This is a genomic window from Streptomyces sp. NPDC059443 (assembly GCF_042750105.1).
Classification (GTDB): Bacteria; Actinomycetota; Actinomycetes; order Streptomycetales; family Streptomycetaceae; genus Streptomyces.
Genome location: NZ_JBHYVM010000022.1, coordinates 1 through 40,932, shown reverse-complemented (window position 1 = coordinate 40,932; position 40,932 = coordinate 1). Strand labels below are relative to the sequence as shown.

The 40,932-nt window shown below is 71.9% G+C and carries 43 protein-coding genes and 1 riboswitch; of the genes, 23 read left to right on the top strand and 20 right to left on the bottom strand.

Features of this window, described 5'->3' with window-relative positions; all coding sequences use genetic code 11:
* Window positions 1–304 precede the first annotated feature (304 nt).
* A complete protein-coding gene (locus ACFXDJ_RS21560) occupies window positions 305–844 on the top strand; it encodes a heme-binding protein (RefSeq protein ID WP_384657196.1) in 540 nt (179 codons plus the stop codon).
* Between the two features lie 32 nt (window positions 845–876).
* On the top strand, window positions 877–2,319 hold the full coding sequence (locus ACFXDJ_RS21555; protein ID WP_384657194.1) for a M1 family metallopeptidase: 1,443 nt from the start codon (window positions 877–879) through the stop codon (window positions 2,317–2,319).
* 16 nt (window positions 2,320–2,335) lie between these two features.
* On the opposite strand, the gene ACFXDJ_RS21550 is transcribed toward ACFXDJ_RS21555, so the two are convergent.
* Window positions 2,336–2,863 carry a GNAT family N-acetyltransferase gene (locus ACFXDJ_RS21550; protein ID WP_384657191.1) on the bottom strand — a complete coding sequence of 176 codons (528 nt, stop codon included), beginning with the start codon at window positions 2,861–2,863 and terminating at the stop codon, window positions 2,336–2,338.
* 154 nt (window positions 2,864–3,017) lie between these two features.
* Entirely contained in the window at window positions 3,018–3,593 is a 576-nt protein-coding gene (locus tag ACFXDJ_RS21545) for a TerD family protein (protein ID WP_384657188.1), read from the bottom strand.
* Window positions 3,594–3,794: 201 nt separating this feature from the next.
* Between ACFXDJ_RS21545 and arfB the strand changes: the two genes are divergently transcribed.
* Window positions 3,795–4,220 carry an alternative ribosome rescue aminoacyl-tRNA hydrolase ArfB gene (arfB, locus tag ACFXDJ_RS21540; RefSeq protein ID WP_330297152.1) on the top strand — a complete coding sequence of 142 codons (426 nt, stop codon included), beginning with the start codon at window positions 3,795–3,797 and terminating at the stop codon, window positions 4,218–4,220.
* A gap of 64 nt (window positions 4,221–4,284) precedes the next feature.
* Here arfB and ACFXDJ_RS21535 read toward each other — a convergent pair whose 3' ends face one another.
* A complete protein-coding gene (locus ACFXDJ_RS21535; RefSeq protein ID WP_384657185.1) occupies window positions 4,285–4,890 on the bottom strand; it encodes a flavin reductase family protein in 606 nt (201 codons plus the stop codon).
* Between the two features lie 265 nt (window positions 4,891–5,155).
* On the opposite strand from ACFXDJ_RS21535, the gene cdgB reads away from it, so the two are divergent.
* Together cdgB and ACFXDJ_RS21525 are read left to right on the top strand one after the other, a co-directional pair.
* Window positions 5,156–6,874, top strand: coding sequence for a diguanylate cyclase CdgB (gene cdgB / locus ACFXDJ_RS21530; RefSeq protein ID WP_384657182.1), 1,719 nt, complete (start codon window positions 5,156–5,158; stop codon window positions 6,872–6,874).
* A gap of 68 nt (window positions 6,875–6,942) precedes the next feature.
* On the top strand, window positions 6,943–7,980 hold the full coding sequence (locus ACFXDJ_RS21525; protein ID WP_384849927.1) for a CBM35 domain-containing protein: 1,038 nt from the start codon (window positions 6,943–6,945) through the stop codon (window positions 7,978–7,980).
* A 31-nt stretch (window positions 7,981–8,011) separates the two neighbouring features.
* Here ACFXDJ_RS21525 and ACFXDJ_RS21520 read toward each other — a convergent pair whose 3' ends face one another.
* The 3 genes from ACFXDJ_RS21520 to ACFXDJ_RS21510 all read right to left on the bottom strand — a co-directional run bounded on the left by ACFXDJ_RS21520 (window position 8,012) and on the right by ACFXDJ_RS21510 (window position 11,130).
* Window positions 8,012–8,932 (bottom strand): 1-phosphofructokinase family hexose kinase, encoded by a 921-nt coding sequence (locus ACFXDJ_RS21520; RefSeq protein WP_384849925.1) that lies wholly within the window; start codon window positions 8,930–8,932, stop codon window positions 8,012–8,014.
* 96 nt (window positions 8,933–9,028) lie between these two features.
* Window positions 9,029–10,198 (bottom strand): N-acetylglucosamine-6-phosphate deacetylase, encoded by a 1,170-nt coding sequence (gene nagA / locus ACFXDJ_RS21515; protein WP_384657175.1) that lies wholly within the window; start codon window positions 10,196–10,198, stop codon window positions 9,029–9,031.
* The gene (locus ACFXDJ_RS21510; protein WP_384850016.1) at window positions 10,198–11,130 is read right to left on the bottom strand and encodes an ROK family protein; all 933 of its coding nucleotides are present in this window, start codon (window positions 11,128–11,130) and stop codon (window positions 10,198–10,200) included. The genes nagA and ACFXDJ_RS21510 overlap by 1 nt, the downstream gene beginning before the upstream one ends.
* Window positions 11,131–11,359: 229 nt before the next feature.
* On the opposite strand from ACFXDJ_RS21510, the gene ACFXDJ_RS21505 reads away from it, so the two are divergent.
* The 3 genes from ACFXDJ_RS21505 to otsB all read left to right on the top strand — a co-directional run bounded on the left by ACFXDJ_RS21505 (window position 11,360) and on the right by otsB (window position 13,913).
* Window positions 11,360–12,661, top strand: coding sequence for an extracellular solute-binding protein (locus ACFXDJ_RS21505; RefSeq protein WP_384653060.1), 1,302 nt, complete (start codon window positions 11,360–11,362; stop codon window positions 12,659–12,661).
* Between the two features lie 60 nt (window positions 12,662–12,721).
* The gene (locus ACFXDJ_RS21500) at window positions 12,722–12,979 is read left to right on the top strand and encodes a DUF3263 domain-containing protein (protein WP_384653062.1); all 258 of its coding nucleotides are present in this window, start codon (window positions 12,722–12,724) and stop codon (window positions 12,977–12,979) included.
* Between the two features lie 88 nt (window positions 12,980–13,067).
* Complete coding sequence (gene otsB / locus ACFXDJ_RS21495) at window positions 13,068–13,913, top strand: trehalose-phosphatase (RefSeq protein WP_384653064.1); 846 nt, start codon at window positions 13,068–13,070, stop codon at window positions 13,911–13,913.
* Window positions 13,914–13,949: 36 nt separating this feature from the next.
* Here the strand turns inward: otsB and ACFXDJ_RS21490 are convergent, their stop codons facing one another.
* The 3 genes from ACFXDJ_RS21490 to ACFXDJ_RS21480 are packed head-to-tail and all read right to left on the bottom strand — an operon-like array spanning window position 13,950 to window position 18,147.
* Window positions 13,950–15,305 (bottom strand): trehalose-6-phosphate synthase, encoded by a 1,356-nt coding sequence (locus ACFXDJ_RS21490; protein WP_384653066.1) that lies wholly within the window; start codon window positions 15,303–15,305, stop codon window positions 13,950–13,952.
* Window positions 15,306–15,341: 36 nt separating this feature from the next.
* Window positions 15,342–17,159, bottom strand: coding sequence for a DUF11 domain-containing protein (locus ACFXDJ_RS21485; protein ID WP_384653068.1), 1,818 nt, complete (start codon window positions 17,157–17,159; stop codon window positions 15,342–15,344).
* 37 nt (window positions 17,160–17,196) lie between these two features.
* Window positions 17,197–18,147, bottom strand: coding sequence for a glucosyl-3-phosphoglycerate synthase (locus ACFXDJ_RS21480; RefSeq protein WP_384653070.1), 951 nt, complete (start codon window positions 18,145–18,147; stop codon window positions 17,197–17,199).
* Window positions 18,148–18,355: 208 nt separating this feature from the next.
* A riboswitch (SAM riboswitch) is annotated at window positions 18,356–18,512 on the top strand.
* Between ACFXDJ_RS21480 and thrC the strand changes: the two genes are divergently transcribed.
* The 4 genes from thrC to groL all read left to right on the top strand — a co-directional run bounded on the left by thrC (window position 18,506) and on the right by groL (window position 22,727).
* Window positions 18,506–19,843 carry a threonine synthase gene (thrC, locus tag ACFXDJ_RS21475; protein WP_384653114.1) on the top strand — a complete coding sequence of 446 codons (1,338 nt, stop codon included), beginning with the start codon at window positions 18,506–18,508 and terminating at the stop codon, window positions 19,841–19,843. (Overlaps the previous riboswitch by 7 nt.)
* Window positions 19,844–19,878: 35 nt before the next feature.
* On the top strand, window positions 19,879–20,157 hold the full coding sequence (locus tag ACFXDJ_RS21470; RefSeq protein ID WP_384653071.1) for a MoaD/ThiS family protein: 279 nt from the start codon (window positions 19,879–19,881) through the stop codon (window positions 20,155–20,157).
* A gap of 390 nt (window positions 20,158–20,547) precedes the next feature.
* Window positions 20,548–20,754 carry a cold-shock protein gene (locus ACFXDJ_RS21465; RefSeq protein WP_003967346.1) on the top strand — a complete coding sequence of 69 codons (207 nt, stop codon included), beginning with the start codon at window positions 20,548–20,550 and terminating at the stop codon, window positions 20,752–20,754.
* A 350-nt stretch (window positions 20,755–21,104) separates the two neighbouring features.
* Window positions 21,105–22,727, top strand: coding sequence for a chaperonin GroEL (gene groL, locus ACFXDJ_RS21460; protein ID WP_384653073.1), 1,623 nt, complete (start codon window positions 21,105–21,107; stop codon window positions 22,725–22,727).
* Between the two features lie 128 nt (window positions 22,728–22,855).
* Here the strand turns inward: groL and ACFXDJ_RS21455 are convergent, their stop codons facing one another.
* Entirely contained in the window at window positions 22,856–23,533 is a 678-nt protein-coding gene (locus ACFXDJ_RS21455) for a hypothetical protein (protein WP_384653075.1), read from the bottom strand.
* 160 nt (window positions 23,534–23,693) lie between these two features.
* Window positions 23,694–24,269, bottom strand: coding sequence for a Uma2 family endonuclease (locus ACFXDJ_RS21450; RefSeq protein ID WP_384850013.1), 576 nt, complete (start codon window positions 24,267–24,269; stop codon window positions 23,694–23,696).
* 137 nt (window positions 24,270–24,406) lie between these two features.
* On the opposite strand from ACFXDJ_RS21450, the gene ACFXDJ_RS21445 reads away from it, so the two are divergent.
* The 3 genes from ACFXDJ_RS21445 (at window position 24,407) to ACFXDJ_RS21435 (ending at window position 27,396) form a co-directional block, all read left to right on the top strand.
* Window positions 24,407–25,024 carry a phosphoribosylanthranilate isomerase gene (locus tag ACFXDJ_RS21445; protein ID WP_384653079.1) on the top strand — a complete coding sequence of 206 codons (618 nt, stop codon included), beginning with the start codon at window positions 24,407–24,409 and terminating at the stop codon, window positions 25,022–25,024.
* A 139-nt stretch (window positions 25,025–25,163) separates the two neighbouring features.
* Window positions 25,164–25,802, top strand: coding sequence for a hypothetical protein (locus ACFXDJ_RS21440; protein WP_384653081.1), 639 nt, complete (start codon window positions 25,164–25,166; stop codon window positions 25,800–25,802).
* Window positions 25,803–25,935: 133 nt separating this feature from the next.
* Window positions 25,936–27,396: an alanine/glycine:cation symporter family protein gene (locus tag ACFXDJ_RS21435; RefSeq protein ID WP_384653083.1), complete on the top strand. Its 1,461-nt coding sequence runs from the start codon at window positions 25,936–25,938 to the stop codon at window positions 27,394–27,396.
* A 16-nt stretch (window positions 27,397–27,412) separates the two neighbouring features.
* Here the strand turns inward: ACFXDJ_RS21435 and ACFXDJ_RS21430 are convergent, their stop codons facing one another.
* Window positions 27,413–27,772, bottom strand: coding sequence for a protease inhibitor I9 family protein (locus tag ACFXDJ_RS21430; RefSeq protein ID WP_384653085.1), 360 nt, complete (start codon window positions 27,770–27,772; stop codon window positions 27,413–27,415).
* Between the two features lie 382 nt (window positions 27,773–28,154).
* Here ACFXDJ_RS21430 and ACFXDJ_RS21425 point away from each other — a divergent pair, with 382 nt between their 5' ends.
* Window positions 28,155–29,336: a S8 family peptidase gene (locus ACFXDJ_RS21425; RefSeq protein ID WP_384653087.1), complete on the top strand. Its 1,182-nt coding sequence runs from the start codon at window positions 28,155–28,157 to the stop codon at window positions 29,334–29,336.
* A gap of 36 nt (window positions 29,337–29,372) precedes the next feature.
* Here ACFXDJ_RS21425 and ACFXDJ_RS21420 read toward each other — a convergent pair whose 3' ends face one another.
* On the bottom strand, window positions 29,373–29,849 hold the full coding sequence (locus ACFXDJ_RS21420) for a cupin domain-containing protein (RefSeq protein WP_384653089.1): 477 nt from the start codon (window positions 29,847–29,849) through the stop codon (window positions 29,373–29,375).
* A gap of 165 nt (window positions 29,850–30,014) precedes the next feature.
* On the opposite strand from ACFXDJ_RS21420, the gene ACFXDJ_RS21415 reads away from it, so the two are divergent.
* The 3 genes from ACFXDJ_RS21415 (at window position 30,015) to ACFXDJ_RS21405 (ending at window position 31,969) form a co-directional block, all read left to right on the top strand.
* The gene (locus tag ACFXDJ_RS21415; RefSeq protein WP_384849922.1) at window positions 30,015–30,530 is read left to right on the top strand and encodes a TetR/AcrR family transcriptional regulator; all 516 of its coding nucleotides are present in this window, start codon (window positions 30,015–30,017) and stop codon (window positions 30,528–30,530) included.
* A 117-nt stretch (window positions 30,531–30,647) separates the two neighbouring features.
* Complete coding sequence (locus tag ACFXDJ_RS21410; RefSeq protein WP_384653093.1) at window positions 30,648–31,268, top strand: hypothetical protein; 621 nt, start codon at window positions 30,648–30,650, stop codon at window positions 31,266–31,268.
* Between the two features lie 56 nt (window positions 31,269–31,324).
* The gene (locus tag ACFXDJ_RS21405) at window positions 31,325–31,969 is read left to right on the top strand and encodes a CatB-related O-acetyltransferase (protein WP_384653095.1); all 645 of its coding nucleotides are present in this window, start codon (window positions 31,325–31,327) and stop codon (window positions 31,967–31,969) included.
* A 17-nt stretch (window positions 31,970–31,986) separates the two neighbouring features.
* Here the strand turns inward: ACFXDJ_RS21405 and ACFXDJ_RS21400 are convergent, their stop codons facing one another.
* Entirely contained in the window at window positions 31,987–32,508 is a 522-nt protein-coding gene (locus ACFXDJ_RS21400; protein ID WP_384653097.1) for an SRPBCC family protein, read from the bottom strand.
* Window positions 32,509–32,567: 59 nt separating this feature from the next.
* Here ACFXDJ_RS21400 and ACFXDJ_RS21395 point away from each other — a divergent pair, with 59 nt between their 5' ends.
* The gene (locus tag ACFXDJ_RS21395) at window positions 32,568–33,170 is read left to right on the top strand and encodes a TetR/AcrR family transcriptional regulator (RefSeq protein ID WP_384653116.1); all 603 of its coding nucleotides are present in this window, start codon (window positions 32,568–32,570) and stop codon (window positions 33,168–33,170) included.
* A 134-nt stretch (window positions 33,171–33,304) separates the two neighbouring features.
* Here ACFXDJ_RS21395 and ACFXDJ_RS21390 read toward each other — a convergent pair whose 3' ends face one another.
* From ACFXDJ_RS21390 to ACFXDJ_RS21380, 3 genes are read right to left on the bottom strand one after another with little or no spacing between them, the layout of a single operon-like run.
* Window positions 33,305–34,780, bottom strand: coding sequence for a PTS transporter subunit EIIC (locus tag ACFXDJ_RS21390; protein WP_384653099.1), 1,476 nt, complete (start codon window positions 34,778–34,780; stop codon window positions 33,305–33,307).
* Window positions 34,781–34,806: 26 nt separating this feature from the next.
* The gene (gene murQ / locus ACFXDJ_RS21385; RefSeq protein WP_384653101.1) at window positions 34,807–35,733 is read right to left on the bottom strand and encodes an N-acetylmuramic acid 6-phosphate etherase; all 927 of its coding nucleotides are present in this window, start codon (window positions 35,731–35,733) and stop codon (window positions 34,807–34,809) included.
* A gap of 20 nt (window positions 35,734–35,753) precedes the next feature.
* Window positions 35,754–36,716 (bottom strand): MurR/RpiR family transcriptional regulator, encoded by a 963-nt coding sequence (locus tag ACFXDJ_RS21380; protein WP_384653103.1) that lies wholly within the window; start codon window positions 36,714–36,716, stop codon window positions 35,754–35,756.
* A 102-nt stretch (window positions 36,717–36,818) separates the two neighbouring features.
* On the opposite strand from ACFXDJ_RS21380, the gene ACFXDJ_RS21375 reads away from it, so the two are divergent.
* Complete coding sequence (locus ACFXDJ_RS21375; protein ID WP_384653105.1) at window positions 36,819–37,196, top strand: hypothetical protein; 378 nt, start codon at window positions 36,819–36,821, stop codon at window positions 37,194–37,196.
* Complete coding sequence (locus ACFXDJ_RS21370) at window positions 37,193–37,489, top strand: DUF4031 domain-containing protein (RefSeq protein WP_384653106.1); 297 nt, start codon at window positions 37,193–37,195, stop codon at window positions 37,487–37,489. The genes ACFXDJ_RS21375 and ACFXDJ_RS21370 overlap by 4 nt, the downstream gene beginning before the upstream one ends.
* On the opposite strand, the gene ACFXDJ_RS21365 is transcribed toward ACFXDJ_RS21370, so the two are convergent.
* From ACFXDJ_RS21365 to ACFXDJ_RS21355, 3 genes are all read right to left on the bottom strand, one after another.
* Window positions 37,440–37,982 (bottom strand): hypothetical protein, encoded by a 543-nt coding sequence (locus ACFXDJ_RS21365; RefSeq protein ID WP_384653108.1) that lies wholly within the window; start codon window positions 37,980–37,982, stop codon window positions 37,440–37,442. The two genes, ACFXDJ_RS21370 and ACFXDJ_RS21365, sit on opposite strands and share 50 nt — an antisense overlap.
* A 95-nt stretch (window positions 37,983–38,077) precedes the next feature.
* Entirely contained in the window at window positions 38,078–39,304 is a 1,227-nt protein-coding gene (locus ACFXDJ_RS21360; protein WP_384653118.1) for a Cmx/CmrA family chloramphenicol efflux MFS transporter, read from the bottom strand.
* Between the two features lie 91 nt (window positions 39,305–39,395).
* Window positions 39,396–40,055, bottom strand: coding sequence for a hypothetical protein (locus ACFXDJ_RS21355; RefSeq protein WP_384653110.1), 660 nt, complete (start codon window positions 40,053–40,055; stop codon window positions 39,396–39,398).
* Between the two features lie 110 nt (window positions 40,056–40,165).
* On the opposite strand from ACFXDJ_RS21355, the gene ACFXDJ_RS21350 reads away from it, so the two are divergent.
* Entirely contained in the window at window positions 40,166–40,867 is a 702-nt protein-coding gene (locus ACFXDJ_RS21350; RefSeq protein WP_384653112.1) for a copper homeostasis protein CutC, read from the top strand.
* Window positions 40,868–40,932 lie beyond the last annotated feature (65 nt).

Genomic DNA, 40,932 nt, shown 5'->3' with positions numbered 1-40,932 from the left:
CCTACCACCCCAACCACGGTTCCCAGGGCTGCGCCCTGACCGCGCCCGGGGCTCCGCCCCGGACCCCGGTCCTCAAACGCCGGACGGCTGGAAGGGCCGAGCACCGGACCGCCGGAAGGGCCAGGAAAGCCGCCGTCGGAACCGCTCCGCATCAGCCGATCGGTTGACCTCGGGGTCAACCGGTGGGGTGGGCGTTGGGAGCCGGTACGGGGACGGGTGGGCGGGGGTGGCGGGGAGAGGCTGGGAACACGGCAGGACACGGCAGGACCGCCCGCCGACCGACGTTCACAGGAGCAGCAGACACATGAACACCCGCACCCGCGTTCTCACCGGTACCGCCCTCGCCGTCGCGCTCGGCGCAGGCACCTTCGGCGCCGTCAGCGCCACCGCCGCGCCCGCCCCGGCGGCTGCCGTCGCCAAGAAGGACAACGACTCGAACTTCACCACCTCCACCCACCTCACGATCGACGCCGCCACCCGCGCCGCCCAGGCCGCGCTGGAAGCCGCCGAGAAGGAGAACCAGAAGGTGACCGTTGCGGTCGTCGACCGCAACGGGAACACCATCGTGACCCTGCGCGGCGACGGCGCGGGCCCGCAGTCCTACGAGTCGGCGCAGCGCAAGGCCTTCACCGCCGTGTCCTGGAACGCCCCGACCTCCGTGCTCGCGGGCCGCCTCGCGCAGGCCCCGAACCTGAAGGACATCCCCGGCACCCTCTTCCTCGCGGGCGGCACCCCGGTGCAGGCCAAGGGCGCCCCCGTCGCGGGCATCGGCGTGGCCGGCGCCCCGAGCGGCGACCTGGACGAGAAGTTCGCCAAGGCCGGCGCCGACTCCCTCGACAAGTAGGTCGTAAGTGGTCAGCAAGTAGGGTCGGGGGCGTGGATTCTCGCGCCCTCTTCCGTCTCGCCGCCCCCGCGGTCGCCGCCCTGCTCGCCCTCACCGCGGGCTGTACGGGCAGCACCGTGCAGGGGCGGCCGGGTGCGTCGGGGCTGCGCGATCCGTTCTTCCCGAAGGCCGGCAACGGCGGCTACCAGGTCGATCACTACGACCTCGATCTCGACTACGACCCCGGCACCGGGAAGCTGGACGCCACGGCCGTCATCACGGCGCGCGCCGAGCAGGGGCTCAGCTCCTTCAACCTCGATCTCAGCGGGCTCGACGTCGAGGACGTCACCGTGCAGGGCGCCGGGGCCCGTTTCAACCTGACCGGCAGGGAACTGACCGTGCGCCCCGCCAAGGACCTGAAGAGGGGCGAGGTCTTCCGTACGGAGATCGACTACGCCGGCGTGCCCAAGCCCGTCACCGATCCCGACGGCTCCCAGGAGGGCTGGATCCGGACGGCGGACGGAGACGGCGCGGTCGGCGTCGGCGAGCCGGTGGGGTCGATGGCCTGGTTCCCGGGCAACCACCACCCGAGCGACAAGGCCACGTACGACATCAAGGTCACCGTGCCCAAGGGGTACGAGGCCGTGTCCAACGGGGAGTTGAGCTCCCGGACCGAGACCGCCGACGGGGCCGACGGGCGGACGGTGTTCGCCTGGCACAGCCCGGAGCCGATGGCGAGCTATCTGGCGACCGTGGCCGTGGGGAAGTTCGCGGTGACGACCGGCCGGACCGCCTCCGGGATCCCCGTCTACAACGCGGTGGCCCCCGAGGAAGCGGCGGCGAGCGCGCCCGTGCTCGCGCGGCTGCCCGGGATGGTGGAGTGGGGCAGCGCCAAGTTCGGCCCGTACCCCTTCTCCACCACGGGGGTGATCGTGCTGCCCAAGGGCACGCTCGGCTACGCGCTGGAGACGCAGACCCGGCCCGTCGTCTCCGGGGCGCCCACCGGCGAGAGCGGCGAGGCGACGCTCCTGCACGAGCTGGCCCACCAGTGGTTCGGGAACTCGGTGTCCCCGAAGTCCTGGAAGGACATGTGGCTCAACGAGGGGTTCGCGACCTACGCGGAGTGGCTGTGGTCCGAGGACCACGGCGGGCCCAGCGCGCAGGAACGGTTCGAGGCCCTCCTCGACGGTGACACCGATGTGGACGAGGCGGCCGGCTCCGACTGGGGCGCCTTCCCGCCGGCCTCCCCGCCCGGAGCCAAGGAGATCTCCGGCCATCCGGTGTACGAGCGCGGGGCGATGGTCCTCCAGCGGATCCGGCAGGAGGTCGGCGACGAGAAGTTCTTCGCCCTGGTGCGCGGCTGGGCCACCGACCACCGGCACGGGAACGCGAGCACGGCCGACTTCACCGCCTACGCGCAGGAGAAGACGGGCCACGACCTGAAGAAGGTCTGGGACGTCTGGCTGTACGGGACGGAGCGGCCCAAGGCCCCGTAGGCCCGTAGCACCGCCTTTACGGCCCCAGCAGCGGCTTGCGCAGGACCGTGCACGGGCGGCCCGCCTCGCGGTCGGTGGTGTGGCGCACGGGTACGTAGCCCTGGGCCTGCCAGAACGCGAGGCCCTGGGTGTTGCCGTCCAGCACGGCGATCCGTACGCCCGCGCGCCCGGCGGCCCGGAAGCGGTCCTCGACCAGAGCGGCCACGGCGCGCCCGTGGCCCTCGCGGTGCGCGGTGGCGTCGATGAGCAGCAGGCCGATCCACGGGTCCGGGTCTTCGGAGGCCGGATCGGGGTGTTGGGCCAGGGTGGCCGCCAGGCCTACGAGGCGGCCGGCCGAGCGGGCGAGGAGGATCTCGGCGCCCTGGTGGGAGAGCTCGTCGGCGAGGGAGGCCGCGACCTGCTCGACCGTGATGCGGCCGGGGTCGGGGAAATCGCCGCTGAGCTCGAAGAACGCGTGGTTGGTCGCGTAGAGCGAGGCGATTTCGGTCAGGACCGGGCCCGGTAGGGCGCCGTCCTCGGCAGGTGCGAGCGGGAGGAGGATCACCTACCGAACGGTAGCGAAGCCCCCTCCCCGGACGGCCGGGAGGGGGCTCCAGCTGCGGTGACGTCGCGAGCCAAGCGACGGGCCAAGCGACAGGCCAAGCGACAGGCCAAGTGGTAGCCCGTCGGCCCGTAGGGCTCGGACGTTTTTCAGAGGCTCAGACGTTGACGCCGAAGTCCTGGGCGATGCCGGTCAGGCCCGAGGCGTAGCCCTGGCCCACGGCGCGGAACTTCCACTCGGTGCCGTTGCGGTAGAGCTCGCCGAAGACCATGGCGGTCTCGGTCGCCGCGTCCTCGGAGAGGTCGTAGCGGGCGATCTCGGCGCCGCCGGCCTGGTTCACGACGCGGATGTACGCGTTGCGGACCTGGCCGAAGTTCTGGCTGCGGGTCTCGGCGTCGTAGATGGAGACCGGGAAGACGATCTTGTCCACGTCGGCCGGGAGGCCGGCGAGGTTGACCTTGATCGACTCGTCGTCGCCCGAGCCCTCGCCGGTGCGGTTGTCACCGGTGTGGACGATGGTCTGGTCCGGGGTGGACTTGTTGTTGAAGAAGACGAAGTGGCCGTCGGAGACGACCTTGCCCATGGGGTTGACCGCGATGGCCGACGCGTCGAGGTCGAAGTCGACACCCGTCGTCGTGCGTACGTCCCAGCCGAGGCCGACCGTGACGGCCGCGAGGCCCGGGGCCTCCTTGCTGAGCGAGACGTTTCCGCCCTTGGAGAGGCTTACTGCCATGGTGACTGGTGTCCCTTCCTAGTCTCACGTGATGCCACGCTTGGTCCCGCTCGGCCCGACCCGCCGTATGACCGGCTTGCCGTTCGGCCGCGAGATTGCCCAAGTTACCGCTGCCCTCCATAACGCCGGGAGAGGGCCCGCAGGTTCCGGATCCGCGAAATGCGCGTGACGCGGAGTGGCGCGGGGCGGATCATAGGGGGCATGCCTGGTCCCCATGTCATCCGCGGTTCCGTCGTGCTCCCCGAGGGCGAGCTCGCCTGGCGCTTCTCGCGGTCCTCGGGGCCGGGCGGCCAGCACGTGAACACCTCCGACTCGCGCGTGGAGCTCCTCTTCGACCTCGCGGCGACCAAGTCGCTGCCGGACGTGTGGAAGGAGCGCGCGCTGGAGCGGCTCGCCTCGCGGCTGGTCGACGGGGTCGTGACGGTACGGGCCTCCGAGCACCGCTCGCAGTTCCGCAACCGGGAGATGGCGCTGGTCCGGCTGACCTCGCTGCTGGCGGAGGCGACGGCGCCGCCGCCGAAGGCACGGCGGGCGACGAAGATCCCCCGGGGGATCAACGAGCGGCGGCTGCGCGAGAAGAAGGCCCGCGGCGAGACGAAGCGGGGGCGCAACGCCCGGGACTGGTAGCCCCCAGGGCCCCCCAGGCCAGCCCCCGGGCCCCGCGGCAGCCGCAAGCCCCGCCCACGCCCCCCTACGGCGCCAAGTGGCGGTAGCGCCCCCGGAAGTACGTCAGCGGCGGGGCGTCGGGCGACGGCTGGGCGGCGGCCAGGACGCGGCCGATGACCAGGGTGTGGTCGCCGGCCTCGACGCGGTTCTCGGTACGGCACTCCAGGGTGGCCAGCGCCTCCGACAGGAGCGGGGCTCCGGAGATCTCGCCCCGCGCGAAGGGCACGTCCGCGAAGAGCAGGCGGTCGCTGATGCGGCCCTTCATCGAGAACCGGCTCGCGATCTGGAGCTGGCGGTCGGACAGCACGGACACCGACCACAGCGGCTGCTCCGCCAGCAGGTCGTCCATCCGGGAGCCCTCGCGCAGGCTGACCAGGACGAGCGGCGGGTCCATGGACACGGACATGAAGGCGGTCGCCGTCATGCCGACGTCCTCGCCGCGCTGGCTGCCGCCGCCCATCGCGGGCTCGTGCGCGGTGATCAGGCACACGCCCGCGGCCAGTCGGGACATCGCGGCCCGGAAATCGTCGTTGCTCACCCCCTCAGGATGGGGTGCGGGGGCGGAAAGCGTTGTCGTGGGGCTCGTATTCGGCACGTTCCGGACGCTACTGTCGCCTCCCGCGCGGCACATCGGGCTGAGGTCCGAGCCTCGCCCCCGCCCCATGGCCTAGGCCCAGGCGCGCCCCCAGAGCCGGCGCGGGCGTGCGGCGGGTCAAGAGGAACGGGCCGTGACGGGACACCTTTATTCATCTCATGTGACTTGAGTCACAGAGGGCAAGATTTGTTGACCCTGTGTACCTGCCGCACAGCTCACTGTGATTCAGTGGACAGGACACCGCAACGAAACGCCGATGACAAACCTGGAGTTGCTGTCGAGGTCTCGGGGAGAGCGAGCAATGGAGACCGAGTCGGAGCCGTACGTCCGTCTTGCGACCCTGCGGCAGCTGCACCAAGTGGTGGCCGAGCTCAATACGGCCAGGAGCCTGGCTGACACCCTGCAGACCGTCGTGGACGGCATCGTCGTGGGACTCGGCTACGAACTCGCCTGCGTCAACCTCGTACGCCCCGACGGCGACCTCGTCGTCGCCGCCTTCGCGGGCGACCCCGCGGCCGAAGCCCTGATCACCGGACGGGTCGGCTCGCGCGCCTCCTGGGAACGCCGCCTGACGATGGGTGAGAACTGGGACGGGCTCCGCTTCATCCCGCACACCGAGGGCTGGGTCCTCATGGAGGACGACGTCCCCCAGTGGCACACCGAGGGCCCCGACCCGCGGTTCGAGGACGAGTGGCACCCCGAGGACCGGCTCTACGCCCCCATGTACGCCTCCGGCGGCGAGCTGCTCGGCGTGGTCTCCGTGGACCGGCCGCGCAACGGCCGCCGGCCCGGCGCCTGGGGGCGCGAGGCGCTCCAGATGTACGCGTTCCAGGCCGCGATCGCGATCAGCAACGCCCGGCTGCGCGCGAACATGCAGCGGGCGCTGGTGCGGCTGGAGCGCGAGCAGCAGGCCCTGCGCGCGAGCGAGGAGTCGTTCCGCCAGGCCTTCGAGTACGCGCCCAGCGGCATGGCCATCGCCGAGATGGGCGGGGACCAGCACGGCCGCCTGCTGCGCACCAACGACGCGCTGTGCCGGCTCCTGGGGCGGCCCGCCTCCGTGCTGCGCCGGTACTCCTTCTCCGACCTGGTCCACCCCGAGGACATCGGCACCCTGCTGCGCACCTCCGCCGAGGGCGGCCGGGCCGAGCTGCGGCTCGGGCGGCGCGACGGCACGTACGTATGGGTCTCGCTGCGCAACTCGGTGGTCGCGGACGCCGCCGACGGGCCCCGGTTCCTCCTGACCCACGTCGAGGACATCGAGGAGCGCAAGCGGCACGAGCTCCAGCTCGCCCACCGGGCCAGCCACGACTCGTTGACCGGCCTGCCCAACAGTGCCGAGCTGCGCTCCCGGCTCGGCGCCCGGCTGTGCCGCCGGCCGCAGTCCGTGCGGGCCACCGCCGTGGAGGCCCTGGACGCCGCCTTCGAGGCGCGGCCCGCCGCGGACGGCGGCTCCGGTGAGCACGGCTTCCGGCCCGACGGCTTCCCCGACCCCTTCGAGTTCCCCGGCGGGCCGGGCGGCCCCGGCACGCCGGCCGGGCAGGGCGGTCCCGGTCCGGCCGGCCCGGGCCCGTACGAGCACCACGTGCACACCGTCGCGCCCGCGACCGACATAGACGACGGTACGAAGGGGCTCGCGGTGCTCTTCTGCGACCTCGACGGGTTCAAGTCGATCAACGACCGGTTCGGGCACCACACCGGCGACGCGGTGCTGATCGAGGTCGCCCGGCGCCTGACGACCGGTGTGCGGGACGGGGACACCGTCGCCCGGCTGGGTGGTGACGAATTCGTCGTCCTCGCCGACGGCCTGGGCGCGGCCGACGCCGCCGACCTCGCCGTACGGCTGCGCAACGCGATCATCCCGCCGATCCGGGTGGACGGCCGCGCGGTCCGTGTGGGAGCCAGTTTCGGCATCGGCTGGGCCAGCTGCGGGATGTCCGCGGACGAGGTCCTGCGCTCCGCCGACCAGCGGATGTACATCGAGAAGCGCTCCCGGTCCAAGGCCCACCGGCGGGCCGGGTGAGGTCATGGTCCACCCGTGGGCGCACCTGTTCGGGGTAGGCTCCCCGGGGTCGAAAGGAGTGACCTGCGATGACGACGCCCGCGAACCACGGCTCGAACAACGGGGCGAACAAGCCCGAGGATGACGATCCGTTCGGCTACCTCTACGAGGACGGCCAGGCCGCGGGGGCCACCCCGCCCGGACAGGGCGGCGGGTACGGCTACCCCGGACCCACGGTCGGCGGTCAGCCCGGCGTGCCCCGGACCTCGTACAACCAGGTCCGTACGGTCGGTGAGCGGACGTACGGCGGCCAGCGCGGGCCCCTTCCCTACCAGCAGGGTCCGCAGCAGCCTCCGGCCTACCAGGCCCAGTACCAGTCCCCCGAGGCGCTCCAGGCGGGCGGCTACGGCGTTCCGTCGCAGGGGCAGCCCCCGCAGCAGTACACGCAGGCCGTCCCGCTGCCGGGCGAGGGCCGCGGCGGTCACGGCGGTCACGGGAACGGCGGCGGGTCCAGCCGCAAGGGCATGCTCATCGCCGCCGTCGCGGTGGTCGCGGCGGTCGCGATCGGCATCGGCGCGGCGGTGGTCTTCGGCAAGAAGGACGATGCCGACAGCAACAAGAACAACGCGAACGCCAGCCAGAGCCAGTCGGCGCCCCCGGTCAAGCCCTCGGGCCAGCCGAGCGGCTCCCCGTCGCCGGCCGCCGAGCTGCCGAAGGGCGACGCGGGCGGTCCGGGCATGGTGATCTCCGGCGGCGCGACCCTGCAGAACGCGGTGCCGGGAGCGAAGAGCGCGGGCGGCCAGTACGTCGGCAACTTCAACCAGCCGGGCGCGGCGGTGACCTGGACGCTGGACGTGTCCAAGGCGGGCACCTACCGGTTCTACGTGCAGTTCGGCATCCCCGGCGAGGACGCGAACGGCACCCTCACCGTGAACGGCAAGGCCAACAGCTCGCCGCTGAACATGCGCAACTTCGCGGGCTCCCCCAAGGGCGACTGGGAGAAGGGCTGGCAGTCCACCTGGGGCCAGGTGACCCTCAATCAGGGCAGCAACACGATCAAGCTGTCGTGCGAGGCGGGCAACAAGTGCCAGGTCAACATCGACCAGTTCTGGATCCAGCAGGGCTGAGCCGCCGGTCCGCCGGTCCGCCGGTCCCGCGCTAGGCGGGCGTCACCTTCACCGACCCCCGTACCTCCTCGTAGGTGCGGGGGTCGAACTCTCCCGCCGCGGGGGCGCGGACCGTGGCCGCCGAGAGGGCGACCGCGCGGATCAGGCGGTCCGGCCAGTCCAGGCCCTCGACGAGGGCCGAGAGCAGGCCCGCGACCGCGGAGTCCCCGGCGCCGGTGGGGTTGCCCGCCAGGGTGCGGGGCGGGGCGGCCCGCCAGCTGCCCTCGGGGGTGGCGGCGAGGAGTCCGGCCGGGCCGAGCGAGGTGATCACCGCGTGGGCGCCCCGGCGGCGGGCGTCCCGGGTGGCGGGCAGCGCGTCCCGGGATCCGGTCAGCTCGCAGAGCTCGGCGGCGTTCGGCTTGATCATCTCGGGGCGGGCGGCGACCCCGCGGCGCAGCGCTTCGCCGCTGGTGTCGAGGAGCACGGGCACCCCGGCCGCGCGGGCGGCCCGTACGAGGACGGCGTAGGCCCCGACGGGCACGCCGGGGGGCAGGCTGCCGCACAGGGCCACCGCGCGGGCGCCGTCCGCCAGCAGGGCCTCGTAGCGCTCCAGGAACACCGACCACTCGGCCGAGGTGATCAGCGGGCCCGGCTCGTTGAACTGCGTGGTGTCGCCGGAGGCCTCGTCGGCCACGGCGAGGGTGCGCCGGGTGGTGCCCGCGCAGGGGACCAGCGCGTCGCGCACCCCGGGGGAGGCGGCGAGCAGTCCGCGTACGACGCTCCCGGTGGGGCCGCCCGCGAAGCCGGTCGCGGTGACCTCGTGGCCGAGCGCGGCGAGTACGCGGGCGACGTTGAGGCCCTTGCCGCCCGGCCGTTCGGCGACGTCGGTGACGCGGTGGGAGGTGTGCGCGTGCAGGCGCGGTACGCGGTAGGTGACGTCGAGCGCGGTGTTGAGCGTCACGGTGAGGATCATGGCGGGTCCCGGTCTCGGTGTGTGCCGCCTCTTACGGGGCAACAGCATGTCAAAACCAGAGCGGTCGGCCCAGTACCCGGGGCCGACCGCTTTCCGTCAGCGCCGTGCGGCGAGCGGGTCGACGATCCATTCGCCGCGCCGCATGACGCCCTTGACGTCGAAGGCGGCGTCGAGGACGACGAGGTCCGCGTACTTGCCGGGCTCCAGCGAGCCGACCTGGTCGTAGAGGCCGATCAGCCTGGCCGGGTTGGCGGAGATCGCCTGGACCACGGACTCGACGGGGAGCTTGTCGAGGGTGACGGACCGCTTGAACGCGGTGTCCAGGGTGAGGGTGGAACCGGCGATGGAGCCGCCCTCGACCAGGCGGGCCACGCCCTGCTTGACCTCGACCTCCAGCGGGCCGAGGTGGTAGATCCCGTCGCCGAAGCCGGCCGCGTCCATCGCGTCGGTGATCAGCGCCACGCGGTGCGCGCCCGCGTGGTGGAAGGCCAGCTCCAGCATGGCCGGGTGCAGGTGGGTGCCGTCGTTGATCAGCTCGACGGTGACCCGCTCGTCCTCCAGCAGCGCCGCGATCGGGCCCGGGGCGCGGTGTTCCATGCCCGGCATCGCGTTGTAGAGGTGGGTGGCCACGGTCGCGCCCGCGTCGATGGCCTGGCGCGTCTGCTCGTACGTGGAGTCGGTGTGGCCGATCGCGGCGATGACCCCGTGCTCGGCCAGCAGGCGTACGGAGTCCAGGCCGCCCGGGAGCTCGGTGGCCAGGGTGAACATGCGGGCGGCGCCGTGCGCGGCGTCGATCAGCTTGCGGACCTCGGCCGGGTCGGGGTCGCGCAGGAGGTCTTCCTTGTGCGCGCCCTTGCGGCAGGGGTTGATGAAGGGCCCCTCGAAGTGGATGCCCGCGATGTCGCCCTGCTGGGTGAGCTCGGCGAGCAGACCGGCGCGGCGGGCCAGTTCGTCGAGGTCGCCGGTGACGGTGGAGGCCACCAGGGTGGTGGTGCCGTGTTCGCGGTGGGTCCGTACGCCCTTGAGGACGTCCTCGGCCGTGCCGGAGGTGAAGGAGGCACCGCCGCCGCCGTGGTTGTGCATGTCGACGAAGCCGGGGACGATCCAGTGCCCGGACAGGTCGACCACGCTGGCGTCCTCGTGGGCGCTGCCGGCGATGCGCTCGCCGTCGACGATGACGCGCCCGCCCTTCACGGTGCCGGTGGGCAGTACCACGTCGGCGCCGGAGAGAACGGTACTGCGGCCCACATGTGCGCTTCCGGACATCAGGCAGGTACCTCCGTGGCGAGTAGATCCCAGGCGAGCAGCCCTGCGCCCAGGCATCCGGCGGTGTCCCCGAGGGCCGCCGGAACGATGTGGGGCAGCCGCTGGAACGTCACGCGTTCCTCCACGGCCGTCCGTAGTGGTGTGAACAAGGTTTCCCCCGCCTCGGCCAGCCCGCCACCGATGATCAGCGTGCGCGGGTCCAGCAGGGTGATCGCGGTGACCAGCCCGTCGGCGAGCGCTCCGATGGCGGCGAGCCAGACCTCGCGCGCGCGGGCGTCGCCGGATTCGACGGCCTTGGCGCAGTCGGCGGCGTCCGCCTCGGGGTCGCCGGAGGCGGCCGCCCAGGCACGGCTGACGGCCGAGGCGGAGGCGAGGGTCTCCAGGCAGCCGCGCTGGCCGCAGCCGCATGCGGGGCCGCCGGGGCGGACCACGATGTGGCCGATCTCGCCCGCGTAGCCGTGCGCGCCGGCCTCGATGCGGCCGGCGATGCCGATGGCGCCGGCGATGCCGGTGCCGAGGGGGACGAACAGGAAGCGGTCGGCGCCGCGGCCCGCGCCGATGCGGCCTTCGGCGAGTCCGCCCGTGCGGACGTCGTGGCCGAGGGCCACCGGGATGCCGCCGAGGCGTCTGCCGAGGAGCTCGCGCATCGGGACGTCGCGCCAGCCCAGGTTCGCCGCGTAGACGGCGATCCCGTTCTCGGCGTCGACGATGCCCGGGACCGCGACACCGGCCGCGGCCGCGGAGGCGCCGAAGCGCCGGCGGCCGAGGTCGAGGAGCTCGGCGGCGAAGTCCTGGATCGTCTCGACGACGGCTTCGGCGCCCCGCTCGCGGCCGGTGGCGCGGCGCGCCTCGTGGAGCAGGGTGCCGTCCGCCGCGACGAGGGCGGCCTTCATCCCAGTGCCGCCCACATCGAGGGCGATGACGTGTTTCACGGGTTTCACGGGTGACAGTCTCGCGTGCTCGGAGGGGAAAGGTCTAGTCCACTGGTAGGGATTGTTGAGCGGCCATACAAATTCGGGACCTTGGTCGTGCACAAGGGGCTCGTGAGGGACGTGTGCACGTTCGGGGCCCGATGTTGACGGGCCGGGAGAGTGGTGTAGACCTTTATCTGAACCGTACGGAACGACCTGGGGTGGAACGAGAGCTTTGAAGGCCCGAACTGTGCAGACCCGAAAGCTGAACCTGGCCGCGTCCGGCGTCGCGCTGTGCCTGACGGCCGTGACGCTGACAGGCTGCGGAGCTCTGTCGGGTGTCACGGGGAACAACGAGGTCACCCTGCACGTCGTGGCGGCCGATTACGGAGACAATCCGGCGAACTCCTCCAAGGGCTACTGGAAGGACCTCGCGGCGGCCTTCGAGAAGACCCACCCCGACATCAAGGTCCAGGTCGACGTCTACTCCTGGTCCGAGGTGGACGCCAAGGTCGCCGAGATGGTCAAGAACGGAAAGGCCCCCGACGTCGCCCAGATCGGCGCCTACGCCGACTACGCGGCCGAGGGCAAGCTCTACTCCGCCGACGAACTGCTCTCCGTGAAGACGGAGGCCGACTTCCTCGCGCCCCTCGCCGACGCGGGCAAGGTCAAGCGCGTCCAGTACGGAATGCCCTTCGTGGCCAGCACGCGGCTGATGTTCTACAACGAGAAGCTGCTCACCGACGCCGGGGTCATCCCCAAGGACGCGAAGGGCCCCTGGCAGCCCAAGAGCTGGGCGGACCTGGAAGCGGCCGCCAAGAAGCTCAAGGCGGCCGGCGTCCCGACCCCCTTCGCGCTGCCCCTGGGCCGCGAGGAGGCGCAGGCCGAGACGATGCAGTGGATGCTCGCGGGCGGCGGCGGTTACAGCGACAACGAAGAGCAGTACTCGATCGACTCCCCGGACAACGTCAAGACCTTCGAGTTCCTGCGCGACAAGCTCGTCGGACAGGGCCTGACCGGCCCGGTGGAACCGGGCAAGCTCGACCGGCAGGCCGCCTTCGACTCCTTCACGCGCGGCGAGGTCGGCATGCTCAACGGGCACCCGACGCTCATCAAGCAGGCCTCCGACAAGGGCGTGAAGTACGGCATGACCCCCATGCCGACCGCCGACGGCGCAGAGCACTCGACGATGGGCGTCGCCGACTGGGTGATGGCCTTCAAGAACGGCCACCCGAAGGAGGCCGGACGGTTCCTGGACTTCCTGTACGAGCCCAACAACCAGACCAACTTCACCGAGAAGTACGACCTCCTCCCGGTCACCACGAGCGGCTCCCGCGAGATGGACGCCACCACGGGGGCCACGTCGGCGCAGCTGAAGACGTTCCTGCACGCGCTGCCGAACGCGCGGCTGTACCCGGTGGGCAAGAAGTCCTGGTCGACGGTGAGCGAGGACATCAAGAAGAACATCGGCTCGACCGTGCGGCCGGGCGGGCAGCCGGCGAAGGTGCTCGGCGACATCGCGGACGCGGGGCGCAAGGCGGATCCGCGCTAAGTGGGGCCGACCCCGCATCGGGGCCGGGCCGCTGTCGGAGGGCGGCGTTAATCTGGCCGTATGACGGACGAGGAGCGGCCGGCGGCCGGGCCGGCCGGTCTGAGCAGCGAGGAAGCGGCGGTACTCGCCTACGAAGGCCGGACCTGGCCCGGACCCGGGGCCAAGGAGCGGGCCATAAGGGAAGGACTGGGGATGCCCCCGGTCCGGTACTACCAGCTGCTCAACGCGCTGATGGACGACCCGCGCGCACTGCGGCACGCACCGGGCACCGTCAACCGGCTGCGGCGCATCCGCGAAGCCCAGCGCGCCAGGCGCTAGCGCGGGCGGCAGCTCAGGCGGCAGCGAGGCAGTAGCGGTGTTCCACGCGGCATAGCCGTGGCCCGGCGGGGCCGTTAGGGTCGAGCGTATGGGGAGCCATCCGCACGACCTGCCGATGCCCGTCACCGCCGCCGGACGCGAGGGACTCGAAGCCCTCCTCCGCACACCGCGCCGCTCCGTCGTCGCCCTCGACTTCGACGGAACCCTCGCCGAGATCGTCCCCGACCCCGACCAGGCCCGGGCCCACCCGGACGCCGTCGCCGCGCTCTCCGCGCTCGCCCCCCGGGTCGGGTCGGTCGCGGTCGTCACCGGCCGGCCGGCCGGAGTCGCCGTCCGCTACGGGGGCTTCGCCGGGGTCCCCGGACTGGAACACCTGGTCGTCCTCGGACACTACGGAGCCGAGCGCTGGGACGCCGTGAGCGGCATCGTCCACGCCCCGGCGGAGCACCCGGGGGTGGCGGCCGTCCGGGCCGAGCTGCCGGGGTTCCTCGACGCGATCGGCGCCTGGCGCGGGACGTGGATCGAGGAGAAGGGCCGGGCCCTCGCCGTCCACACCCGCCGGGCGGAGGATCCCGAAGGCGCGTTCGCGGCCCTACGGGAACCCCTGGCGGGCCTCGCCGCCCGGCACGGGCTGATGGTCGAGCCGGGGCGGGCCGTGCTCGAACTGCGGCCGCCGGGGATGGACAAGGGCGTCGCCCTGACGGAGTACCTCGCGGAGGTCGGGGCGACTGCCGTCCTGTACGCGGGGGACGACCTCGGCGACCTGGCGGCGTACTCGGCGGTGGACAAGCTCCGGGCGGACGGCCTGCCGGGGCTGCTGGTGTGCAGCGGCTCGGCGGAGGTCCCGGAGCTCGCCGCCCGCGCGGACCTGACCCTGTCCGGCCCCGGGGAGGTCGTGGCCTTCCTGGCCGCCTTGGCCGCGGCGCTGGCCTGACCGCTGCCCTGCGGGGACGGCCCCGCAGGGCTCGGGTCACCCCCGCACCGCGTCCAGCTGGGCCGCGAGCCACTGCGCCGGGGGCAGCGCCGTCGCGGCCGCGGCCAGCCGCTTCGTGCGGTCCGCGCGCTCCGCGGCCGGCATGGACAGGGCGGTGTGCAGCGCCTCGGCCGTCTGCGTCACGTCGTACGGATTCACCGTCAGCGCGTCCCCGCGGAGCTCCTCGTACGCCCCCGCCCCCGTGGACAGGACCAGCGCGCAGCCCGCCTCCGAGACCACCGGGATCTCCTTCGCCACCAGGTTCATGCCGTCCCGGACCGGGTTGACCAGCGCCACGTCCGCCAGCCGGTACGCCGCCAGGGAGCGGGCGAAGTCGTCCTCCACGGAGACCAGCACCGGCCGCCACCCGGCCGTCCCGAACTCCGCGTTGACCGCCGCCGCCAGCTCGCGCACCGACTCCGTGTACGCCCGGTACACCGCCAGGTCCTGCCGGGACGGATAGGCCGATGCCAGGTGCACCACCCGTTCCCGCCACTCGGGGTGGGTGGCCAGCAGCTCCCGGTACGCCAGGAGCCCGCGCAGGATGTTCTTCGACAGCTCCGTCCGGTCCACGCGGACGATGGTCTTCAGACCGCCGACCTCCGCCCGCAGCGCCGCCAGCTTGTCGTTCACCTCCGGGCGGTGCGCGAGCGCGCGCAGCTCGTCCCCGTCCACCCCCAGGGGGAACGCCGCCACCGGCGCGGCCGCCCCCGCCGAGTCCGTGAACTCCCGGGCCCACGCCCCGGTGTGGAAGCCCACCAGGTCCGCGCCGAGCATTCCGCTCAGCAACTGCTCCCGGATGTCCGACGGGAGCAGGTCCAGGTACTGCTTCGAGGCCCACGGGGTGTGCGTGAAGTGGCCGATCCGCAGGTCCGGGCGCAGCTCGCGCAACTGCCCCGGGGCCAGGGCGAGGTGGTAGTCCTGAATCAGGACCGCCGCCCCCTCCGCGGCCTCCTCGGCCAGGGCCTCGGCGAAGGCCCGGTTGTAAGCGGTGTAGGAGTCCCAGCGCCGCCGGAACTCCGCGTCGAAGACCGGCTCGCGCGGGATGTCGTACAGGTGGTGGTGGAGGAACCACAGCACCGAGTTCGCGATCCCGTTGTACGCGTCGTCGTAGACCTCCGGATCGATCGCGAGCATCCGTACGCCCGGCTCGGCCACGCCCCGCCGTACCGCCTCCCGGTCCGCGTCCGACAGGGCCGCGCAGATCCACAGCGCCTCCGGCTGCTCCGCGAGGGCCGCGGAGAGGCCGGAAACGAGGCCGCCCCCGCCCCGGCGGGCACTGAGCGTGCTGTCCGGGGCGAGGGCGTACGAGAGCGGGCCGCGGTTCGCGGCGACGAGCACCTGGGAAGCCATGCGGCGAACCTAGCCCGCCCCGCGCCCGGTCAAACTTCAGCTCCTGCGTGTCCGGCGAACCGAGACGAAGACCACGGCGCCGAGGAGCGTCAGGGTGGCGGCCGCGCTGCCCATGAGCCAGAGCTCACGGCCGTCCGAGCCCGTGCTCGCCAGGTTTCCGCCCCCGGTGCCGCTGCCGCTGCCGCCCTGCGCCGGGGTCTCCGGCAGCGGACGCGGCTGCTGCGTCGTGGAGGGGGTGGCGGACGGGGAGGCCGACGGGGAGGCGGAAGGGGCCGTCGAGGGGGACGAGGACGGCGACGAGGACGGCGACGGTGACGGCGACGGGTCCGGGGTTTCGATCACCGGCGGGACCGGTGCGCACGCCGGGTCCTTGGAACCGTCCCCGCAGTTGGTGCGGCCGCTCTGCGCGACGACGTTGTTCGTCAGCTTCCCGTCGCCCGTCACCGGGTCGTTGACCTTCACCTTGTAGGTGATCGTCGCGGTCTTCCCCTTCGGGACCTCGCCCGTCCACGACACCTTCGGCGCCGCGTAGGAGGGCGATCCGAGGTCCGCCGTCACCGCCCCGTCGAAGGTCGCGTCGTCGAGCAGCTCCGTGAGGTCGTCCGTCAGCTTCGCGTTCGGGTAGTCCAGGCTGCTGATGTTCTTAGCGGTGATCGTGTACGTCACCGTGTCGCCCGGCTTCACCGACTTCGCGGGCGAGGCCGTCTTGGTCACCTCCAGGTCCGGCACCGGCACGGCCAGCGCGAACTGCGAGATGACGTACGTGTCCCCGCGCGTGCGGAACGTCAGGTCCGCCGAGGTCGCCCCGGCCGGCAGGGCCGCCGCCGGGATGTCGAAGGACTTGGCGTCGATGCTGAGGTTGTCGGGGTGGTCAGGGTTCAGCGAGCCGTCGGCCGAGCTGGTGAAGAAGTTGTCGGTGGCCTTGGTGCCGGGGTTGGCGATGTTGGTGCCGTTCACCCGGAACTGGTCGCCCTTGGTGTTCCGGTCGCCCTCGTACGCGGTGGCGCTCGCCCGCACCGGGCCGTCGCCCGTGCGGTAGAAGCCCTCGACCTTGACGGTGGTGTCGGGGCTGGTGGAACGCTGGAGCACGTGGCCGCCGTAGACGTAGACGTTGCGCCGCTCCGGCGCGTTCTCGTGCGGGCCGGGGTACTTGTACACGACGGTCAGGGACCAACCGGCGACGCAGCCGCGGCCCTGCGGGGCCCAGATGCCGCCGACCGCGACGGTGACCGGGGAGCCGGTGGGGACGTCCGCGAAGGCGGCGGTGACGTCGGACTCGCCCGTGTAGTAGTGCGGGCCGCCCGTCTGCGGCGGGTCCTCGACCATGTTCGACAGGGTCACCGGCCGGGCCGCGCCCGCGCCGACCTTGACGACCGGGCGGGTGCCCAGCGGTTCGCCGGGGGACGGGACGACGTCCTCGCCGGAGACGTCGCAGCGCTTGATGAGGTTCGAGCCGAGCCGGTACTCGCCGTTGTTGCCGCCCCAGAACAGGCGCGCGTACGCCACTTCGGCACCCGCCGGCACGGTGAGCCGGCCGGTGCTGGAGGTACGGGTGGGCGTGGCGAGCCCGGCAGCGTCGATCGGGCGGGCGACGAAGTCGTTGTTGTTCTTCGTGCCGCCGCCCCGCTGGACCTCGGCGCACTCCGCGGCGTCGGCGGGGGGCGCTTCGGGGCAGCCCATCACCGTGTTGCCGAGGGTGATGAAGTCCCCGTAGAGCGCCTCGTCGTACCGCTTCTCGAAGGAGGAGACCACCTCCGCGGCCGCCGGCCCGCTCAGCGAGCCGAGCAGCAGGGCCGCGCCTCCGGCCGCCGCGAGCGCGGCGCCCCATGCATGTCTGAACCGTATAAACCCCATAAAAGGGAAATTAGACTGATCGTGCCGGTTTCTCCGGTTACGCCACGCGACGCCGCGCGTACTCCTCGATGTCCCGCATCGGCGGCCGCTCCTCGGTGTCCACGGCGTAGGTGTGGGGCACGAACCCCTCCGGGCCGCGCTCGAACTGCGTCAGCTCCGGCCGTACGAGGTGCCCGCGCGAGAGCCGCAGCAGCGCCGTCCGGTAGATCGCCGCGGCCATCCGCCCCAGGGCCAGGCCGTCCTGGTGGCGGTGGAGCCGTACGCCCACGTCCACCTGGGCCAGCGCGTCCAGCCCGACCGTGTGCAGCGCGTCCACCAGCAGGCCCAGCTCCACGCCGTACCCGACGGGGAACGGCAGCCGCTCCAGCAGGTCGCGGCGCACGGCGTACTCGCCGCCCAGCGGCTGGACGAAACCGGCCAGCTGCGGCCAGTGCAGGTTGAGCAGGGGGCGGGCTACCAGCTCCGTCACTCTGCCGCCCTGGCCGGGAGCGTCACCCAGCGGGCGGTCGTACATGGCCTTGACGAAGCACACGTCCGGATCCGTCAGCAGCGGGCCCACGATCCCGGACACGAAGACGGACGAGAAGTCCCGCAGATCGGCGTCCACGAAGCAGACCACGTCCCCGCTCGTGGCCAGCAGCGAACGCCACAGCACCTCCCCCTTTCCGGGCAGGGCCGGCAGCCCCGGCAGGATCTCGTCGCGGTGCACCACCCGGGCCCCGGCCTTGGCCGCCACCTCCGCCGTACGGTCGGTGGAGCCCGAGTCGACCACGACCAGCTCGTCGACCAGGGGCGTGTCCGGCCCGTCCATCAGATCGCGCCGGATCACCTCGACGATGGCCCCGACGGTGGCTTCCTCGTTCAGCGCGGGCAGCACCACGCTGACCGTCGTACCGGCTGCCCGTTTGGCGGAAAGCAGCTGGTCGAGCGGTCGGTCGGCGGCGGACCAGGAGCGGGCCGAGAGCCAGCGCTCCACCTCTTCCAGCACCTTCGGGACTCCTCTGTCGGTCGGCGGGGCACGGGCGGAACGCCGGTGCTTTTCACCGATATGTGATCCATCTCGCGGTTCGGACGGCTGTCTCAACCACCCGGGGCTTCGGTTACAGTCTTGAACAACGCAAAGGCCCACCGCATGCCGGGGGGCCTCGCGAACAAACGCCCGGGCGCGCCACAGAGCGTGTCGCCCGGTGCCATACCGCTCATCCAGAGGGGCAGAGGGACACGGCCCGTTGAAGCCCCGGCAACCCTCCAGTCGGTTCTCGCGATCGCTCCAGCAGCGACTCAGCGGGGTCCCCGGCTAGGGAAGGTGCCAATTCCGTCTCATGGCGACGTTCGTCATGGGGAAGATGAGGAGAAAGGGCCTCGCCATCATGGCTGCACAGACTGCCGAAACCTCTGCCGACACCTCCGCTGGAACTTCCACCCCCGGCGCCTCTGTCGATCTCGGTCCCGCCACCGGCCTTTCCTGCCGGGAATGCGGCACCCGCTTCGAGCTCGGCCCGATCTTCGCTTGCGTGGAGTGTTTCGGACCGCTCGAAGTCGCGTACGACCTGCCCCTCGGTGACCCGGAGGCGCTGCGCGCCGCGATCGAGGCCGGCCCGGACAACATCTGGCGCTACGCGCCGCTGCTGCCCGTCCCCGCGGACGTCGCCTCCAAGCCGAGCCTGAACCCGGGCTTCACCAAGCTCGTGGACGCGGCCAACCTGGCCAAGGAGCTGGGCTTCACCGGCAAGCTGTACGTCAAGGACGACTCCGGCAACCCGACGCACTCCTTCAAGGACCGCGTCGTGGCCATCGCCGTCGAGGCCGCCCGCGCCTTCGGCTTCACCACCCTCTCCTGCTCCTCCACCGGCAACCTGGCCGGCGCCGTGGGCGCCGCGGCCGCCCGTGCCGGCTTCCGCTCGTGCGTGTTCATCCCGCACGACCTGGAGCAGGGCAAGGTCGTCATGGCCGGTGTCTACGGTGGCGACCTGGTCGGCATCGAGGGCAACTACGACGACGTCAACCGCTTCTGCTCCGAGCTCATCGGCGACCCGCTGGGCGAGGGCTGGGGCTTCGTCAACGTCAACCTGCGCCCGTACTACGGCGAGGGTTCCAAGACCCTGGCGTACGAGATCTGCGAGCAGCTCGGCTGGCAGCTGCCCGACCAGATCGTCATCCCGATCGCGTCCGGCTCGCAGCTGACGAAGATCGACAAGGGTCTCCAGGAGCTGATCAAGCTCGGCCTGGTCGAGGACAAGCCCTACAAGATCTTCGGCGCCCAGGCCGAGGGCTGCTCGCCCGTCTCGACCGCCTTCAAGGCCGGTCACGAGGTGGTCCGCCCGCAGAAGCCGAACACCATCGCCAAGTCGCTGGCCATCGGCAACCCGGCGGACGGCCCGTACGTCCTGGACATCGCGCGCCGCACCGGCGGCTACGTCGAGGACGTCAACGACGAGCAGGTCGTCGAGGCCATCAAGATCCTGGCCCAGACCGAGGGCATCTTCGCCGAGACCGCGGGCGGCGTGACCGTCGGCGTGACGAAGAAGCTCGTCGAGAACGGTCAGATCGACCCCTCGCTGACCACGGTGATCCTGAACACCGGTGACGGCCTCAAGACCCTGGAGGCCGTGGCCGACGGCGGCGGCCAGACCGCCACCATCCGCCCGAGCCTGGACGCGTTCCGCGCCGCCAACCTCGCCTGATCTCTCCCCCTGCACACCGGAAAGGCAGTAGCGCCATGAGCGTCAACGTCCGCATCCCCACCATCCTGCGCACCTACACCGGCGGCAAGGCCGAGGTCCCCGCCGAGGGCGCGACCCTCGCCGAGGTCATCGAGTCCCTGGAGAAGAACCACCCGGGCATCGCCGCGCGCGTCCTGGACGACCAGGGCAAGCTCCGCCGCTTCGTCAACGTCTACGTCAACGACGACGACGTGCGCTTCGAAGGCGGGCTGCAGGCGTCCACGCCGGACGGCGCCGGCGTTTCGATCATCCCCGCCGTCGCGGGCGGCTGCTGACCTTTCGGCCGGCCAAACCTGAATTGCCCCTTCCGCTAATAAGCGGAGGGGGCAATTCTGCTTGATTGGGCGCGGTAGAGTTGGGGAAGTCCCCACCGCTGCTCTTGCCCGCCGCATATGAGCGGGCCGCGGAAGGGTTGACATTGAGTCAACATGCAAGCGCGGTATGGGTCCTTGGCGTGCTTTGTCCGGCCCGACTTGCCCTGGAATATTCCGAGTTTTCACCCTATTTCAATCTTTTGCCGTGTCCAGAATTCTCGCCGGAATGACCTGTTGCAGACAGCAGCGGTGCGGATACATTCAGCCCCGGTCGAGGCGTTCCGGCGCAAGTTCTGACCCGGGACCGCGAAGTGCGGTCCTGCGCAAGGGCCAGTAATAGGGGAGTTAGGCATGGCTCAGGGCACCGTCAAGTGGTTCAACGCGGAGAAGGGCTACGGCTTCATCGCGGTCGACGGTGGTGCGGATGTGTTCGTCCACTACAGCGCCATCCAGATGGACGGGTACCGCACCCTTGAAGAGGGTCAGCGGGTCGAGTTCGAGATCTCGCAGGGCCAGAAGGGTCCGCAGGCGGACATGGTCAAGCTCGCCGTCGGCTAGTCCGGGCGCGATCGACCGCCGACACGGCGTACGACTGCATACGACTGCATGCATACGAGGGGCCCACATCCTGGACACGGGATGCGGGCCCCTCGTGCGTGGTGTGCTCGCAGGCCTTGCGGTGCCCGGGTTGTTCACCGGCGGTTCCCCGAAGCCGCTTGCACTCGGGGGTGCCGAGTGCTAATCATTGGCGTTAGCACTCTCCTAGTGAGAGTGCTACCTAAACGAGGACCGGGTCAGTGAGGCCCACGGGGTCCGGCGGGAAGAAACCGCCGGGCACGCAGGCCGTCCGTCGCGGGCGCGGGCGCGGTCCGGGAGCAATCCACCGCTGTCCGGGAGGACCACTTCAGATGGCCAAGATCATTGCGTTCAACGAGGAGGCCCGGCGCGGTCTCGAGCGAGGCATGAACCAGCTCGCCGACGCCGTCAAGGTCACCCTTGGCCCCAAGGGTCGCAACGTCGTCCTTGAGAAGAAGTGGGGCGCCCCCACGATCACCAACGATGGTGTCTCCATCGCCAAGGAGATCGAGCTCGAGGACCCGTACGAGAAGATCGGCGCCGAGCTGGTCAAGGAAGTCGCCAAGAAGACGGACGACGTCGCCGGCGACGGTACGACCACCGCCACCGTTCTGGCCCAGGCGCTCGTCCGCGAGGGCCTGCGCAACGTGGCCGCCGGTGCGAACCCGATGGCCCTCAAGCGTGGTATCGAGAAGGCCGTCGAGGCCGTCTCCGCTGCCCTGCTCTCGCAGGCCAAGGATGTCGAGACCAAGGAGCAGATCGCTTCTACGGCCTCTATCTCCGCCGCTGACACCCAGATCGGCGAGCTCATCGCCGAGGCCATGGACAAGGTCGGCAAGGAAGGCGTCATCACCGTCGAGGAGTCCCAGACCTTCGGGCTGGAGCTTGAGCTCACCGAGGGCATGCGCTTCGACAAGGGCTACATCTCGGCGTACTTCGCCACCGACATGGAGCGCATGGAGTCGTCCCTCGACGACCCGTACATCCTGATCGTCAACTCCAAGATCGGCTCGGTCAAGGACCTGCTGCCGCTCCTGGAGAAGGTCATGCAGTCCGGCAAGCCGCTGCTGATCATCGCCGAGGACGTCGAGGGCGAGGCCCTGTCGACCCTGGTCGTCAACAAGATCCGCGGCACCTTCAAGTCCGTCGCCGTCAAGGCCCCGGGCTTCGGCGACCGCCGCAAGGCCATGCTCGGTGACATCGCCATCCTCACGGGCGGCACGGTCATCTCCGAGGAGGTCGGCCTCAAGCTGGAGAACGCCGGTCTCGACCTGCTGGGTCGCGCCCGCAAGGTCGTCATCACCAAGGACGAGACCACCATCGTCGACGGTGCCGGTGACTCCGACCAGGTCCAGGGTCGCGTCAACCAGATCCGCGCCGAGATCGAGAACTCCGACTCGGACTACGACCGCGAGAAGCTCCAGGAGCGCCTCGCGAAGCTGGCCGGCGGCGTGGCCGTCATCAAGGCCGGCGCCGCGACCGAGGTCGAGCTCAAGGAGCGCAAGCACCGCATCGAGGACGCCGTTCGCAACGCGAAGGCGGCCGTCGAAGAGGGCATCGTCGCCGGTGGCGGCGTGGCGCTCCTCCAGGCCTCCTCGGTCTTCGACAAGCTGGAGCTCACGGGCGACGAGGCGACCGGCGCCAACGCCGTGCGCCTGGCCCTTGAGGCCCCGCTCAAGCAGATCGCCGTCAACGGTGGTCTCGAGGGTGGCGTCGTGGTCGAGAAGGTCCGCAACCTGCCCATCGGTCACGGCCTGAACGCCGCGACCGGCGAGTACGTCGACATGATCGCCGAGGGCATCATCGACCCGGCGAAGGTCACCCGCTCTGCCCTGCAGAACGCGGCGTCGATCGCGGCCCTCTTCCTCACCACCGAGGCCGTCATCGCCGACAAGCCCGAGAAGGCCGGCGCCGCTGCCGGCGGCGGCATGCCGGGCGGTGACATGGACTTCTGATCGGCCCCTGGCTGATCGGCTGTTCTCGTACCGAGGGCGGCACCCCTTCTTCGCGAAGGGGTGCCGCCCTCGGGCGTTCACCGCGCCGTGCGTACGGGGCCCCGCGCGGCCAGGTGTGCCCCGCGCGGTCACCACCCGTTGAGCTCGGCACGCTCCGAGGCCGCCCGGCCGAGGGCGCCGAGCACACCCAGCAGGGACGCGAGCCCGACCGCGAAGAGGGCCGCGAATCGCAGCCCCCAGGCGTGGAGGTCCCCGGGCCTCTGCGGCTCCACCTCGCCCCGGGGGTCGTAGACCAGCCGCAGTTCCCCGCCGGCCTTCGCGATCTTCCGCTCCCTGGTCAGCTGGGCCGGAGCGCCCGGCGGGCAGTCGAGCCGGTGGTCGTACTTGGTGGTGTGGCTGACGCTCTGGCCCTCGGGGGCGAAGGTGGAGTCCGTCTCCACGCGGGAGACCACCTCCCTGACCACGCAGGTGACCTCGACCCCCCGCTCCCGCAGCACCAGGTCGTCCACGCCCATCAGGGCGATGAACACGCCGACGACCGCCGGCAGCCCGGCCAGGACGGCGAGGGCCGCGGCCGAGCCCCCGTGCCCGCGCTCGCTCTGCGCGTAGGTGTGCAGCGCGAGGCCGGCCAGGGGCGCGAAGAGCCCGAAGAAGGCCACCCACCCGTCGCCCAGCCACCCGCTCGCCCCCGCCCAGCCGGCCGCGAGCGCCACCCCGGCGGCGAGCGGCGGCACCCCGGCCGCGGCCACCACCGACCCCAGGGACCGCCACCACCAGTCCCACATCGGCCCCTTCCCGTCACGCATCCCCGTCTCCGTCCCCATCCCGATCCCCATCCCCCTCGTTCCCCTCTTCTGCTTCCGGGGGCTTACACGCCGGGGAGTACCCGGATGGTTGACCGGGCGCACGACCGAGGGCGGCACCCCCCTCTCCGGGAGGGGTGCCGCCCTCGGGCGATCCGCGCGTCTAGAAGCCGGTGGTGTCGATGGTGAAGTCGAACGGCTCCGGGACGTGCAGGGGCTGGCCGAAGGACACCGTCGTACGGGAGCGGTATCCGTGCGGGGACGGGTCCCAGAAGCAGGTGATCTCCGAGTCCTGCATGTCGACGACCAGGTAGACGGGAACGAGCGAGCCGTACACGTCCAGCTTCTCGTTCCAGTCGGCGTCCTTGGTGGAGACGGACGTGAACTCTCCGACGAGGGACAGCGCCGCTCCGTCCGCGTGCTGTCCGTCCTCTTCGAAGGCCGCCTCGTCCGCGACGTACAGGTCCGGTCCGTAGCCGCGCTCCGCTGCCGGGAACCGGAAGAGGAAGGGTGAGGTGTCCGCGAAATGCCCCTCTGGGACGTGTGCCTGGAGCTGCTCGCGCAGACGACGCATGCGACGGGAGTAGCGCAGCTTGGAAAACGGCGACACGATGATCTTCCCCCGGATGAGCTCGGCCTTGAAGCCGTCTGGCGTGTTCATCTCCGCGACCGTGCGCAAGAGGTCCTCGAAGGCCGGAGGTGCCGACGGCGTCTCTCTCGGTGTGGTCCGCTCGGTCATGATGGTCACCGTCATCCTCCGGATGGCGTTCCGTACCCCGAATATGTGCCTCGTCCCAGGCTAGCGGCGGGCAGGTCGCCGTGCCCGGCCTATGGGACGCATCGCCCGGGAGCGGTCGGGTTTGGTTCACTACTGGCATGACGGACGGGACGAAGGTGTTCATCAAGATCTGCGGGCTCAGGACCGCGCACGACGTCGAGGTGGCCGTGGCCGCCGGGGCCGATGCCGTCGGGTTCGTCTTCGCGCCCGGGAGCCCCCGTACCGTCGACGCCGCCACCGCGCGCGAGCTGGTCGCCGGGGTGCCGGACGGGGTGCTGACCGTCGGGGTGTTCCGCGGGCAGCCGGTGGACGAGGTGCGGCGCTTCGCCGAGGAGAGCGCAGTGGGCTCCGTACAGCTGCACGGGGACGAGGGCCCCGAGTTCTACGAGGAGCTGCGCGCCCCCGGCCGGACGCTGATCCGGGCCACGGCCCGCGCGGTGGCCGCGGTAGGGGAGTACGGGGAGGACCTGCTCCTGATCGACGCCCCCGACCCCGGCTCCGGCAAGCCGTGGAACTGGGCTTCGAAGGAGTTCACCGCGCCCGCGGGCCGGTGGCTGCTGGCGGGCGGGCTTACCCCGGCCAACGTGCGCGAGGCGGTCGAGGTCACCGGCGCCTGGGGCGTGGACGTGTCCAGCGGCGTGGAGCGGGAGCGCGGCGTGAAGTCCCCGGAGCTGATCAGGGCCTTCATCGCGGCGGCGCGGGGCGCCCGGGGCTGAGCGGAGGCGCGGCGCGGTCGCGGGGGTGTGGATTCGCTCCGCCGTCCGGCCGCCTGCCGGAAGTGTCGCCGCGGATGGGGCCGCGCGGGGTGGTCGGCTGACCGACGGTCACAATCGCCGACATCGAAGGTGGTACCGGGTGAAACGAGCACGGATCCTCGCCGCGGTCGTCCCGTCCCTGCTGGTGGCAGCCCTCGGCGGCGCCGCCGCGAGCGCGCCGGCCGCGGCAGCGCCGCTGCCGAAGCCGAAGCACGAGGTCCCGCACTGCATCGGAGGCGACGGGGTCGACCTCAACGAGTTCTACGACGTGAAGGAGCGGATCATCGGTCCGCCCACCTGCCGCGAGACCTACGCGAAGGACAAGTGGGTCAGGATCGTACGGGCCTGGTTCACAGCGCCCAGCGCAGAGGGGGCCGTCTATCCGGCCGGCTACACGCCGTCCCGTCCCAATCCGATCGACGACTTCAACTCCAAGTTCGTCAGCGCCACGTACGTCCAGGACATCGGTACGCCGCATGAGGAGCGCTTCACGTACAAGAAGGACCGGGTCCTGCGTACCGGTCTCGTCGACGCCGACGGTTTCCCGTACTCGATCGCCATCTCACCGCCGCTCAAGGCGCTGGCCCTCGGCCCGCACACCAGCACCGTCCTCTTCACCCTCAAGGCGGAGCACTGCGACGGCACCGGGACGGTCGTGGCGGACAACTGCCTGCCCGCCGGCACCTTCGCGTATTCGAGCGGCCTGCCCTTCACGGTGGTCCCGAGGCCCGACTACTAGGAAAGCCGTGGCAAAGCCGGGCGGCGAGCCGGTCCGCGCAGGGCGAAGGGCGGGCCGCCCGGGCCTTCGGTCCCTCCGGTGGTGGACGTAGGTCCCTGTCGGTGGGCCTTCCGCCCCGGCGAGACTTCGAGGCATGGACACTCTGGATTCGGTGATCGTCAATGTGAACGATCATCTCTGGACCTACCTGCTGATTCCGCTGGTGGTCGGTGCGGGCCTGTACTTCACGGTCCGCTCCCGGGGTGTGCAGCTGCGCCTGCTTCCCGAGATGTTCCGGGTGCTGAAGGAGAAGACCCCGCCGCGTGCGGACGGCCGCAAGCAGGTCTCGTCCTTCGGCGCGTTCACCATCTCCGCCGCCGCGCGCGTCGGCACCGGCAACATCGCGGGTGTCGCCGCCGCCATCACCCTGGGCGGCGCGGGCGCCGTCTTCTGGATGTGGATGATGGCGCTGATCGGCGCGGCCTCGGCCTTCGTGGAGTCGGCCCTCGCCCAGCTGTACAAGGTCCGCAATGTTGGCGGTGCGTACCGCGGCGGCCCGGCGTACTACATGCAGCGCGCGCTCGGTAAACGCTGGCTCGGGGTGCTCTTCGCGGTGACGATCACGGTCACCTTCGGCTTCGTCTTCAACGCGGTGCAGGCCAACACCATCACCGCCGTGGCCTCCGGCTCGCTGGCGGACGCGGACGGGTCGGACTGGTTCGGCCCCTCGCTCGGCGTGCTGCTGGCCGCCCTGCTGGGCCTGGCCGTCTTCGGCGGGGTCAAGCGGATCTCCTCGGTCACCACCGTCCTGGTGCCGGTGATGGCGATCGTCTACCTGCTGCTCGGCGCCGCGGTGGTCCTGCTCAACATCACCGAGTTCCCCCGGGTCATCGCGGACATCGTCGGCGGCGCTTTCGGCTTCCGCGAGCTGGCGGCCGGCGGCATCGGCGCGGCCATCCAGCAGGGCATCCGGCGCGGCATGTTCTCCAACGAGGCGGGCCTCGGCTCGGCCCCGAACGCGGGCGCCGCCGCCGAGGTCTCGCACCCGGTCAAGCAGGGCCTCGTACAGTCCCTGGGCGTCTTCTTCGACACCCTCCTCGTGTGCACGATGACCGCCTTCATCGTCCTCGTCACCAACCCGGAGCTGTCCGGCCGCCAGGGCGCGGACCTGACGCAGACGGCGCTGAGCGACACGCTCGGCTCGTGGGCCGGGCACCTGCTGACGGTCGTGGTGTTCATGCTCGCCTTCAGCAGCATGATCGGGAACTACTACTACGGCGAGACGAACATCCAGTTCATCACCCGCAAGCGGTGGGTCCTGCCGGGCTACCGGGCGCTGGTCCTGTCGGCGGTCGTACTGGGCTCGCTCGGCTCGGTGTCGGTCGTCTGGAACCTGGCGGACGTGTTCATGGGCCTCATGGCCCTGATCAACCTCGCCGCGATCATCCCGCTGTCGGCGATCGCCTTCCGCCTCCTGGACGACTACCTCGCGCAGCGGCGGGCCGGCCTCGAACCGGTCTTCACCCGTGACCGGATGCCGGACCTGAGGGGCGTCCAGTGCTGGGACCCGGTCCGTACGGTGGTCCCCTCGGCCGCTGCCCCGGAGCGGGTGTAGCGGGCGCCCAGGCTGGCTAGGAGCCCCCGAAGCCGCCGCTCCGGCCGTCCTCCTCCACGGACTCCACCACGGCCGGCATCGCGCGCAGGGCCGTGACCTGGGCGGGGCTCAGCCGGGCCGCGAAGCCGTGCAGGGCGGTGCGGTAGACGTGCACCGGGGTGGCGCCGACCAGCCCGGCCACGTCGGCCGGGTCGAGGTCCCGGCGGACGGTGACGATGTACGGGGCGTGGTCGGCGGGAGCGGCGTGGGGTACGGGCTCGCGTACGGCGGCGGCGGTGGCGGTGGCCGCGGCCGCGGGCAGGGCGGTGGCGGCGGCCAGTGCGGCGGCGGCTACGGCGACGGCCACGGGCAGGGCTCGGCTCAGGCGGGTGCGCATGCGGCGAGGCCATCACGCGCGGCGTCGCAGGTCAAAGAGGTCCGAGGGTGTGGCGGGGGCACGGGGAGCGCACCGGCCGCGCACCGGCCGTGCGCCCCCGGATGCGGGGCGGGCCGTACGGGTGATCTTGCCGGGGGTGGCCACGGGCTGGGCCCGCCGGGGTGCGGCCCTGACGGCAGAGGGGGTTAACCCTTTCTGCACCACCTCCGACGCGCCGTGTTGACGGGGCTGCCGGCCGATGGGCCGGGCGGGCGCGGTGGTTCATGCCGATCCGAGGTGGCACCGATGGAGTGGGGGCCGCACCCGTAGACGCCGGAGGTCCTCGTCACAGCGGGGGCGGCTCACCCATGCCGACCTTCCGCCCCGTCAGGGAGTCCTTTTCATGCGCCTGCTCGCACGTCTGGCCACCGCCGCCCTCCTCACCGTCACCCCGGTCACGGCCGGTACGGCCTCCGCCGCGGCCCCGGAGCCGACCCCCGCGCCGCTGTACACCGCCTCGAACGCGGTGCCCGGCAAGTACATCGTGACCCTGGAGAAGGGGGTGGACGCGGCGAATGCCGCGAAGAAGCTGGGCCTGACGCCGTCGTTCGTCTACGGCTCGGCCATGAACGGCTTCGCGGCCCCGCTGACTCCGCTCCAGCTGACGATCGTCCGCAACAGCCTGGGGGTGAAGTCGGTCGAGGAGGACGCCAAGGTGATGTCCGTGCCGATGCCGTCCCGTCCGAGCGGGACCCGGGCTCCGTCCTCCTCATGGGGCCTGGACCGGATCGACCAGAAGAACCTGCCGCTCGACAACAACTTCTCCACCCAGGGCAACGGCGCGGGCGTGACCGCGTACGTCCTGGACACCGGCATCGACTACGCCCACGAGGAGTTCGGCGGGCGCGCCACCTTCGGCTACGACGCCGTCAGCGCCCTGGCGAAGGGGCAGGACTGCAACGGCCACGGCACGCACGTGGCCGGCACGCTCGGCGGCAAGACGTACGGCGTGGCGCGCAAGGTCAACCTGGTCAGCGTCCGCGTGCTCGGCTGTGACGGCACCGGGGAGCTCTCGGGGATCATCGCCGGCCTGGACTGGGTGACCAAGAACGCCAAGCAGCCGGCCGTCCTGAACGGCTCCCTGGGCGGGGACAAGTCCGACGCCGTGAACAACGCCGCGAACGCCCTGTCCGAGGCGGGCGTGCTGCCGGTCATCGCGGCGGGCAACTCCGCGAAGGACGCCTGCAACGTCTCCCCCGCCTCGGCGAGCAAGGTGCTGACGGTGGCGGCGAGCAACCAGTGGGACGAGGAGACGGACTTCTCCAACTGGGGCCAGTGCGTCTCCGTCTACGCACCCGGCCAGGCCATCGTCTCGGCCAAGCTCGGCGGCGGCTCCATCGCCCTGAACGGCACCTCCATGGCCGCCCCGCACGTGGCCGGGGTCGCCGCCCTCTACAAGGCCGCGCACCCCAAGGCGGACCCTTCGGAGATCGCCGAGTTCATCGACACCGAGTCCACCAAGGACGTCCTGACCAGCGTCAGCAAGAGCAGCCCGAACCACCTCCTCTTCACCGGCGGTCTCTGACCGGCCGGAGGGCCCCTCGGTCACCGTGCGGCGTACTCACTTCCGCTCGTCCTGCCACTCTTCGTAGCTGATGTGGTGTCCGGCCGCGATGGGGTTGATCTTCGCGGGGTCCAGCTGTCCGCCGGTGAGGACCGCGGGCCCCGCCTCGATCAAGTCCTCGACGTAGTGCTCCCAGCCTCCGGGGGACGAGATCTGCAGGACGCGGGGAGGCGGGTCGGAGGCGCGGCGCAGCGCGTGCGGGACGCCGCGGGGCAGCAGGGCGAAGGTCCCCTTCGGGGCCGCGTGCGTCTGCTCGTCGAACTCGATCTCCAGGACGCCGTCGAGCACGTAGATGCCCTCGTCCGCCCGGTGGTGGGTGTGCCGGGGGATGTCCTTCGCGACGGTCACCTCCAGCAGCGAGAACCTGCCTTCCGTGTCCTCGGTCATCGCCTTGACGGCGAACGCGGGCGGCAACGGGATCCGGCCCGGCCGGGCGGCACCTGGCTCCAGCAGGATGAAACGGTCTACGGACATGGGTGTAGCCCTTCCTCGCATGGCATACTCGGATACAGAGACGGAATCGGAATCCGGTTCCGGATAAATGTAGGCAGAGGAGCGCCGAGGTTGTCAACGCCGTCAACGCCGTCAACACCCCCCGGACGCAAGCCGCGTGCCGACGCGGAGCGCAACCGTGCCCGTGTGCTGGAGGCTGCGTGCGCGCTGTTCGAGGAGCGCGGCGACGAGGTCCAGATGCCCGAGGTGGCGCGCGCCGCCGGGGTCGGCATCGGCACCCTGTACCGGAACTTCCCCTCCCGGCAGGCCCTAGTGGAGGCCGCGGCGGAACACCGGTTCGCCGAGATCCTCCGCCTCGCGCACGCCGAATGCCTGCGCGAACCCGGATCGGGGCAGGGGCTCGCCCGGTACCTCCACCACGTCGGCCGGATCCTGGCCGAGGGCCAAGGGCTGACGGCCTCCGTCGCGGCGGTCATGGGCTCTTCGGCGCCCCGGGGCGAGACGCTCGCGCAGCTCGAAACCGTGGTCGGAAACCTGATCGACCAGGGGCGCTCCGCCGGCACCCTTAGGGGGGACCTCACCGTCCGGGACGTCTACATGCTCGTCGGCGGACTGTCCGCGATCGTCCGCACGGGCAGCGGTGACTGGCACCGCTTCATCGACCTCGCCTTCGACGGCCTGCGCCCGCGCGGGGACGGCTGACCACCGGTGCGCCTGCCGGCGTGCCTGCCCCTGACCTCGCCCGTCTGAACCTTCAGGGGGATCTCAGGGGTTGGTACCCGATGCGGCTCGGGGTTCCGTTCCCGTAGCGTCATCGTCATGATCACTTCGCGAACTGCCTTCCTGGCAGCCCCTGTTCTGATGGGTGCCTACGGCGTCATCCGCATCATCGACGGCCTCGACGGCAGCCGCGGCCCGGGCCTCGCATGGAGCCTCGGCCACCTGTGCTTCCTCGGCGCGATCGCCTTCTTCGTCCAGGGGTTCGCGGCGATGCGCAAGGCGGTGGGCGGCAACCGGCTCTCCACCGTGGGCCTGTGGGCCGGCGCGGCGGGAGCGGTCGCCGTCGGGGTGCAGTTCGCCATCGACCTGGTGGTCGGGTTCCTGTCGGCGGACCGGGAGGCCATGAACGTCCTGTTCGCTCGCGTCCAGGAGATACCCGGAGTGCTTCCGGTGTTCTACGACTTCGGCCCGCTGCTGTTCTTCGTCGGCCAGCTGATCCTGGTCTCCCAGCTCGCCAAGCGCCGCGTCCTGAAGCCGTGGGCCCCCTTCCTGGTCCTCATCGACACCACCCTGCCCTTCGCCGACAAGGACCTCATACCGCTCGGAGCCGTACTCCTCCTGGTCTCCTTCGCCCCGCTCTACCGCGGCACCCCGGACCTGGACCCGGAGCCGGCCGGCCCGGCCGCTGCCGGTACCGCTGCCGCGAAGGTGCTCGTCTAGGACGCAGAATGGGGGCCATTCGTCAGCTGTTGCCGACCGAGAGCGACTGCACTGTCATGAGTCACCTTCCCGCGGATCCGACGGTGCTCCACCCGTTTCCCGATCAGCCGCGCGTGGTCCTGCTGAAGCCGCTGGTGACCTCGCCGCTGATCGAGGTCGGGGAGTACTCGTACTACGACGACCCGGAGGATCCGACCGCGTTCGAGACCCGCAACGTGCTCTACCACTACGGGCCGGAGAAGCTGGTCATCGGGAAGTTCTGCGCGCTGGGCACCGGGGTGCGGTTCATCATGAACGGCGCCAACCACCGTATGGACGGCCCCTCCACCTTCCCCTTCCCCATCATGGGCGGCTCCTGGGCCGGGCACTTCGACCTGCTCGGCGGCCTGCCCGGCCGGGGCGACACGGTCGTCGGCAACGACGTCTGGTTCGGGTACGGCACCGTGGTCATGCCCGGAGTGCGCATCGGGCACGGCGCGGTCATCGCTTCCGGAGCCGTGGTCGTGGACGACGTTCCCGACTACGGCATCGTGGGCGGCAACCCGGCCGGACTCATCCGCAGCCGTTACAGCGAAGGCGAGATCGCCCGTCTGCTCGCCCTGGCCTGGTGGGACTGGCCGGTGGAGCGCCTCACCGCACACATCCGGACCGTCATGTCCGGCACCATCGGCGACCTCGAAGAGATCGCACGGCGGGGCTGAGCCGGAGGGGTCCGGGGTCAGGCGGCGGACGGCTCCACGGGCGTACGGGGCCTACGGGGCTTGCGGGCGAACACGAGGCGCAGCAGGCGGACCCGGACCGACCAGCGGGCCGGGTGGGGCAGGTGGTTCGTGGCCGCGCGCTGGATGTTGTCGAAGAAGTCCTGGAGCAGCGCTTCGTGCATCCAGCGGATCGCCAGGGGCCACAGCAGGCGCATCTTCCCCTCCAGGCGTCCCGCCGCGGTGTGGGAGACCCGGCAGCGGTCCGGGCCCTCGGGGGTGATCAGGAATTCGTGGTAGCCGGTCATGCCGAGTCCGGGAGCGAAGGTGAAGCGGACCCTTCTGCCCGGCTCGTACGCGGCGACCGAGTAGCGGATCATGCCGTGCCCGCCGCTCGAACCGACCGCCAGGCCCGCGTCGAGGCGCAGCGGGGACCAGGCCTGGGCGGGCCAGATCCGGTCCTGCGGAGAGCCCAGCCGGTCCAAGAGGGCGCTGACCTCGGCGGCGGGCGCGTCGATGGTGCGCTGCTGGAAGTTCTGCACGGCGACTCCTCGGCTCCAGCCTCCATACGGAGGCGTATGGAATGACCGTACGGTACCGTATGGACGTGGATCAAGGGCGACAGCGACAGCGGCTTACGGCGGACGACTGGGCGGCGGCAGCGCTCGAAGCGATCGGCGAGCGCGGGCTCGGCGCGGTGGCCGTGGAGCCGCTCGCCGCCCGGCTGGGCACCACCAAGGGCAGCTTCTACTGGCACTTCACCAACCGCGACGCCCTCATCGAGGCGGCCCTGGCCCTGTGGGAGCGCCGGTTCACCGAGGCCACCATCACGGTGCTGGCCGCCGAGCCCGACCCGAGGGCCCGGCTGCGGGCCCTGCTCACGCGGGCGGCCGGGGGCGTCGGACGGAGCGCCGCGGCGGCGAACCTGCTCGCGTCGGCCGACCACGAGCTGGTGGCGCCCGTGGTGCGGCGGGTGGTGCAACGAAGGCTCGACTACACGGTCGAGCTCTTCCGGGAGATCGGCTTCCCGCCGGCCGTCGCGGTCCAGCGCGCGATGCTCGGCTACGCCGCGTACGTCGGCCACGACGAGCTGGCGACGAGGCTGCCCGGCGTACTCCCTCTCGACGGAGACGGCCAACTGGCCGACTACATCGACTCGGTGCTCGATCTGCTCCTACAGGGCGCCCCGGCCGACCCGGCCTAGAGCGCGGCGCGAGCGCCTTCGCCGGGGGATCGGTCCGTGCGCAGGCGGGCGATGCGGGTGACGGCCTGGGCGTGGGTCACATGCCGAAGGCCCTGCCGGAGCAGGGCCTTCGGGAGTGCACGAAGGGGTCCGGGTCAGGCCATCGCCGGTTCTGCCGTGGGTTCCGGCTGGGCGGTGGCCGGCTCCGGGCCGGTGTTCAGCTCGGTCAGCATCTGCTGCGTGAAGCCGAAGAAGTAGGTGGCGACGAAGCCGACCAGGTAGCCGACCGCCAGGCCGCCCGCGTAGATCGCGATGGTCATCCCCATGCCCGACTTGCCGTCGAGCAGCGGGAACAGGGCCCAGCCCGAGGGGCCGATGGCGGTGGAGCCGAAGGCCACGCCCAGCTGGTTGAAGAGGCCGACGAAGGCTCCGCCCGCCGCGCCGCCGATGCAGGCGGTGACGAAGGGGCGGCCCAGGGGGAGGGAAACCCCGTAGATCAGGGGTTCGCCCACGCCCAGGAAGCCGGCCGGGAGCGCCGACTTGATGGTGGAGCGGAGCGAGCCGTTGCGCGGGAGCTTGTAGTAGACGGCGATGGCCGCGCCGACCTGGCCCGCGCCCGCCATGGCCAGGATGGGGAGCAGGACGGTGTAGCCGGTCTGCTCGATCAGGGTGGTGTGGATGGGGATCAGGGCCTGGTGCAGGCCCAGCATGACCAGGGGGAGGAAGAGGCCGCCGAGGACCAGGCCCGCGAAGGCGCCGCCGGTGGCGAGGAGCCAGGTGGCGAACGTACCGATGGCGGCGGAGACCTCACCGGCGACGAACATCAGGCCGAAGATCGTGACCAGGCCGGAGACGAGGACCGTGAGCGTGGGGGTGACCAGGACGTCCAGGGCCTCCGGGACCCACTTGCGGCACCACTTCTCCACCTGGACGGCGAGGAGGGCCGCCGCGAGGGCGCCCAGGACGCCGCCCTGGCCGGGGGCGAGGTGCTGGCCGAAGGCGTCGATCTTCGCCACGCCCGGGAAGACGATGATCGCGGCGACGGCGCCGCCGAGGATCGCCGTGCCGCCGAACTCCTTGGCCGTGTTGTAGCCGACGAAGACCGCGATCAGGGACATGAAGCCGCTCGCCATCGCGGCGAGGGCGGGGACGACCGCCGGCAGCCAGCCCATGTTCGTGATGAAGCCGTTGAGGCCGGCGATGATGCCGCAGCCGATCAGGGCGGGGATCAGCGGGACGAAGATGTTCGCGATGCGGCGCAGGAACAGCTTGAGGGGGGTGGAGTTCTTGGCCTTCCGGGCCTCCTTGATCGCCGCGCCCTGGGCGGCCAGTTCGTCGGCCGTGATGGTGTGCGCCGCCGGGGCCGCCGAGCGGCCTTCCGCGACCAGGGCCTCGAACTCGGGCGTGACGCGGGCGACGGTGCCCGGCCCCAGCACGATCTGGTAGGTGTCGTCCTCGACCACGCCCAGCACGGCGGGCACGGCCTTGAGCGCCTCGTCCTGGACCAGGGAGCGGTCCCGCAGGGTGATGCGCAGGCGCGTCATGCAGTGCGCGATGGAGAGGACGTTGTCCGGACCGCCGACCAGAGGAAGGATCGCGGCGGCTGTGGCGCGGTTCTTGTCAGTGGACATGTGCGAGTTCGCCTTGCTGCTGGGGGTCAGCGGGGGGACTGGGTGAGGGCGGCCCGCAGGTGGCCCTTGGAGGCGGTGAGCAGTTCACCGGCGGTGGGGCCGTCGACTCCGCCGAGGATGACGAGGATGGCTTGCTTGACCTCGCCGTCGGACGCGGTGAGCGCAGCCTCGATCTCGGCGTCGGGGGCGCCGGTGGCGAGGGAGACGATGCGGCGGGCGCGGGCGCGCAGCTTCTCGTTGGAGGAGCGCATGTCGACCATGAGGTTCCCGTAGGTCTTGCCCAGGCGGATCATCGTGATGGTCGAGATGAGGTTGAGTACGAGCTTCTGCGCGGTCCCCGCCTTCAATCGGGTGGACCCGGTGAGGAGTTCGGGGCCGACGACGACCTCGATGCCGTGGTCGGCGGCCGCGGCGAGCGCGGAACCGGCGTTGCAGGACAGGCCCACGGTGAGCGCGCCGCGCCCGCGGGCGAACTCGACGGCGCCGATCGCGTACGGGGTGCGGCCGGAGGCGGAGATGCCGATGACGGTGTCCTCGGCGGTCAGGGCCAGCGCGGTCAGGTCCTCGGCGGCCAGCTCCCCGGAGTCCTCTGCGCCTTCGACGGCCTTGACCATGGCGGAGGGGCCGCCCGCGATCAGGCCGACGACCTCGGAGGGGTCGGTGTTGAAGGTGGGCGGGCACTCGCTGGCGTCCAGGACGCCCATCCGCCCGGCGGTGCCGGCGCCCGCGTAGATCAGCCGCCCGCCGCGGGCCATCCGCTCGGCGATCCCGTCGATGGCGGCGGCGATCGCCTCCAGCTCCCCGGCGACGGCGGCCGGGACGGTGGCGTCCTCGGCGTTCATGAGGCGGGCGATCTCAAGGGTGGGGAGCCGGTCGATCTCGGCCAGTTCGGGGCGGAAGGCCTCGGTGGTCAAGGTGGCGAGCTGGGCGCGGAGTTCGGCGTACGCGGTCATGAGTGGGGGCTCCTGAACTGCTAGCGGGTGGTGCTGTTGCGCTTGGCGGTCGGTACGGGGGTGTGGTGCCGGGGCGCGAGCGCCTCGTACGAGGCCGCGAGCGCGGGTGCGGCGGTCTCGTAGGTCCGCTGCGCGACGCCGACGAAGAGGCAGTCGACCACGAGCAGCTGGCTGGTCCGGCTCGACATGGCGGCCGGGCGGAGCTGGGTCTCGCGGGCGGCGGAGGTGGCCAGCACGAGGTCGGCGTAGTGGACGACGGGGGAGTTCGCGCGGGCCGTGAGCGCGAGGGTGGTGGCGCCGTGCTCGAAGGCGATCCGCAGGGGCTCGATGACGTCGCCGGTGCCGCCGGAGTGGGTGATGGCGATGGCCACGTCGCCGGGGCGCAGCAGGACGGCGGTGGTGACGGCCAGGTGCGGGTCATTGTGCGCGTGGGCGATCAGGCCGATGCGCGACAGCTTCTGGGCGAGGTCCTGGGCGACGAGGCCGGAGGCGCCGACGCCGTAGATCTCGATGCGGCGGGCGTCCGCGAGGGCGGAGACGGCCGAGCCGAGGGCGGCGACGTCGAGGCCGGCGGCGGTGTCGGTCAAGGTCTGCGCCTCCTCGTGGGCCAGCTTGGCGACGACGTCCGCGAGGGAGTCGTCGACGGCTATGTCCACGGTGACGGCGGGGGCCGCGCCGGATTCCTGCTGCGCGGCGAGTGCGGCGAGCGCGAGGCGCAGGTCGCGGTAGCCGGGGTAGCCGAGGAGGCGGGCGGTGCGGACGACGGTGGCCTCGCTGGTGCCGGTGCGGGCGGCGAGGTCGGTGACGGTGAGCGCGGCGCACCCGGCGGGGTCCTCGGCGACGGCCTCGGCGACGGCCTGCATGGAGCGGGTCATCGAGGGGCCGAGGCTGCGGACGCGGGCCCGCAGGGCGGCGGGGGCCGGGACGGGGGCGGTCACGCCCGCACCCCCCGCGCTGAAGGTTTCTTTCACGTTCTTGCTCACCCTTGAAACCTATTTTCAGAGGGGTGGGAGCGTCAAGACGCCGTAAGTCACCGGAGCAAGAGGACCTTCGCCACTTGGGCCGTCCGGGTCCACAATGTGTCCATGGACCACGCGACCCCCCTGGAACAGGCGCTGCACGCCGCACGCGCCCTCGTACTCGCCGATCTCGTCGCGGGCGAGGTCGCCGAAGCCGATGTCGTCTCCCTCGTCGAGAACTCGGTCACGCACCGCCGTTGGTGGGTGGAGCAGTGGCCGGAGGGTGTCGACTACCTCGCCGGACTCGTCGCTCAGGACGTGAAGGACGCGCTGCTGCAGAAGTACGGGCGCTGGCCGCTGTGCCCGGTCTGCAACCACGGCGAGCCGCACGCGCTGGACGTGGAGCCGGAGCTCGGACCCGACCCGATGTGGGTCTGCTCGGAAGCCGGCGTGCGGGTGGCGCCGGTGGGCGGACTCGGACCCGTCTTCGGGCGCGGCCAGTGACCGTTTACATCGACCCGCCGGTCTGGCCGGGCCACGGCCGTCTTTGGTCGCACCTGGTCAGCGATGTCTCGTACGAGGAGCTGCACGCCTTCGCGGCCTCGATCGGCTGCCCGGAGCGCGCCTTCGAGCGGGACCACTACGACGTGCCCTCGCACCGCTACGAGGACGCGGTGGGCGCGGGCGCGGTGGAGATCGGCAGCAAGGAACTGGTACGGCGGCTGACGGAGGCGGGGCTTCGGAGGCCTAAGGGGCGGCCGGCGCCCGGCGGGACGGTCCCGCAGCCAGCGCGGTGAGCAGTGCACCGACGCCGACCAGCCAGCAGGCCAGCACCGCCGTGAGGGTCCCGTACCGCAGGCAGACGAGGAAGGCCGGGACCGTGGCGGTCTGGACGGCGAGGGCGGTGCGGCGGAGTCCGGATCCCGTGGCCCACATCCGGCGGAGCGGTGCCTCGGGGCGCCAGAGGGCCCACATGCCGTAGACGGCGATCACGCACATGCCGGCCAGGAACGGCAGTGGCACCCGGAGCGATGCATCCCCGCCGAGCCCGTGTCGGGCCGCGTCGATGACGCCCGAGACGAGGACGGGCAGCCCGGCCACGGCGAAGACGGCGCCGACCAGCCGGATGCGCCCGGCACCGAAGCGCCGGCCTGAGATGGGGGCAGAGGTTTCCTGGATGAGTGCGAGCCATCCAGCCGCCCCCCGGAAGTCCGAAGCGAGGACCAGTCCCATCCCGGTGGCCCCGAGCCCCCACACCAGGCTGAACATTCCCCCGCCGTCGTTCCCCATCGCCCTGCCCCACCTCAGCCGCGTCCGGCCCCCCGCCGGACGGCCTCACGCTAGGCCCCGGGCCGGGTCGCCCGGCATGCCGGGTTCCGGCAGTGTCAGTGGGACGCGGGCTGCCCGGCCTCGGCAGTGAGCTGCGCGGATTCCGAGGACGCCACGACGCGGGTCGCGCGAGGCCCCGTACGCCGGTCCAGCCGCAGGGCTACGAGGCCCAGCCCGATGGCGGTGACGGTCATCGCGCCGCCCGCCCAGGCGGTGGCGGAGAAGCCGTAGCCGGCGTCGATGACGGTGCCGCCGAGCCAGGGGCCGCCGGTGTTGCCGAGGTTGAACGCGGCCGTCGTCGTGGCTCCGGCCAGGGTCGGGGCGGCGCCCGCGACGTTGAACATGCGGGCGTTGAGCGCCGGGGCGGTGAAGAACGCCGAGAAGCCGAGGAGGAAGGAGAGGGCGATCGCGGCCGCGGCGGTGGAGGCCAGCAGCGCGAGGGCCGTCAGGAAGACGGTGGAGGCGGTGATGCCCCACAGCATCACCCCGAAGAGGTGTGCGTCGGCGATCCGCCCGCCCAGGGTGGTGCCCAGCAGCGCGCCCACCCCGAAGAGGCCCAGGATCCACGGCACCCAGCCGGAATCCAGCCCGGCCACGTCGGTGAGCAGCGGGGACAGGTAGCTGAAGGCGCAGAAGACGCCGCCCGCGGCGAGCGCGGTGACGCCGATCGACAGCCAGACCTGGCGGTCGCGGTAGATCCGCAGCTCGCGGGAGAGCGTCGGCTTCTCGTCGGGCAGCGGGATCTTCGGGATCAGGGTGAGGATGCCGGCGAGCGCGATGGCGGAGGCCGCGGCCACGGCCCAGAACGCGGAGCGCCAGCCGAACTGCTCGCCGAGGAACGCGCCGGCCGGGACGCCGAGGACGTTGGCGATGGAGAGGCCGCCGATCATGACGGCCATGGCGCGGGCCCGCTGGTGCTGCTCGACCATGGCGATGGCCACGGCCGCGCCCACGGCCCAGAAGCCGGCGCAGGCGAGCGCGGAGACGATGCGGGAGGCGAAGAGCAGCTCGTAGGAGGGGGCCAGCGCGCCCGCGACCTGCCCGAGGCCGAAGAGGCTGATGAGGGAGACGAGGGTGGTGCGGCGCGGCAGCCGCAGGGTGGCGACGGCCAGCAGCGGCGCACCCACCACCATGCCGATGGCGAAGGCGGATATGAGCAGTCCCGCCTGGGGGATGGTGACGCCCATGTCCTCGGCGATGGGCGGGAGGAGCCCGGAGAGCATGAACTCGCTGGTTCCGAGTGCGAAGACGGAGAGGCCGAGGATGTAAACGGCAACGGGCATGCGGGTGCGTTCGGCTGCTGCGGGCATGAACTACACCAACCATGGCGAAACGTTTCACATTCCCCCGGGCGGGTTCTATGTGAGCCGAGGCCTACGCGAGCTCCGCCAGCTCGGCGGTCAGGTTCGCGCGGGCCGGGGCCTCCCAGTGCGCGGCCCCGTACGGGGTGCGGAAGAGGCGCGGCAGGTCCAGCAGCTGGCGCAGGACGGCGGCGCGGCCCTCGCGGAAGGCCCCGTCCGGGACGAAGGCGTACTCGGCGCGCACGGCGGCGGCGTACGCGGCGTACGCGTCCGGGGCCCCGGCGAGGACCCCGAGGTCGGCGTCGCACAGCACCTCGCCGTTGGTGTCCCCGGGCACGGGGTCGTGGGTGACGGTGAGCCGGACCAGGCGGGCCGTCTCGGCGGTGCGCGCGCCGTCGATGCCGAGCTCGGGGAGGGCGCGCTCGGCGAGGGCGGCGCTGCGCTCCTCGTTCTCGGAGCGGTCGGGACGGTAGACGGCGTCGTGGAACCAGGCCGCGAGCTCCACGGCGGCGGGGTCCGCGGCGTGCGGGGCGAGTACGTCGATCCGTGCGAGTACGTCGGCCAGGTGCGCGGTGGTGTGGTACCTGCGCTGCGGCTCCGCCCAGGCGGCGAGGAGCCGGTCGGCGTAGGGGGCGGGGTCGCGGTCGGCGCCGGCGGCCCGGGCGGTGGCCTGCCAGCGGGCGCGGAGGTCCTTCTCGCGGTGCGTCGCTTCGGGTGTCGCGTCGGATGTCATGAGCACATTGTGGTGGTGGCGTGATTGTGCTGGTGGAGGGCGGGCGGAGGCCCGTACTCTGGATATTGGACTAGACCTATTTTCCAATGCGGGACGAAGGATGGGATTACATGAGCAACCGTGCGCTCCTGGAGGTGATCGCCCTCGACGCGGAGGACGCGGTCGCGGCCCAGGCCGGTGGGGCGGACCGACTCGAACTGGTCACCGACATGGCCGCCGACGGGCTGACCCCGCCGCGCGAGACCTTCGCGGCGATCAGGGCGTCGGTCGACATCCCGCTGCGCGTGATGCTCCGCAAGGCCGACGGCTTCTCGGCGGGCACCGCCGAGGACCTGGACCGGCTGGTCGCGGAGGTACGGGCGCTGCGCGCGGAGGGGGCGGACCAGTTCGTCCTCGGCTTCCTGAACCCGGACGGCAGCCCCGACCTGACCGCCGTCGAGGCGGTCGTGGCGGAGCTCGGCGGCTGCGGATGGACCTTCCACCGGGCGATCGACCGGGCGGCCGACCGGGACCAGCTCCGCAAGGCGCTGGCGGACCTGCCCGGCCTGGACACCTACCTGACGGCGGGCGCCGCGGGCGGGGTCGACGAGGGCCTGCCGGTGCTCCTGGCGGAGGCGGCGCGGTCCGCAGCCGCGGAGCCCGGCTACGAACCCCGGATCCTGGTCGGCGGGGGCCTGACCCTGGCCCACCTGCCGGTGCTGCGGGGGGCGGGCATCTCCGCGTTCCACATCGGCAGCGCGGCCCGTCCCTCCGGGTGGGACCGGCCCGTCTCGGCCGCCGCGGTCGCCGAGTGGCGGGCGGCCCTGGCCTGACCGCCGCACCGTGCGGCGCCGTCGCCGGGGGCCAGCCCCCGGACCCCCGGGCGGGGGGGCGCCAC

Bases quoted from the DNA above. Each gene is read 5' to 3' on its own strand.
- ACFXDJ_RS21560 (WP_384657196.1), top strand. From the start codon at position 305: ATGAACACCCGCACCCGCGTTCTCACCGGTACCGCCCTCGCCGTCGCG.
- ACFXDJ_RS21545 (WP_384657188.1), bottom strand. From the start codon at position 3,593: ATGGCAGTAAGCCTCTCCAAGGGCGGAAACGTCTCGCTCAGCAAGGAG.
- arfB (WP_330297152.1), top strand. From the start codon at position 3,795: ATGCCTGGTCCCCATGTCATCCGCGGTTCCGTCGTGCTCCCCGAGGGC.
- ACFXDJ_RS21535 (WP_384657185.1), bottom strand. From the start codon at position 4,890: ATGTGCCGCGCGGGAGGCGACAGTAGCGTCCGGAACGTGCCGAATACG.
- cdgB (WP_384657182.1), top strand. From the start codon at position 5,156: ATGGAGACCGAGTCGGAGCCGTACGTCCGTCTTGCGACCCTGCGGCAG.
- ACFXDJ_RS21525 (WP_384849927.1), top strand. From the start codon at position 6,943: ATGACGACGCCCGCGAACCACGGCTCGAACAACGGGGCGAACAAGCCC.
- ACFXDJ_RS21520 (WP_384849925.1), bottom strand. From the start codon at position 8,932: ATGATCCTCACCGTGACGCTCAACACCGCGCTCGACGTCACCTACCGC.
- nagA (WP_384657175.1), bottom strand. From the start codon at position 10,198: ATGTCCGGAAGCGCACATGTGGGCCGCAGTACCGTTCTCTCCGGCGCC.
- ACFXDJ_RS21500 (WP_384653062.1), top strand. From the start codon at position 12,722: ATGACGGACGAGGAGCGGCCGGCGGCCGGGCCGGCCGGTCTGAGCAGC.
- otsB (WP_384653064.1), top strand. From the start codon at position 13,068: ATGGGGAGCCATCCGCACGACCTGCCGATGCCCGTCACCGCCGCCGGA.
- ACFXDJ_RS21490 (WP_384653066.1), bottom strand. From the start codon at position 15,305: ATGGCTTCCCAGGTGCTCGTCGCCGCGAACCGCGGCCCGCTCTCGTAC.
- ACFXDJ_RS21485 (WP_384653068.1), bottom strand. From the start codon at position 17,159: ATGGGGTTTATACGGTTCAGACATGCATGGGGCGCCGCGCTCGCGGCG.
- thrC (WP_384653114.1), top strand. From the start codon at position 18,506: ATGAGGAGAAAGGGCCTCGCCATCATGGCTGCACAGACTGCCGAAACC.
- ACFXDJ_RS21470 (WP_384653071.1), top strand. From the start codon at position 19,879: ATGAGCGTCAACGTCCGCATCCCCACCATCCTGCGCACCTACACCGGC.
- ACFXDJ_RS21465 (WP_003967346.1), top strand. From the start codon at position 20,548: ATGGCTCAGGGCACCGTCAAGTGGTTCAACGCGGAGAAGGGCTACGGC.
- groL (WP_384653073.1), top strand. From the start codon at position 21,105: ATGGCCAAGATCATTGCGTTCAACGAGGAGGCCCGGCGCGGTCTCGAG.
- ACFXDJ_RS21455 (WP_384653075.1), bottom strand. From the start codon at position 23,533: ATGCGTGACGGGAAGGGGCCGATGTGGGACTGGTGGTGGCGGTCCCTG.
- ACFXDJ_RS21450 (WP_384850013.1), bottom strand. From the start codon at position 24,269: ATGACCGAGCGGACCACACCGAGAGAGACGCCGTCGGCACCTCCGGCC.
- ACFXDJ_RS21445 (WP_384653079.1), top strand. From the start codon at position 24,407: ATGACGGACGGGACGAAGGTGTTCATCAAGATCTGCGGGCTCAGGACC.
- ACFXDJ_RS21435 (WP_384653083.1), top strand. From the start codon at position 25,936: ATGGACACTCTGGATTCGGTGATCGTCAATGTGAACGATCATCTCTGG.
- ACFXDJ_RS21430 (WP_384653085.1), bottom strand. From the start codon at position 27,772: ATGCGCACCCGCCTGAGCCGAGCCCTGCCCGTGGCCGTCGCCGTAGCC.
- ACFXDJ_RS21425 (WP_384653087.1), top strand. From the start codon at position 28,155: ATGCGCCTGCTCGCACGTCTGGCCACCGCCGCCCTCCTCACCGTCACC.
- ACFXDJ_RS21420 (WP_384653089.1), bottom strand. From the start codon at position 29,849: ATGTCCGTAGACCGTTTCATCCTGCTGGAGCCAGGTGCCGCCCGGCCG.
- ACFXDJ_RS21410 (WP_384653093.1), top strand. From the start codon at position 30,648: ATGATCACTTCGCGAACTGCCTTCCTGGCAGCCCCTGTTCTGATGGGT.
- ACFXDJ_RS21405 (WP_384653095.1), top strand. From the start codon at position 31,325: ATGAGTCACCTTCCCGCGGATCCGACGGTGCTCCACCCGTTTCCCGAT.
- ACFXDJ_RS21395 (WP_384653116.1), top strand. From the start codon at position 32,568: ATGGACGTGGATCAAGGGCGACAGCGACAGCGGCTTACGGCGGACGAC.
- ACFXDJ_RS21390 (WP_384653099.1), bottom strand. From the start codon at position 34,780: ATGTCCACTGACAAGAACCGCGCCACAGCCGCCGCGATCCTTCCTCTG.
- murQ (WP_384653101.1), bottom strand. From the start codon at position 35,733: ATGACCGCGTACGCCGAACTCCGCGCCCAGCTCGCCACCTTGACCACC.
- ACFXDJ_RS21375 (WP_384653105.1), top strand. From the start codon at position 36,819: ATGGACCACGCGACCCCCCTGGAACAGGCGCTGCACGCCGCACGCGCC.
- ACFXDJ_RS21365 (WP_384653108.1), bottom strand. From the start codon at position 37,982: ATGGGGAACGACGGCGGGGGAATGTTCAGCCTGGTGTGGGGGCTCGGG.
- ACFXDJ_RS21360 (WP_384653118.1), bottom strand. From the start codon at position 39,304: ATGCCCGTTGCCGTTTACATCCTCGGCCTCTCCGTCTTCGCACTCGGA.
- ACFXDJ_RS21355 (WP_384653110.1), bottom strand. From the start codon at position 40,055: ATGACATCCGACGCGACACCCGAAGCGACGCACCGCGAGAAGGACCTC.
- ACFXDJ_RS21350 (WP_384653112.1), top strand. From the start codon at position 40,166: ATGAGCAACCGTGCGCTCCTGGAGGTGATCGCCCTCGACGCGGAGGAC.